The organism is Hallella bergensis DSM 17361, from assembly GCF_000160535.1.
Taxonomy (GTDB): Bacteria; Bacteroidota; Bacteroidia; order Bacteroidales; family Bacteroidaceae; genus Prevotella; species Prevotella bergensis.
Genome location: NZ_GG704781.1, coordinates 395,323 through 452,993, shown reverse-complemented (window position 1 = coordinate 452,993; position 57,671 = coordinate 395,323). Strand labels below are relative to the sequence as shown.

The following is a 57,671-nucleotide window of genomic DNA, read 5'->3' as shown; positions in this document are numbered from 1 at the left end:
GTAGACATCACCAATTATATTATGATGGCATACGGTCAGCCGATGCACTGTTTTGACGCAGATATGGTGACCGGTCATAAAATCATAGTTAGAACCCAACCGGAGGGGACTAAGTTTGTAACCCTGGATGGGGTAGAGCACGAACTTGGAGAGCATGATTTAAGCATTTGCAACGCTGAGGCACCCATGTGTATAGCTGGCATTTTCGGGGGACAGGGTTCCGGCACATACGAATCCACCAAAAACGTGGTTTTGGAAAGTGCTTATTTCCATCCAACGTGGATCCGAAAGAGTGCACGCCGCCACGGATTAAGTACAGATTCCAGTTTCAGATTTGAACGTGGAATAGATCCTAACGGACAAATATACGCCCTGAAACAGGCTGCTATTTTGTGTAAAAAGTTATCAGGAGGTCAGGTTTCCATGCAAATCAAGGATATTTATCCCGAACCTCTTGAAGATTTTAAAGTAAATCTTCAGTTCGAATATTGCGACAGGCTGATAGGCAAGCAAATAGGAAACGATACCATTAAGAATATTGTTCAGAGTTTGGGCATAAAAATTGAGCATGAAGACCATGACGGACTTCAACTGTTGGTACCGGCCTACCGTGTGGATGTCCAACGTCCATGCGATGTTGTGGAAGAAATCCTTCGTATCTACGGTTATAACAATATTGAAATTCCAACAATATTGAAGTCGTCATTGACAGTAGCCGGCGACCAGGATAAAGAACACCAACTCGAAAATATCGTCAGTGAACAATTGGTTGGGTGTGGCTTTAATGAAATTATTAACAATTCCCTGACCAAATCTTCATACTATAATAGCGACTCTGTTTCGTCCTATCCATGGGACAACACCGTCAAATTGATGAATCCTCTGAGTGCCGACTTGGGTGTTATGCGGCAGACTCTATTATATGGAGGTCTGGAATCCTTAGCACGTAACATAAACAGGAAACGTAATAATCTCAAATTCTTCGAGTTAGGCAACGTATATAAGTATAGCGCGGAAAAAGAAAACGACCAATCTCCTGTTAAAGCTTATTCTCAGGAACATCATCTTGGCATATGGATAACGGGAAAGAGAGTGGAAAATTCTTGGGTGCATGGAGACGAGGAGAGTTCTTTCTATGAGCTTAAGGCTTACGTAGAAAATGTTTTTATGCGCTTAGGCATTTCCAAATCAATGCTGGTTACTACAAAAACAAAGAACAATATTTTTGCCTACGGACTCACACAGAACAGCCGTAATGGTCAAGTTCTTGTAGAGTTTGGAAAACTAAGCAGGTGCGTTCTACACAAATTCGACATTGACAATGATGTATTCTATGCCGAGTTCAATTGGGCAGGATTAATGAAGGCGATTAAGAAAAACAAAGTTGAATTCACAGAGCTCAACAAGTATCCTTCTGTTAGTCGTGATCTCGCATTGTTGGTTGATGAAAATATAGAGTTTGCCCAAATTGAAGAAATTGCACATCAGACAGAGAAAAAACTACTCAAACAAGTTAAATTGTTCGATGTGTATCAAGGAAAGAATCTTCCTGAGGGCAAAAAGAGTTATGCAGTAAACTTTACTCTTGAAGATGACGCACAAACCTTGACTGACAATAAGATTGACTCAATCATGAAGAAGCTCATAAAGAACTTGACTTCTAAATTAGGTGCAGAACTTAGATAATAAACTAATAATATTACATTTAAAGAATAAACTCCAATGGGAAGAGCATTCGAATATCGCAAAGCTGCGAAATTGAAAAGATGGGGTCATATGGCTCGCACATTCACCAAATTAGGCAAACAGATTGCCATAGCAGTTAAAGCAGGTGGACCGGAACCGGAAAACAACCCTACGCTACGTGCTATAATTGCTACATGCAAGCGCGAGAACATGCCTAAAGACAATATCGAACGTGCCATTAAAAATGCTCAGGGCAAGGACAATAGCGAATATAAAGAAGTGCCCTACGAAGGTTATGGTCCTCATGGAATAGCCGTTTTTGTTGACACCCTGACCGACAATACCACGCGTACAGTTGGGGATGTGCGTTCGGTATTCAATAAATTCAGCGGTAACCTTGGAACGCAAGGTTCGTTGAGTTTCCTTTTCGACCATAAATGTGTATTTACATTTAAGCAAAAAGAGGACTTGGAAATGGACAGCCTTATTCTTGATCTCATAGACTACGAAGTTGACGATGAGTATGATATTGATGAAGAAGAAGGTGAAATCACTATATACGGAGCACCCACAAGCTTCGGCGACATACAGAAATACCTTGAAGACAATGGGTTTGAAATAACAAGTGCAGAGTTTACTCGCATTCCCAACGACTTGAAAGACGTTACACCGGAAGAACGTGAAACGATTGACAAAATGGTTGAAAAACTTGAAGAGTTTGATGATGTTCAGAATGTTTACACCAATATGAAACCTGAATAAATCACAAACCGCATCATAATGCCGCTCAACTTTGTTGAGTTGGAGGAAAAAGGCTTCCCATTAGAATTTATCTGTATGGGAAGCCTTTTTTATGTTTGGTAGGGATTTGATAGGGAGACGTATTATTCTTGCAGACGTTTACCTTCCATATTGATATAGAATTGCTCTTCCCCTTGTGTTACTTGAATCATAGAATTGCTGAGAGGTCCCATGTCATCATAGATAGGTTTAACCGCCTCCTTGCCATTCTTGTCAACAAGTCCCAACTTGTCGTTAAGGCGAACTTGACACATATCAGGATAATGCTCGCTGTAGTTGGATTCAATGGCATCATATTTTACGGGGCATATAATAGAACCCTTCACATCGACCACTCCATATTTCTTTCCATCGCTCACTATGGCATAGCCACCACGAAACTCCTGCACACTCTTGAAATTAGTGGTGCGACGTAGCTTGTCAGCCTGTCTTACATAGTCTATATTCCCATTTTTGTAATAGACCTCAGGCTCTTCGTTAGGTCGGAGTGCCAGATAGCCTCCAAAAACCATAACAAGGATAGCAGCTGCAATGATGAGATTGCGTATAAGACGACGACGAGATTGCTTGTCAGCTGCCTCATTGGCTGCTATCTCTTCTTCCATCTCTCTGCGGAGTTCTTCTTGATTCTTCTGTTCCATATTTTCAAATTAAAGTAAATAATATTAATTCAATTCCGACAATAGTGATACTCTTCCTGCCTATTTTGTTGTTAAGTTCAGCTTAGTGGTCTTGCCTTTGCCGTCAGTAACTTTCAGCATCACTTTCCCTGAAGTTTTGCCTGCACGCAATATCACCCACGCAGAGCCATTGTAAAGGCTTCGCTCACTGGCTACATGAAGTTCATCAGACAACATGTTGCCATTATCCACAGCTACAATGCGCGCATCACCCTCTACTTCGAAGCTAAGTTTACCTTGTTCTGAGGGCACTCGTCGCCCGTTGCGATCCACGGCTGTTATCCTGACATGTTGTAGATCCTGACCATCGGCATGCCATGTCCGAGCATCGGCTGTAAGCAACAATTTCCTTGTTGCACCGGTGGTTTCTATGCGGTGACTGGTCACACGCTTACCATTCTTATAAGCCATGGCTTCAATATATCCTGGCTGATATTCAATGTTGTTGAATCGGAGTTGATTTCTGCCCTTCGGATCCGTGGTATTGTTTTGCTCAGCCACTTTCTTTCCGTTAACCACAAGTTCTACTCTGTCAGCATTGGTGAACACTTTGAGTGACAGCTTTTGTCCCGGACGCCTATTCCAATGGTCACTCATGCCATCGTTTGAAAAGATGATACCATTCCACTCTGTGATGTCCGCTTTTGAGTCAATAATACCAATATGGCAAACCGGCTCATCAGGTTTGAACATAGAGCGCAACAAATAGGCCGTAGGTTTAGGTTGTAACGAAACATCAAAAACCCCATCTGTCCATCCCTTGCGCGGCCATCCCATGCTCTCGCCAAGATAATCAATCATACCCCAATAGGCCAGTCCAATGACCTTATCAAGATCCATACTGAAAAAGTTTGGACCCATCATCGAGAGATTGGCCTCGCTCTGGTAGAATGTCATCCAAGGAAACTTCTGCCGGTCTCCCGGAAAATACATATATCTGTAATTGTAAGCCTGCACATCTGTAATCATGGCGAGGTCGCACGGCAATGAATCAGTCTGGTGATTGCGACCACGGGGATGCATGGCTACTGTTATCTTGCGGGTGTCATCATATCGTTGCAATACGGTTTTCAGCATGCGATATGGTGTGGCTCCCCAGTCGTTAAAGGGTAGGTTAGCGTATGTTTGAAGTTCATTCCCAAGACTCCACATGGCAATACAGGCATGATTTCTGTCTCGTTTAACCCATTCGGGCAACTGGTATGGCCATTGCTGCATCCAAGGTGTGCGCCCACCTGTGTATTGCTGCAACCATTTGTCGTAGAGTTCATCCACAACAATAAAGCCAAGCGAGTCGCAAAGTTGAAGAAAGCTTTCAGAATAGGGATTGTGACTGCTACGAATATGGTTGAACCCAAATTCCTTAAGCAATTCCAGACGTTTTTCTATGGCACGTGGATAAGCCGCTGCACCCAGTGCACCCAATGTGTGGTGGTTAGCAATTCCCTTGAGCAACACCTTCTTGCCGTTGAGTTTGAGACCAAACTCCGGACCTATTTCGAATGTCCGCACACCGAATCGGGTGGAGGTGCGGTCGATAACTTTCTCATTATTGCTGTCGTATAGGGTAACACTTGCCGTATAGAGATGAGGATCTTCGACGCTCCACAGATGAGCATTGTCTATCCTGATGGTCTCCCATTTCAGTTCGTTGGTTCTAGAACGACGATTAAACGGGACAGCCTGCCTCTTGGAGTAAATTGTTGTTCCTTTGGCATCGCGAATGTCAAGTTGGAGATTTACCTCGTTGTTACGCGTATAATTAGCTACCTCTATTTGCACATTGACATCACGATTATCCTTGGTGGTAACAAACAGGGGGTGACGCGCGAAGTACATCTGTGGATGGGTAGTGATGAGGTGCACATCCCTGAACAAGCCTCCTCCCGTGTACCATCGCGAGTCTTTGGGATTACCAGTAGACGCTCTAACGGCTATCGTATTGGGCTGACCGTATTTAAGTTTTCCTGTAAGGTCTATCTCAAATCCAACATAGCCATAGTCGGTGCCGCCAACACGCACTCCATTGAGATAGACATCGCCGACATACATGATTCCTTCGAAATCAAGGATGGTCCGCTTGTTTTCAAGATTAGTGCCGGGAGTAAAGGTTTTGACATACCAGCCTTCGCCCATCTCTTTGAAAGCACGTGCAGAGAGGCGACTCTTGAAATTGGCTGCACCATCGCTGTTGCTGGCTTTCTCGTCGGCAGAGGGGGCTACCCAGGGTTGCTCTATCTGGAAGTCGTGAGGAACGTCAATGGTTCGCCAATTGCTTGTGTCAAGATTTTGGGGATCTGCTTTCCCCAAGTGAAATTTCCAGCCGTAGTTGAAGTCTTCCACAGTGCGCTGTGCAGAAACTTGAAACGGCATCAGAATAAGAAACAGGAATATATATAAATACTTCATAGTGGGTTTTAAATTTAGATGATGGATAAGATTATTTCACCTTATATAAGATAATGCGTGAGTTCAAACCCGAAGGTACGGGCTTCCAGTCAGCATAACTTTGTTTCTCATAGTGAATGTTAACTACGTTGATTTCCTCCATTTTACGCCATTTGTAACCCTCACGATCGAGCTGACTGATACGATTGGCCGGAAGATTGGTAACTTCGATGCGAATGGTATTAATGCCTGGCTTGAAAACATCAGAGAATTGCAACACGTAGGGCACTGCCCAAGCACAACCCACAAAGGTGTTGTTGATATACACACGCGCACTTTCGCGAACGTCGCCAAGATCGATAGCCCAGTCGTTGCATTGTTGCAACTCTTGTTTGGTCAATTTGATGTTACATTCGTAGACACCTGTTCCCATCAATGACTTGGTGGTTTCGTTCAGATTTTCCCACGTCTGTAACGTATCAAGGTGAAAACTTTGGTCGCAGGCAGGCGAAGTTTCGGTGAAACTAAGCTTCCAGTTTCCCTTCAGCAATCGAATCGATCCGTCGTATGGAGTGTTCTTGCGAAAGTCGAGTGTGTCGCTATGTTTGGTTGCATCAACGTTCTTATCAAACAGAGGTTCATCACTATTGGTAAATGTCTGGAGTATCATGCTTTCCCCCGAACGAAGTTCGATGCGCACTTTGCCATTAGCCGTCTGTGCACGGTAGCGACGTCCGTTCATGGGGTCAAACCACATAGCATCCTTGAAGGGCACCGCAAGTTTAACATCATCTGCTATATCTTTATCGGCGAGGTTAGCTATGAAGTAGTGAAATCCCTTGCCGTTGGATCGTCGAATCAGTTTCAACCCGAGGCGCGATTTCATTTCCTCGGCTTTGGCAGATTTTGACAAGTCTGCAGCTCGGGTTCCTATGATAACTTGTGCTCCATGCTGTTTCAGGTCTTCAATATGTTTCCGGACGGCTTCGGTAAGAATATTATTGTTGTTTGGAATGACAAGAGCCTTGTAGCGGGTACCGGCAGCTGTCTGCAACATGCCGTTGACCATATTCGTGGAAAGCAGGTATTTCTCGCTGATATAGTCGCAATCGTATCCGGCATGATCTATCTTGTCAATCGCATCAACAAATTCCGGAGCAAGGCGTCCCATGGTGTGAATGGCAAACTGCATGAGCCGTTTACCCTTCGACTGCTTGTGCCAGACATCCCGCACGGGGAGGAACACCAGAAAGTCGTTGTCTGGTTTGCCCCATTGCAAAAAGCTTTGGCAACGCGTGATATACTTCATCAGGAATGGGGCATCACGCCAAATTGAATTTGTGGGACTCATATCGACCGATGCATAGAATTTCCATCCCGGCCACACGTCGTCTTTGGGTGAATAGGACGTACCATGGAAGAACATGTGATTGACTCCTCCACAGAACATCAAGTCCATGTCCGGCTTCATTTGTGAAAGCGAAGTACGGAAATGTTCGGTGAGCCATGTAAATGTTTCACTCGAAGTATAGGGCTTGTTGTTGATGTGTGCAGCAGATGATGCCCATTTGTACATGGAAAAGTCAGAATCATTCTTCCGTGTCATTCCCACGTCCTGACGTAGTCCCTTGATTTTGAAATCGGTAAGTCCGAATCCTTCTATCTCTGGAATATCCACAGCAGAATAACAGTCGATGAGATTAGCCGGTGAGCCATGAGCTTGATTACGAGTAATGGCACCATGACTGTGTGCCCATGCTGTCCACGTTTGCGTAAAATTCTCCAAAAGCAGATCTCCCAGTGTTTCGCGGTAATCGGCAACCACCTTTTCATCCCCGTCTACCAACTTGTCAAAATTTTCTTCCAGAGAATAGCCGCGTCTCTTTTTGAACTCAGGAAACAGTTGTGGGGTATAGTCGGCATTACTAACTTCATAGCTGTCGTTGAAGAATGTGTGGGGGTAGGGAGTGTTGGTTCTCTCGAAAGCAGCCTCAATGTGTTTCAGATAGTTTGCTACCGCCGTTTTATTAAAATGATCGATCACCCATCCAGAACCACCAGGAGCAGCTCGTTTCACTTTCATGGCACCATAGCGTTGCCAAAGTGTGATGACACGCCAAGTTTTCTTATTTAAAGGGAAATAAAAGCGATTGACAAAGCATGTTTTATTATCTTTGTCCACACCCGGGGTTTTGAGTAATTTCCTGTATTCCTTCTTGGTTACAGTGTCATTCTCAATAACCATGAACGAGCAACTTTCTTTTAGTGGCACCCACGGTCCTCCAAAAGGCCAGCCCGTTCCTGTAGCCATTCCTACCTCCAAATTATTTAGTTTGGCTTCTGCCTGCACATAGCGCAGCATTTCCATCCATCGGTCTGAGAGATATTCAATATTATTTTTTTCGTTTCCTTGCACACCATAAATAGGAGTGATCTCGATTGCACCGGCTCCATGTTCAGCATATTGTTTAAGACTCCACTGCAAGTTTTGTTTATCTACTGCAGATCCAAGCCACCACCAGCGTAGTCCAGGTTTGGCTTCACGTCTTACGACAGGCCATTGTTGGGCATACAAAGTCTGGGAAGTTCCAGCTGTCAACAATGCCAATGTCAATAATAATTCTTTTCTCATGTTTACGTGTAGTTGGTTTTTGTTTTAGTTTGTTTTTTACTCATGGTGGTAGGGGTCACCTTTAATAATGGTGCAAGCTCTGTAGAACTGTTCGACAAAAATGAGTCTTACCATTTGGTGACTGAATGTCATGCGTGACAAAGATATTTTTTCGTCGGCTCTTCGGTACACATCCTTCGAAAAACCATAAGGGCCGCCAATGGATATGACCAGTTTGCGTGATGTGTTTTGACGGTTCTGAAGCCATGAAGCAAACTCCACACTTCGGAACTCGACTCCTTTCTCATCCAAAAGCACTAACGTGTCAGAGGGTTGGATAAGCTTGAGTAGAAGTTCGCCTTCCTTTTCTTTCTGAACATCTTCCGGTAGATTCTTGGTGTTTTTAAGCTCGGGAATAACCTTTATTTCGAAGGGTTGGTAATGTTTGATTCGTTTCACATAGTCATCTATGCCAGCAATGAAATGTTTATTTTGAGTTTTCCCGATCAATATGAGTACTGCTTTCATTGCAATATTTTGATTTATCGTTAGGGTTGGTAAGGGATTGATTATCTTGTTTAACAGTCGAATATTGATTCTTACGTTTGGGATTCATGGGGAACCATCCTTTTTCCACGCGCTTTTTCTGGGAGAAAATTTCACCAATAGACCATAAAAAACTTGCACCTACGACTCCGATGACAGACGACAAGATATGATCCTCTATAAGCAAAGAACAAATAATACAGATCATTCCTGCAATGAGAAATAACCACCATGGACGTGTGCCAAAGTAGTATTCCGTCTTGACAACCACCGGATGAAAGAGTCCAATAATCAAAAAAGTAGATACCGCAATAATTAGTCCAGTGAAATACATTTGTTTTTTTGTTTAAAATTAAAAATGCCGATAAAATATTGGCCATGACTTATCATGCAAATTTACTAAAAAACTACGTATTCTCGAGCTGTTTTCAGAAAATAGTTATTATCTTTGCTTTTAGAACATTATAAATTAATAATATACCAACTTATTATGGAAAATAATTCAGAACTTATTGCTCAATGTGAAGCAAAAGCAAAATTGTGGTTATCTCCTTCATTCGACGAAACGACACGCGCTCAGGTTCGTGCCATGATGGACAATGAAGACAAGACAGAACTTATCGAAAGTTTCTATCGAAACCTTGAGTTTGGTACAGGTGGTCTGCGAGGTATCATGGGAGCAGGAACCAACCGCATGAATATTTACGTAGTGGGAATGGCTACTCAAGGCTTTGCCAACTATTTGAAAAAGAATTTTAAGGACATGGAACAGATCTCTGCTGTTGTATGTCATGATTGCCGAAACAACAGCCGACTGTTTGCCGAGACCGTCGCTAATATTTTCTCAGCAAATGGCATCAAGGTGTATCTGTTTGATGAAATGCGCCCGACCCCGGAATGTTCGTATGCCATCCGTCACCTCAAAGCTCAGGCAGGTGTTAATATTACAGCCAGCCACAATCCCCGTGAATACAATGGATACAAGGCTTATTGGGAGGACGGAGCCCAGGTGCTTGCCCCTCACGACGAAGGCATTATCAATGAGGTGAACAAGGTAACTATTGACGATGTGAAGTTTGAGGCAAACAAGAAGCTGATTCAGATTATTGGTGAGGATATAGACGAACCCTATCTCCGCGACATTCGGTCAATCTCCATTGATCCGGAGGTGATCAAGCGTCAGCACGACCTTAAAATAGTCTATACTCCTCTGCACGGTGCCGGACGTGTGATGATTCCACGCTCGTTGGCATATTGGGGATTTGACAATGTGCATTGTGTGCCTGAGCAGATGATAAAGGACGGAAACTTCCCAACAGTGGACCGCCCGAATCCTGAATTTGCCGAGGCATTGACCTTGGGCTTGCGTGATGCAAAGGCTCTCGATGCTGACATATTGATGGCCAGTGACCCAGATGCCGACCGTGTGGGTATGGCATGTAAGAACGACAAGGGCGAATGGGTGCTGATCAACGGCAACCAGACATGCTTGCTGTTCTTGTGGTATATCATCACAAATCGAAAAGCCAAGGGCAAACTGAAGCCTACAGATTTTATCGTGAAAACCATAGTTACCACAGAGGTGATTCGAAAGATTGCCGACAAGCATGAGCTGGAGATGCGTGATTGCTTCACCGGTTTTAAATGGATAGCCAATGAAATCCGCAAATCTGAAGGGGAAAAGAAATATATAGGCGGTGGCGAAGAGAGCTATGGCTTCATGGCTCAGGATTTTGTACGCGATAAAGATGCAGTTTCCGCATGTTCCTTATTAGCAGAAATCTGTGCGTATGCCAAAGATAAAGGCAAGACACTTTATGATATCTTGATGGACATTTACATTGAATATGGTTTCTCAAAAGAATATACTGTCAATGTAGAGCGCCCGGGCAAGAGTGGGGCAGAGGAAATCCAACAGATGATGGTCAATTTCCGCAACAATCCTCCTCAGGAATTTGATGGTTCAAAAATTATTCTTTCGAAAGACTACAAAACACTTGTGGCCAAGGATGCTAACGGTAAGGAAACCAAACTTGAGATGCCGGCAACAAGCAATGTGCTCCAATGGTTCTGCGAAGACGGAACAAAGGTAAGTGTTCGCCCGTCGGGAACTGAACCCAAAATCAAGTTCTACATTGAGGTGAAGGCTCCGATGACAGATGCTTCTCAATATGAGAAACTTGAAGCCCAAGGCATGGAGCGTATTAAACGCATTACCAAGGATCTTGGTTTGTAAGACCAATTAACAAAAAGAGCACCATCTTTGTAACTGCTCAGCAATCGACCAAGGCCATGGGTACCTTACCATCATCATGGGAAGGTATCCATGGCTCGAGGTTGTGATGGTATGGACTTGACTATATTTCTCCTCTAAAACAGTAAAATATAATTACTGTTTTTCGATCATTGTTTTTTAGTCATTTAGAGAGAAAAGCGCCATCTTTTTTCGGCATAACCGAGCCGAGCATGACCAAAAAGCGTAAGGTTGCTGCGAAAGATGCCTTCTCACAGCACGGTTTAGCCTTAGTGGCTGCATGGAAGAGCCTCAACCGCACAGCGGTTGAGGTTTACACGTCATGCCATTCGATATTCAATCGCAGGTGGAAAAATAGAAGGGGAAGGGCCGTTTTTTAAAAACACTGACTATCAGGAGTTTACAAAACTCGGCATATTTTACGTATTTCGAGCGACAGCAAACTTATTTTCTAATAAGCGAAGATTAGAAGGCATTTTGTCAATATAATTAATCATATATGCGTTGTACATGCTTTCTGTTGTACTTCTCAAATATAGTCTAAAAAAGTAATATAAAACAAGGATTATAAAATTTCATCCATAGGGATGTCTGTTTCTTCAAAAGGCACATGATCGACTTTTTGGAAATCAAAGCACACACCTACTTTGTATATACGGGGTGAACGAGCAAAGAATTTGTCGTAGTAGCCCTTACCTCTTCCCAATCGATTTCCATCTTTATCAAAGCACATTCCCGGAACGAGTGCAAGATCTATGGCTTTGTAATTGTGGAACAGAGGACCTGACGGTTCCATGATATGAAAAGAGCCTTCATGCAAACTTTCTTTTCCCTGGTATATTCTGAGCTCCATTTCACCATTCTCTATTACTTTTGGCAAAAGAATTTGTTTTCCTTCCTTATAAAGATTGTCAATTAACGAGTGAGTATTCACTTCGTCTGGTAGAGAGTAATATAACAGGATGTTATGGGCTTCGAGCACTTTGGGATGGTGCATTAGCCGGCTGATAATTTCAAGCGACAACATTTCAAGTTCGTCGCTTGAATATTGTCGCTTGTAATTACGTATCATTTGTCTGAGTTCAGACTTGTTCATGGCGTTGGCTTTCTATTTTTTCTTCTTTGTGCTCATCGGCTTTTCAGGTGCTTTGGGAAAGGAAGCATTTCTTTTGAACACGTCCATGGCTGATGCAATGACGGGATCATCCTGGTTGAGATATTGGGTGAGAGCCTGCTCATCCAACATGTTATAAATAATGCGCGCATTGATATATTTATTGAGCAGTGCATAGCTTTTCCTTATCATTAAATTACGGCGTCTCAGGCCATTTTTATCGGCATAACTTGCAAACTGATCGACTAATCTTTGTTTCTTCAAGTATTTTTCCAATTGAAGGAGCTCTCGGAAGTCTTTCATTTTCTGCCGGTTATTGTCAGTATAGCTAAAGGCAAACTGTAGGATCAGTCCAGTCATGGCTGCCCGCTTGTAATATGAGGTTACGTTACTGGTATCTTCCGGAACAAATATATCAGGCGTTACACCACCACCACCATAAACCTCGCGACCATTTGCTGTATGATAGGCAGGGCCTGTGTGGGGAATGCTGTCCTGATAGAAAAACTCTCCATGTTGGTATCTGCTTAACAAGTCTGTTGCATAGCTTGCATCTTCCCCGTCGGTATAAGGTTTCTGAATGCATCGTCCAGAGGGAGTGTAATACCTTGCAACGGTAAGTCTGATCATGCTTCCGTCGGGGAAGGGTATCTGTTGTTGCACCAAGCCCTTGCCAAACGATCGCCGTCCAATAATGGTAGCGCGGTCATTGTCTTGCATGGCACCGGCAAATATCTCTGCAGCCGAAGCCGAACCTTCATTAATTAGCACCACAAGAGGCATCTTCTGATAGGCTCCATGGCCGTCAGAATGATAATCCTGACGAGGAGACTTACGTCCCTCTGTATAAACGACAAGTTTCTTGGCAGGCAGGAATTCGTAGGCCATCTGTACGGCACTTTGCAGATATCCACCTGTATTGTCGCGCAAGTCAATCACCAAATTACTAAATCCCTGCTGCTGCAAGTTGGCCAAGGCTATAAGGAGTTCTGGATATGTCTTCTCTCCGAAGCTCTTTACCTTAATATATCCCGTCTCGTCATCAAGCATATATGATGCTGTTACTGTCTTTGTCGGTATTTCACCACGGGTGATTTCAAAATTTACAGGGCTTGTTCGACCGTACCTTTTCACACCGATTTTAACTTTAGATCCCTTGGGGCCCTTTAACCGGCGCATGGCTTCTTCGTTGGTAACCTCCTTACCCACAAACTTCTTTCCGTCTACCGCAATGATTTTATCACCAGCTATAATCCCAGCTTTTTCGGCAGGACCATTCCTAATGACGTTTTGCACACGTATCGTATCTTCACGAATTGTAAATTCTATACCAACTCCCGAGAACGAACCTTTAAGATCGTCAGTTGCGGCTTGAACATCCTTGGCATTAATATAAACAGAATGCGGGTCAAGCTCTGCAAGAATCTCGGGTATGGCATTTTCTACCAATGAGTCCACGTTCACTTTATCAACATATTGATCATCAATGATACGGAGGAGATTGTTCAAACGATTGCTGCCATTGTTGATAATGGTTAGCCTATTACCGGAAAAGTGATTGGCATAAAAAGAGCCAATAATTACTCCTATGACTACACAGAGAGCCATGAGCAAAGGCATAAACCTATTCTTATTCTCGTTCTTCATCTATTTTGTTGTTTATACGGTCTGTGTCTAATAAAACCACCTCGATACCCGCACGACGGAGAAGGCAGATGCCATCATCAAGACGATACTTCTCACCATAAACCACGCGTTTAATTCCTGCCTGGATAATCAGCTTGGCACATTCTATGCAAGGGGAAGCCGTAACATAAAGCGTCGCCCCCTCACTGTTGTTATGAGAACGTGCTAACTTGGTAATGGCATTGGCTTCTGCATGCAATACGTATGGTTTGGTGAGATCGTTGTCATCCTCGCACACATTCTCAAAGCCGCTTGGCGTTCCGTTGTATCCATCGCTAATAATCATCTTGTTCTTAACAACCAATGCTCCTACCTGGCGCCGTTTACAATATGAGTTCTCTGCCCATATCCGAGCCATACGCAGATATCTGCCATCCAGTCGCAAAGCTTTCTCTTGTCTCATTTCTTTATCCATGATTATAGTCTCTGTCAACTCTTCTTGATCCCGTTGCGTATCAGTAGCGCATCAATTGATGGTTCTTGTCCTCGGAAACGTTTATACAGTACCATCGGATTTTCTGTTCCTCCCTTGGACAATACATTCTCCCTCAGTTTTGCTGCAGTTTCCTTATCGAATATTCCATTTTTCTTGAATAGGCTGAAAGCATCTGCATCGAGCACCTCTGCCCACTTATAACTATAATATCCGGCAGCATATCCTCCTGCCATGATATGCGAGAACTGTGCTGTCATACAAGTATCGGGCAGTTGGTCAATGATCATGGCCTCCTGCCAGGCCCGCTTTTCAAATGGAATAATATCCTCAGTAAATTCTTTTTTCTGAGTATAATAAGCCATGTCCAACAGTCCAAAACTAACCTGACGTAAACATGCATAGGCCACATTGAAGTTCCGGCTCTTCAATATTCTCTCAATAAGGTCGTCAGGAATAGGTTCACCGGTTTGGTAATGAAAGGCAAACGTACGCAGAAATTCTTTTTCTGTAGAATAGTTTTCCATGAACTGAGATGGCATCTCCACAAAGTCCCACCATACATTTGTTCCAGAAAGACTTTCGAAGCGCGTGTTTGCGAATATGCCATGAAGCGCATGTCCAAATTCATGCAGGAAGGTTTCTACCTCACCCAGGGTAAGCAGTGCAGGCTTCGATGCAGTAGGCTTTGTGAAATTCATTACCACACTTACGTGGGGGCGAATGTTTTCTCCTTTGCGATTAATATATTGTCCTTGAAATTCCGTCATCCATGCGCCACCCTGCTTACCATCTCGAGGATAGAAATCAGCATAGAACACCGCAAGATAGCTTCCATCTTCATCAAATACTTCGTATGCTTTCACATCGGGATGATATACCGGAATATCCTTATTCTCCTTGAACGTGATTCCATAGAGCTTATTGGCCAAGCCAAAAACCCCACCAATAACCTTGTCAAGCTGAAAGTATGGGCGTAGCATCTCAGCATCGAGATTATATTTTTCCATCTGAAGTTTGTGGGCATAAAAGGAGAAATCCCAGGGTTTAAGCTCAAAATCTTCTCCCTCCATCTGCTTGGCCTTTGCCTCAATAGCCTTCACCTCCCGTATTGCTGTTGGTTTGTAAGCATCTATCAAGTCATTCAATAGTTTGTAAACATGCTCTGCACTTCCTGCCATACGATGCTTCATCACATAGTCGGCGTATGTATCATAGCCTAACAATTGGGCAATTTCCCGGCGTAGGTTGACAAGGCGTTGGCATATCTTGAGGTTATTTTCATCGTTGTCGTGAGTACATTCGGTGTTTCGTGCCATGTACATTTGCTCACGCAGGTCACGCTGGGTCGAATACGACATAAATGGGGAATAGCTGGGGTAGTCGAGTGTAAACACCCACCCGGTTACGTTTCTCTCACTCGCAGCAAGTGCTGCGGCATCAATCGCAGTGTCAGGCAATCCTTCAAGCTTCGCCTTGTCTGTGATATGAAGCGTATAAGCCTTGTTCTCCTTCAATAAGTTCTGAGAAAATTGTAGGGTGAGCATGCTTGCTTCTTCGGTAAGTTTTCGCAGTTTTTCTTTTCCCTCATTGTCAAGTTCCGCACCGCTTCTTACAAAAGCATCATACTGCTTGTTGAGCAACATACTTTCTTCTGCCGTGAGCTCCCTATGGTTCTCATACACATGTTTGATGCGTTGGAAAAGTTTTTCATTGAAAATCACATCGTTTGCATGCTGTGTCAAAACAGGATTAAGCTTTTGTGCCAAAGCCTCCATCTTGTCATTGGTGTCAGCACTCATCATACATGAAAACACCGTGGACACCCTGTCGAGTAGGTCATAATAGTGTGGCCCGTGGCTCTGATCATCAACAACGATCGTGTTTTCAAAAGTAGGCTCGTCAGGATTATTTATAATTTTATCTATCTCCTCATTATCCCGACGGATTCCTTCCATGAAGGCCTCTTCATAGTCTTCAAATCTAATTTTTCCAAATGGGACAGTATTATGAAGCGTTGCATAAGGCTCCATAAAAGGATTTTTTCTTGTTTCAGAAATATTCATAACATGCTAAAATCTTCTCTATAAAGTATTGCAAAGATAATAAAAAGATTATAGACACATTATTAAAAAGTAATATTTAACTTATCAAGCTTCCAGCAGTTGTTCAACAGATGGTATTTCTATTTTGCCCCTACTAAGTATTACCAATCCATCGTCAGCCATGGCGTTCAACACCTGTGACACATGCAACCGACTGTCGTTTAGCTCACGTGCCAAACGTGCCATTTTTATCTTAAATACTTTTCTTCCTGCCGGATACGTGCAATGGGATATAAAAAACCTGACTATGCGCTGGTTTAAATTTTGAGGAAATCCCTTCCAGTCTTGCCGTAACCTCTTTTGTAGTGCGGTGGATATCGTATTGAGCAAGTTTAATCTGAAGATTAACGAGTCGCTGGTCAGTCTTAATATCTCGTTTTTGTTAATACAGACAAGACTGCAGGTGGTCAGAGCCTTGATCGTGCTGCTATAACGCTGTGTCAGGCCGAAAGTTCGCTCCGGTTGCAAAGTGTATGGAGCATTCAGGTATTCACATACCACATATCCGTTATCATGAGCATAGGTTTGTACTTCAACTTCACCATCTACCAGAAGCATCAACTGTCCGCTTTTTTCTCCTTCGGAAACAATGTTTTCCCCACTCATGACCTTTAGAAAATCAAACTTTATCCGTGCTATGATTCGCTCCAATTCATCTTTGCCCATTCCCACAAAGAGTGGGAGAGTAATGAGTTTTCTATAAAGCCCGAAATCCTCCATGTTATATCTCTATAAGCTCACTCCTCGATTTTATCTTTCATAGATGGGGAGTACCATATCTTGTTGTTACCCCGGCTATCAGCATATATAATATAAACCATTAGTTCAGGATGTTTTTTTAATATCTCCTTGGTTTTGTCGAGTCCCATAACCATGAACGAAGTTGCGTAAGCATCTGCTACTGCACACTGATCTGCGAGTACTGTTGCAGACAGAATGCCATGTTGTACCGGATAACCGGTTTTAGGATCTATAGTGTGGGCATACTTCTTACCATTTTTGTAATAGAAATTCCTATAGTTACCGCTTGTTGCCATGGCTTTATTGGTAACATTCAGTATGGTTTGCAACTCCTGATCTTGTCTGATAGAATCATCTACAGGTTTCGTTACTCCTATCTTCCATGGCAGTCTTTTTTCACTGATGCCACTTGAAACAACCTCTCCACCAATTTCGACAATAAAGTTTTCAATTCCTTCTTTCTTCAGGTAATTTGCCACAACATCTACACCGTAACCTTTAGCTATAGCCGAGCAGTCGAGCATAATACGTGAGTCTTGCTTGACGATACGGCCGGACTCGAGCCTTACTTTTTGGTAGCCCACCAGTGATTTGAGAGAGTCAACAACATGTTTGGTAGGAGGTGTACCTTTTTTAAATCCAAATCCCCATGCGTTGACCATGGGGGCAACAGTAATATCAAAAGCCCCATCGGTTTCCTTAGAAATCTGTTCAGCCATATTAAAGACATCTTTGAACATATCGTTCAACTCTACCGGCTCATTTTGATTGACATTCGACAGGATAGAGTTTTTGTTGAAAGTAGACAATGCGTCATCTACCTTCTTCATCTCAGCTTCAATGTTTTCTTGCAAGTCCTTGTTATGCTGGTAGGTCACATGATACACTGTCCCAAAAACAAAACCCTCGTTGTGTTGGTAGGGCAGGTTGCGCTGCTGTCTGATAATAAGTACCGTCCCGATAACAAGAAGGAGGAGGAAGGCTATCTGCCATATACGAATTGTTCTATTTTTTGCTCTCATGCTTTAAAATTCTAAGATAACATCAAAAGTCCCTGTCAGACGTGTATCACCCTGTTTACCAAATCCGGGAACATACCACACATTCCCCATTTCGCCACTGTCGTGTTTCAGGCGCCGTTTGTATCTGGCACTCCAACCTAAATGCAACGGGCCAAATATCTTGGCATCAATACTGGCCAGCAGCTCTGCCCAATGACAATTGGCCGTTATGCCATGGCCGGAGAAAGGAGAGGTTCCACCAAAAACCGGATCGGTTATATCCGGATGGTCTATGTCAACCTTGAATGAAGTATAGGCATAGCGAAAGCCTACATACACACGATAAATATCGTGCTTGTTTTTCATGATATTGAAGTCGGCTCCGATCTTGCCATAAGGGGCAGAGGTTTTGTATGAGATTTGGGTGATAAAATTATCGTGGTCGGCTTTGCCGAGTCCCAACTCCAACACGGGAAAGTATTTGTCCTTGAAGTTAATGCGCAATCCCGCCTCGTATTGTCCATAGTCTGACACCAGGCTTTGAACCAGTCCCACCATGTCTGCCTTGACTTGGAAGCCACGAAAGAAAGGAATGGAGTCGTCTATGTGTTTCAAGCGCAGTTTCTCTTGAAGTTCCTTATGAGATTTTTGGGCGGATGCATTGGGCAGTACGCCCAAAAACAACACGCTAAAGACGATACTCCTTAAAATAAATATGGAAATGCTTTTGCGAGATATCATAAGTTACTTCTTTATGGTTGATGACAATGGAGTCGATAGCATTGCGCGTGTATCGTATTCCCGTGATGGTGTGAAAATAATTAAGTCCACAGTCCACCGACTCAAAGTGTGGATGGTTTGTTTTCTCCACCCACACCGTGTCTGTAAGTGAGTTGGTTTGAAAATAAAGCACATCGACATCTTGCCCATAGCTTACTGGTAAGAAAAAACTATCCGTATTCACTTGTTTGTTAATCAAAATGGAATCAAATCCATTTTGTTTTGTAGTAGATATGGTAAGCGTGTCGGGTAGTGTTGTAACTTTACCCATCAGTTTATAATTGGTATATACAGTATTGTTGAGCGGACAGTCTACACTCGAACATGATACTATAATCGCTATCGTGAACAACATGCAGGCATGTAGCCAGCTGTAGTTGCATTTCCGTTTCATACTCAACCTATTGTCTTCTCTATCTGATAATCGTTTCGGTTGGGATTCTGACGACTCATGAGGTCGCCAATAAAACCAGCCAGGAAAAATTGGGAGCCTACAATCAATGCTGTCAGCGCGATGTAAAACGAGGCATGGTTGGCCAGCAAGTCGCCGTAGGTCCCGTGGCACAGGTCGATTAATTTGTCAACTCCCAGCCAGCAAAGTGCCACAAAGCCTATAAAGAAGATCAAGCTACCGATAAAGCCAAAAACATGCATGGGCTTTTTCCCAAAATTCGTGAGAAACCAAAGCGTGAGCAAATCGAGATAGCCATTGAAGAACCGATTGATTCCAAACTTGGTGCTCCCGTATTTCCGAGCTTGGTGTTTAACCACCTTTTCTCCAATTTTACTGAATCCTGCATTTTTGGCAAGATAGGGGATATACCGGTGCATCTCTCCATAGACCTCAATATTCTTGACCACAGCATTTTTGTATGCCTTCAGTCCACAATTGAAGTCATGCAGATTGTCAATGCCTGAAAACCTGCGGGCAGTGGCATTGAAAAGCTTGGTTGGGATTGTCTTCGTCAGTGGATCGTATCGTTTTTGCTTATACCCCGATACTAAATCATAGCCATCTTCCATCACCATGCGGTAAAGTTCAGGAATTTCATCTGGCGAATCCTGCAAATCAGCATCCATGGTGATGACAACATTGCCCTGAGCCTCCTTAAAACCACAATAGAGCGCAGGGCTTTTGCCATAGTTACGGCGGAATTTAATACCCTTCACATGCTCGTCCTTCCCGGAAAGTTCTTCAATAACACTCCATGAATGGTCGGTGGAGCCATCATTAATAAAAATGATTTCGTATGAGAAGCGGTTTTCTTGCATCACTCGCTTGATCCAAGCATGGAGTTCGGGCAAAGATTCAGCCTCATTGAAAAGAGGGATAACAACTGATATATCCATAGCATGAATGATATTTCTAATTTGATAATTGTTGCGTTTTTTTCTTGCAAAAAAATGCAATAGGCAAACTTAGAAGTGAACCGATAAATAAGTTTTGCATCATAAAGACAAAGACAATCTGTATAGGTGACATCATGCCTATCATCTCCATCCCGTCTTTCATATATTTCAATGCCTCCGTATCGTCTATTCCGCTGGTCTTGTAGGCCTGCTGTAGTGTTGTTACGTTGGTGCTAAGCATAGACAGCATGGCTCCATGATCAAAATACCGGAAGTAGATGAATTGGGCTACCGCAAAAATCAGGGATGCATAGAAAAAAGTGTAGCACGAAAAAGCCAAACCCCGCTTGAAAGAGATAGTGCCTTGAAGAGCATCGTTTCGAAAACTGGACAGGCGCCAGCCAACGAAAAAAGGTGTGGACAAAGCCATCAGACTACCCCAAGACGACATTGGCATATAGATCATTAGCAGAAAGCTAGCAATCCATAGCAGGGCAAGAAACAGCCCTTCCTGACGGGCAAAAGCCTTGACTTGTACAAGTGCAACTACATTTATCATAGTGTGTGCAAAGTTACGCATTTAAATTTTAATATGGCGGAGCATATCCTTCTACTTTTCAAAAAATATGTTAAAGAGCAGCAAGTTTCCCAGTTTACATTTCTATTTTCACTTATAAAGCATTACCTTTGCACCTGCAAAATCACCATGCCAAATGGTGTAAACATGGGCAAGTCTCTTACGGTCAGCTCCCTCGGAATCCCCCAGGATGGGAACATAGCAAGGGTACTTGGTTGTAGCGACGCGATAAGAATAGCTTGCCCACCTGCCTCTTTAGCTCAGTTGGCCAGAGCACGTGATTTGTAATCTCGGGGTCGTTGGTTCGAATCCGACAAGAGGCTCGAAAAAACTTCAATAGGTAAATTGATATACTAACAGACGCAAACCGTGAGGCAACCGTCTGTTTTTTTTATGGAAACTTCTCAAGCCGACATCTTAAACGAACCTTCACAACCTTCACCTCATGGAATCCACATGTAAAATAGAATTACTGTTTTTCGATGGTTGATTTTTTTATATCCAGCGAAAAATGCGCCATGTTTCCGGCTGTAATTTTCACTTCCCTGAACCTTGAAAGATTCGAAGTCATGCCATCACTATCTTCTGGCAGAATGTTTTGAGCCACATGACCACATCATCAAGCCGCGATCGCGCCGCGGTCAAAGCTTAATCGCACTGCCATTCAATATGAAAACGCAACCGACGAAACAGGAGCCGCAAGAAAGAAATCGGGAAGTGGCTGATTTTCAAAAAGCTATAAAATTCGTCTTATTTTTGCATATTTCCGGCCAATGGAGTTTTATTTTTGAATTTACCAAGTATGGAGAGGTGTTTGTAAAACAAAATACAAAGATTCTGCATGCCAAGACTTGTGTCCCAAGCATCCTTCGAGACACTGATGCACGACGTTGAACTTCTCATCTTAACAAAGGCAACAATGGTCCCGGAAAAATTTTAACCATCGCGATGCTTTCCCAAATCGATACTTTTTCTTATATTTGCCAATAGGTTTAACCTATAATGTTAGCAATTTGTGAAACAGCGCAGAACTTCGCTTAAGGATTTAGCCGCGGAACTTGGTGTGAGCATCGCTACCGTTTCGCGTGCTCTTCATGGTAGTCATGAGGTAAGTAAGCAAATGCAACAAAAGGTTAGAGTATTGGCTCAGAAACGAAACTACAGACCTAACCCCTTTGCACAGAGCCTGCGCAAGGAGGCGCCACATATCATAGGCGTCATTGTGCCCAACTTAGTGACTCACTACTTTGCATCGGTGCTCGACGGCATAGAGGATTGTGCCACGCGAAACGGCTATTCGGTGATTTCGGCGAACAGCCACGAAAGTCACAAATTGGAAGAAAAGGCTATCGACAACTTCTATTCGATGCATGTGGATGGCATTATCAGCTGCCTGGCACAAGACACCACTGACTATACGCATTATGAGCAAATGGCCAAATTGGATATGCCTTTGGTTTTCTTCGGGCGAACCTGCTTGCCCGATCTGTTTTCTCAGGTAGTGGCCAACGGGGACGAGGCTGCATACAATGCTACAAATCACATGTTGGAAATGGGGGCCAAGCGAGTGGCTTTTATTGGAGGTCCCAACCATTTGGATATGGTGAAGCGTCGCAAACATGGATATTTACAAGCCTTGCGCGATGCCCGCATAGTCATTGACCGAGATTTAGTGGTGTGTGGAAAAATTGACTTTGATGTTGCCCGCCAAGCAACCATAGCACTGCTGCAAACCCAAAAACGGCCTGATGCTATTTTGGCCTTCAACGACATTCTGACATATGCAGCTTTCGATGCCATCAAAAGTCAGAACCTGCGCATACCCGAAGATGTGGCCATTATAGGATTTACGGATGGAGATAACTCTGCGTTTGTAACTCCACGCCTCTCGGCCATCATGGATCAAGCCCATGAACAGGGATTCACCGCATGCGAACTCCTAATCAGACGGATAGAGGGCGACAGAAAGATTTACAAGAAGATTGTTCCCATGATTCTGAAGTTCCGGGAAAGTAGCGAGATTGTAAAGAACCAATGAGACTCAGAAGAAAGTAATTCCTATGGTTGATTCTGCTCCCCGAATCTAATTCTACTAAATTTAAAGCCCATAGACTGCAACAGGTTGCTAAACTGCGCTGACGCATTTTGCTCCGCACTGCGTATATTGGCTGGTGTCATGCATCGCGCTTTCATCACCCGGGCAGCTTTTGCAGTCAGTTTAGCCTTATCTGCCTCGCTCCATTTGCCTTCCTCAAAAAAAGCCTTGGTGCGGGCTTCGTCAATAAAATTATGATCTAACAACTTGACAGGGGGCAGCAGCACCGTTACGGTGTCCTGCTCCATTTTTATCCAACCTTCTTTGGTTTCGCCCAGGTCGATGCCAAGACGGAGCGTACCGTAGTATATTCGCGCCAGTTCATCATCACCAAAAAAACCATGCCGTATGGTGTCTATGAGTTCCTCGTCGCTGATTGCAAGAAACTCCCATTGACCTATATTTTTTATCTTGGTTATCTGAACAGGCGTGATGCCTATCTTGCCACTCTTTTCTGTCTTGACTCCACAGCCTTTGATGACCCATATCGCGAAAGCCAGGACTCCTGCAATGAGCGCAGCGATGATCAAGAGTTTCAGAACAAGTGCTTTGACAGACTGCCCCAAAATGGAATGATTAAATTTATTCTGTTTCCCCATAAAGCCTATTCTGTTTTCTTGATAAGTGATGGAAAGTCATTCCATGTAAACTTTTTACGGAAGGTAATTGTCACATCGTCTGACGAATATCCCATTTGTTCTATTATCGGAAAGATTTGCCGAGCTGCATTTTGCCGGGCATTTTCCATAATACCCAACTTGGGCAGTGATTTGATCATATCATTACGCCCCTGTTGTTGCAATCGCGTTATCTCCTCATCCGAAAAGTTTTTCCGTAAGACCGATACCTTTTTCTTTATACCCGCATGATTCACTTGTGTGCTGGTCATGATAAACTCCGGGTCGGGTAGTATGATTTCAATTTTGCCATCGTGCTTCTTAATGTTTTTCTCTGAGAAATTGGAAAAATCAATATAGGCCTTCACATTGGCAGTCATGGGTATGGCCACCTTGCGTCTTCCCATGGGCAAATCTATCTTGAAATCTTGGTGTAGGAAAGATCCGTTGATGGATACGGAGTCTCCATAGGTTACAATCTTGCGGAGTTGGTATTCTGTGGTGTATAGACGGGAGCACTTTTGAATCTGCATCACCATCATTGGAATAGTGTCTACAGTCGGCTTCTCAACATCCTTGGTTTGATGTCCACAACCTGTTATTAGGAAGAGAAGCATCCAAAAGCACAGCATGAAGCGATTGATTTGCATCTGTATTTACTGTTGGTATTATTGCAAAGTTAATTACAAAAAAACAGAAAACTCGAAATTTAAGTTTTTTTTATGCATCTTCTGTTAAACTTTTTATCCTTACTGTCGTCATAGCATCAGTCGGTTTCCGTAACAAAATGTCAAGGCCAATGATGAACATACCAAACATTCTGAATTAAAATTCCGTTAACCGGCGAAAAGAGTGACGAACACATTTCATAAACTAAACTTTTATTATATCGTGTGAAACTCAATAGGTTAGTAAAGATTTCAAAGTATTTAGGAACGGGCATTCTCTATGTGAATAGGGAATGCCCTTTGTTTTTTCAACCTTTTTGCTTAATTTTGCACATATAACCAACATTGAAATGATGAAAAGATTATTAGATATATGTGTTATGGCAGTGGCTGTCTTGGCACTATCCGCGTGTTCTGAAAAGAAATCGAACACCATTATTATTACCAAGAAGCGTCCGGAAATTGCAAAAACATCTGTAACCCGCAAAATGGGAGACTATTCGCAAGAAAGAAAAACAGAATGGTTGGGGAAACAATATACAATCGAAACTAAGTTGTGGGCAGACGAGTCGTTGCCCCTTGCATCGGACGGATTTTCCAAATATTACGACAACCGTATCATGTTGCGAGTGGTTCGTGCAGATGGTACAGAGTTTCTGAAGAAGGAGTTTACCAAAAGTTTTTTTAGAGAGTATATCAACGATACTTACTATAAAGACGGCGCTTTGCTCGGTATTGTATTTGTTCAAGCAGAAGGCAGATATTTGCTTTTCGCGGCAAGCGTGGGCAATCCGGATAAATCGAGCGATGAGTATGTACCCTTGGTTCTGAAAATCGACAATTTTGGCAATGTGTCTATATCCAAGGATACCCAATTGGATACAGATTCTCAGATGGTTGATGAGGAAGAGGATGGGGTGTAGAACATAGGAAAATGAGGACACAGCCTGTGGAATGAACAATCAGCATGTCATCCTGGGCGGATGGGCATGCCTGAGTGTACATTTCATGGCCGATACCACGTCTCTAACATGAAAGTTGGAAAGAGACGGCCACCATGTGGTGAATCTTTATCTGTCGGGCCTTGTCAGTTCCGCAAAAGCACTGTCGAACTCGCGCGGATGTTTGGCGATTAGACAGACATTGACTAAAGCATTGGCAACCATTTCTTCATCAGACAAATCGACGCCTTTTTCCCTGGAAAGATTTTTACCAAGACACACGGCCCAGTTGGTGTCGAAGTCGCGATCCTCTGCACCTACATAATGTTCATTCCCGTTGGGAGAGGACAAAATCTTATACTTGATCTCCTTCTTTGAAGGTACAGGGGTCATATCCGTCAGAATGGTATAAGCTAGCTTTAATGGCTCTTGAAATTTTCCGGTACCGGGAAACATTTCGGCAATAACAGGCATTAGCTCATCAAAGTCGTATGCCTGAAGGTATTCGTACAGTCTCATAGTTTACAGTATTTTAATTTGGATTTATGATATCATCATCGTTTCAAAACAACAGTTGCACCCGCTCCTGCATTGGCAAATACCGTTGTGAACACTCAAAGTTACATTTTTTTGCCTAAACAAACAAGTGAGAATGACTTTTTCTATGGATGGCAGATTCAATCTCATAGAAAATGTGTATGTTTGCATGGTAAAATCAGAGATTATTGGAATTGATATGAACATAATAGTATCAAGCGAAATAGAGCAGATGTGTCCGGGGTTTGTTGGAGCTTGTGTAGATGCAAGGGTCAAAAACAGCAAATATTGTCAGTCGTTGTGGGACGAAATCAACGCATTGGGCGAAGAATACCGCGCGAAACTGACTACCGAAACACTGAAAAACATTTCGGGTATTGCTGCCACGAGGAAAATGTATCGTGCTTGTGGCAAAGATCCTTCGCGCTACCGGCCGGCAGCGGAAGCTTTGATTCGCCGTCAGCTGAAGGGTAGAAGTCTCTACCAGATAGACACATTGGTAGACCTTGTCAACTTAGCGAGTATACGATACGGGTACAGCATCGGAGGTTTCGATGCCGACAAGTTCGAAGGTGACACGCTGACATTGGGCATTGGGAAGAAAGATGAGCCCTACGAAGGCATAGGAAGAGGATTGATGAATATAGAAAGACTGCCCGTTTACCGCGATGCAAAGGGTGGGGTAGGAACGCCAACATCTGACCACGAACGTACAAAAATAAGCATCAACACCACCCATCTTGTGGTCTTGATCAATGGTTATGATGGCGACGAGGACTGTGTCAGAGCTAATGCGGAATATATTCAGGAACTCCTGCGCAAATACTGTGAAAGCGACGGCGGGACGTATACGATCTATGGGTTTGCTGCTCAATAAAAGATGCGCCGAAAATAGTTTGCCTCTACGGAGTAACTGTGATGGAGTCTTGCAGAATCCGTGCTACTATCTTTTTATCGGCATCAGTCCACTTCAACGAGTTTAGCTCGTCTGCGGCAAGCCATTTGGCATCAAGGTGCTCCAACATAGTAAACTCCTCATCACCGCCTTTACACCAATAGGCCGTTAGTTCTATGGTTAAGTCAGAGTAACTGTGTGTGATGGTTGCGATCTTGCGCCCAACATAAATATTCCAATCCAATTCTTCTTTGATTTCACGGATCAGAGCCTGGTGATCGCTCTCATCTTTCTCCACTTTTCCTCCAGGAAACTCCCAACGTTCGGAATTATACGATTCGCGTGAACGGCAACGCTGCATGCACAGATATTTCCCATCTCTGGTAACTACTGCCGCTACTACTTTAATAGTCTTCATAGTTTAAAGTTTGGTTTTATGATCAGGAATGAATGGCTATGAACATTCCTGTCTTCATCTCATATCATTTGCGAATTTACGAATTAATTATCATAAATATTGACCAAGTCATTCTTTTTTTAGTATTTTTGCAAAAGAATCCAGTTCTTTTTATAACTCATTATTCATCATTCAATATATGGTAATTGGAATAGACGTAGGTATCAGCACAACAAAGATTGTAGGTATCAACGGGCAGGGCGATGTAGTGTCACCCATTCGAATCAAGGCCACAGACCCCATAACATCACTATATGGTGCGTTTGGCAAGTATCTTTATGACAATCATATAAAGCTCAGCGACATCGAACAGGTGATGATCACCGGCGTAGGCTCAGCCTATATCAACACACCCATTTATGGGCTGCCTACAAAGAAGGCCGAGGAATTTGTTGCAGATGGTCTCGGAGCACGTTATGAAACCGACCTCGACCGCATGCTTGTTGTGTCGATGGGGACGGGAACGAGTATCGTGCAATGCGACGGTGATGATATCCGACATATTGGAGGCATCGGGCTGGGTGGTGGTACGCTTATGGGGTTGAGCCGCGTCATGCTTAAAACCGATGATGTGAAACAGGTTGTGGCCTTAGCCTTGAATGGAGACATACAAAACATAGATGTACTCATAGGCGACATCAGCCCCAATCCGCTGCCCGGACTCCCCAAGACTGCAACTGCAGCTCTCTTTGGCAACGCGCGGAGCAATGCCACACGCGAGGACATTGCACTGGGAATCATCACCTCAGTTCTCCAGACCATTGGCTCAAGTTGTATCTTGGCATCACTCAATACCGGAATCAAAGAGTACGTACTGATTGGCAACCTGACACTCCTGCCACAATGCAAGGACGTTTTTCCTGCTATGGAGAAGCTTTATAAGGTGCATTTCATCATCCCCAAGTATTCTGAGTTTTGCACGGCCATTGGTGCCGCTCTGTGTCATCATCGTTCTTAATAAAAGAGATTGAAATCATGAAAAACATCCGTCTTAAAAGTCTCTGCATGGTTCTGCTGACTTCTGCCACGGCCTATGCCCAGGGAACATTGGCTGACTACCAACGTGCATATGGCTTACGCGATCAATTCCAACAGAAAATGGTGGAGCATTGGGCACATGATATTACATGGGATGATTCCACATCTCTACATTATTATATAGATACTTCCTCGGGCCGTCAATATATATCCTATCATGTAAAAGACGACCAAACACAAGTGTTTGGCTCTGAAGATGAGATGAATAAAGCCTTGAACATTAAAGATCGGCATCACTCGCGTGGAGGAAAAAATCGCAAGGACAGTCCGTTTCGTCATCGAGAGCGTCACTGGATGGAAACAGACGACGAACAAGCACAGCGTGTTGTGAAGTCGCCCAACGGCAAAATGGATGCTTGGATCGAAGGTTTCAACGTCATGGTACACGAGGTAGGCAAACCCTATACGGAGAAACGTGCACTGACTCAGGACGGAACCATCGGTCGATACTACAGCAGCAACATCCTCTGGAGTCCTGATTCCAAGAAGATTATGGTATGTAAGCGTAACAAAGTAGAGAAACGTTATGCCTACTACGTAGAGTCAACGCCCAAGGATCAGCTTCAGCCCATCCTGCACAAGCAGGAGTATGCCAAACCCGGCGACGAATTGCCTCAACGATGGCCAATCATTATTGACGTGGCAAGCGGCAGCAGAGTCGAGGTCGATGCTTCTGCAATAGTCAACCAGTATTCGCTGGGATGGTTCCAATGGCTGCCCGACTCCAAGGAAGTTACAATGGAATACAACAAGCGTGGACATCAACTTTACCAAATGTTGGCTATGGATGCTGAAACAGGAAAACTTCGCACGGTGGCAGAGGAGAAGTCGAACACGTTTGTAAATTATTCCCGTATATGGCGTAAGACAATCAACAAAGGAAAGCAACTACTATGGACCTCAGAGCGTGATGGTTGGAACCATATATACCTTTACGACTTAACCCCTGTAATCAAGAAGGGAAAGCTTGATGTAAACATGCGTCAAATCACCAAAGGCGACTGGTTTGTGAGAGCTGTTCAGCATGTGGACGAGAAACAAGGAGTGATCTATTTCTCAGCCTCGGGAGTGAACAAGAAGGAAGATCCCTATTTGGTACATTTTTACAGAATAGACTTAGACGGAAAGAACATGGTGTGCCTGACCCCTGATGAAGGCAACCACACTGTGACTTATTCGCCTGATTATCGTTATTTGGTTGATACTTACAGCAAGGTTGATCAGGCTCCGGTTACCCAGTTACGCAGTGCCGTGGACGGCAGATTGCTGAAAACTCTTGAAACAGCCGATATATCAAAGCTTAAAAGCAACGGCTGGGTGACTCCGGAAGTGTTCGTAGCCAAAGGCCGCGACGGCAAAACCAATATATGGGGCGTCATTCAGCGTCCTACCAATTTTGACACAACGAAAAAATACCCGGTCATAGAATATATCTATGCAGGCCCCGGCGATGCCTACACGCCTAAGAGTTTTTCCGCCTATAACTGGAACATGACGGGCTTGGCCGAACTTGGGTTCATCGTTGTTCAGCTCGACGGCATGGGCACCAGTTACCGAGGCAAGAAGTTTGAGGAGGTTTGTTACAAGAACATTCAAGATGCAGGCTTCCCCGACCGCATGGCATGGATCAAGGCAGCAGCCCGGAAATATCCATATATGGATGCTGAAAATGTAGGCATCTTTGGTGCTTCGGCTGGCGGACAGGAGTCTACTACAGCCGTATTGTTGCACGGGGATTTCTACAAAGCAGCCTATAGTTCGTGTGGATGTCATGACAACCGTATGGACAAAATTTGGTGGAACGAGCAGTGGATGGGCTGGCCAGTTGATTCCAGTTATGTGCGTGCAAGCAACGTTTACAATGCTCACAAACTGAAACGCCCACTCATGCTTGTCGTGGGAGAACTGGACGATAATGTTGATCCGGCCAGCACCATGCAGGTGGCAGATGCACTGATTAAGGCCAACAAGGACTTCGAGCTGGTAGTCTTACCCGGTGTTCACCACACGATGGGTGAAAGTTATGGTGAGCATAAACGTTACGACTTCTTCGTAAAGCACCTTTTGAAAGTCCTTCCACCATCTTGGGGAGAGCTGGTGAAAAACGATTAGAGAATCTTTTCGGTGCTGTTATTCCAGTACGATGGTCGATTCAGGGATATCTGCTATGGTGTTATATTCGTGTGGTTTATTTTCAACTTGTAGCCAAATTTTGAAATTAATCGAAGATTAGAGACACTTTCATAAATAAAACATCTATCTTTGCAAACGCAATAGGTTCTCCACTAAGGAGATTAAAATGGGAACCGGGTGCAAATCCCGGACAGTCCCGCTGCTGTAATCGGCGTTATTAGACATGATCAAAGTCACTGAGCGTTATCGGGAAGACACATGTTCGTAGGCCGTAAGTCAGAAGACCTGCCATTGCAGAAACTCATTTCCAGTTCTCGAGGAAGAAATGCGAAAGAAAACTCTATTCATCTTTGGGGTGATCTTATGGCCATTCGTGGCTATGGCTCAACAGGATTCCGTCTCACTGTCTACAGTCGAGGTGGTTGCACCCACACCTGCTCGTCATGTGGGGGCAACCAGTGAGGTGCAGACTTTGGACAAAGACGACTTGAAACAATTAGGAATCGACAATGTGGCCGATGCCGTGAAGCGTTTTGCTGGTGTCTGTGTGAAAGACTATGGAGGCATTGGTGGCATGAAAACCGTGTCTATACATAATCTCGGCGCTCACCATACGGCTTTAGTCTATGACGGTTTGGCGGTGAGCAATACGCAGGCTGGGCAAGTGGATGTGGGTCGATACGATACCGGAAATCTTGAAAGTTTGTCGCTCAGCATAGGCGATGAGGACAATCTGATGCTTTCGGCCAGACAGTATGCGGCGGCCGGAACATTGAGTCTTGTTACCGAACGCCCCAGTTTTAAAGGCTCTCGCAACTGGTCGATGCGAACCAACATCAACGGCGGAATGTTCGGGCTGGTATCGCCCTCCATGATGTATGCGCAGAAGTTGGGACTTCGCACGGTTGCCTCTGTATATGGCAAGTTCACCCATGCGGACGGAAAATATCCGTTCACGCTGCACAACGGTAAACTGCGCACGCGGGAACACCGATACAATTCCGATATCAACGCATGGAGAGCTGAGGCAAATGTGTATCATACTTTTGTGGATTCCAGTCGGTTAGAGGCCAAAGTCAATTACTACTATTCGCAGCGCGGACTGCCTGGAACGGTGATACTCTATGCCAATCCGTCTGATGAGCGATTGTGGGACGAAGAGTTTTTTGCGCAGGCGAGTTATCACCGCCGACTGTCGGAGGTGTGGCAACTGGTCGCCCGATTCAAATACACTCATTCGTGGAATCGGTATCGGGATTGGGGGTCGCAATATGCCCATGGTGTTCGCACCGACGTGAATCGTCAGGACGAATATTATGGCTCGGCCACATTGGGCTGGAACATTGTACGAGGACTCGACTTCGCATTGGCGGAAGACTTGAGCCACAATGTGTTGAAAAATAATGTGTATGTTAATATCAGTTACGACGTGCCTCGTCCGACCCGCTGGACATCCATCACGGCGATGGCAGCGAAATGGCGATACGGCAGGTTGAAGCTCAATGGAAATCTTGCCTACACTTTCGTTAAAGAGCATGTGGAGGTGGGCGATGCACCCGACGACAAGAAACGATTTACGCCTTCCATTTCCTTAAACATCAGACCGTTCCGCTATCAGCAGTTTTATGTGCGGGCGATGTGGAAAAACACATTCCGCGTCCCTACCTTCAATGATTTGTATTATCGTCGGTTAGGAAACATCAATCTGCGTCCGGAGTTGGCACGGGAATACAGTTTGGGACTGACATGGAACACGCATTACAAGGCGATGAGATATCTGACGGTGACGGTGGACGGATATTATAACGACGTGAAGGATAAAATCGTGGCTTTTCCCAGTATGTATGTGTGGCGCATGGCCAACTACGGGAAGGCTGAAATCATGGGAATTGACCTGACGCTTGGTAGTCAGGTGGATTTGGCGGAGCGGTGGAACATGAAAGGAAGTGCCTCAGCCACATGGCAGAGAGCGGTGGACAAAACCAAGAAAACATCGCGCACCTATAACAATATGTTGCCCTATACACCCCGATGGAGCGGTAGCGGGTCACTCGTTTTGACCACACCGTATCTGAATATCGCATATTCCGTTGCGATGCAGGGAAGCCGTTACAGCATGGGACAAAATCTTCCGGAATATCGGATGCCTGCATTTTGGGAACACAGTATAACCATTGGCCGCGACTTTAAATTGAATAGATGTGTGGTTCACACGCAGATAAAATTGGAGAATCTGACCAACGAACAATACGACATCATAAAATATTATCCTATGCCGGGTCGCCAATTCATGGCAACGGTAGGAGTAGAGCTTTAGAGCGAACAGAATAAACATACTAACAATATAATAAATTAAGAAAAATGAAAAAAGGAAAAATTTGGTTATTGAGTGCAGTGGCTTTGTTGGCCGGCTTTACATCGTGTAGCGATGATGACGAATGGAACACACTGGGAGGTGGAAAGATCGAAATGAAAAGCAGCGCCCGCGCGTTCATTTTGAATGAGGGTAATATGGGAAAAAATAATTCTAAACTCTTTTATTTCGATTGGAGTGCTCCGACGGAGATCGTTCAGGACCTTTTTAATACCCAAAATGGAAAAGGTTTGGGTGATACCGGTAATGACATTGAGGTTGTAGACAACAACAGGATTGTAGTTGCGGTGAATGTGAGCAACTATGTTTGTCTGCTCGACGGCTACGGCATCGAGAAAGACCGCATTAGTTTTGAAGACTACAAAAATCTCGGTCAGGTAAGAAGTGTTGAAGAAGAAGATGGCATTATCTATGCTGTTTCCTACGGTGGTTACGTGAGTCGAATCAAGATCAACGGCTATAAACTTCAGTATATGGACTCGCTGAAGGTTGGCGACCGCCCGGAGGACATTGCCGAGGAGGATGGAAAACTCTACATCACTTTGCAGGGCACGGATTTTAAGGATAATCGTCTGGCTATCGTGAACAGCGACTTCAAGACTGTAAGCTATGCTACGATTATGCAAAATCCTGCTAAAATATATGAGGAAGACGGCAAGATGTTCATTCGGGGCTTTGGTGCCAGCTATAATTATCCATGGGGCATCTACGATTCAAAGACCGGCAAGTATAGCGAGATGGGGACAGCCTCTTGTATGGGAACGGGTGACGACATGGTTTATCTTGCCAACAGCCAAACTAATTGGAAAACACACAAGACGATAACAACGCTTTCAGCATACAACACAGAGACAGGTAAAGTGGATAATGCCTTTTTCAAGAAGTTCCCTGAGACCCTTTCTACCTCACCGGTTTACAGTATCTCTTCAAACCCATACAACGGAAATGTATATGTAGCAACAACGGATTTTAAAACAGAAAGCGTGTTCTATGTATTTGACAAGCACGGCAATTTCTTGCGTCAGTTCTCCTATGCAAGTCCGCAGCCTAACAAAGTTGTTTTCTTGAAATAAGATGAGAAAACTCTTTGGCATATTATTCGCGACAGCGTTGCTCTGTGCCTGCACCGGAAAGAAATCTTCCGATGCAGGGCAGGGCGATACTCTTGCGTTGCGGTATGCCCAGCTGTTGCAGATCAGCGAGCAGAATGGACGGATGGAAGCAACCGTTTCAGACCCTTGGAAACAGGGAAAGACATTGCAAAGCGTGCGTGTGGACCACAAGAAAGCAGAAGGGACAATACAGCCGCTGCAACGGGTCGTGGTCTTCACTACTTCGCATTGCCAACTCCTGAAATATTTGGGGCTTGCCGATTGTATAGTTGGTGTTTGTGATTTACAATACATGCTGATTCCCGACATTCAACAACGAGTGAAGGAGGGAAAGATTGCGGATTGCGGAGATGCCATGAGTCCCGACATCGAAAGGATTATAGACCTGCATCCCGATGCCATTTTCGTGAGTCCGTTTGAGGGTAGCGGTGGTTTTGGTAAGCTGGAGAAGTTGGGTATTCCCATTATTCAGACGGCTGATTATATGGAGACTTCAGCCTTGGGTCGAGCTGAATGGATGCGCTATTACGGTCGGTTGTTCGGAGAAGGGTGCCGTGCCGACTCGCTCTTTCACGTCGTAGACTCCACCTATCAGAGCTTAAAACAATATGCTGCTACACTTCCTGAAGGACGGAGCATACTCACGGAGCGCAAGACCGGTGCCACATGGTACACACCCGGCGGGGCAAGCAGCATGGGCACCATCATCAGGGATGCCAACGGACGCTATGCTTTTTCGGAAGACAAGCATGGAGGAAGTCTTGCGCTCTCGTTCGAACAGATTATCGACAAGGCCGGCGACAGCGACATATGGGCCTTTAAATACAATGGATCGAAGATGATGTCGCACGAAGATTTGCTCCGTGAGTTTCATGGTTATGAAGCCCTCAAGGCTTTCCGAACGGGCGAAATCTATGAGTGCAACACTTCTGTGTCGCCTTATTTTGAGGAAACTCCTTTCCGCCCCGATTATCTTTTAAGAGAGATGATCATATTGTTGCATCCTCATACCAATATTGGGGACTTGAGATATTATAAGCATTTGTAAATACGAAAGGGATAGAAACACATGGCAATAGTTTTCCTCCCCTTGCGTTATGATAATGATGAAAACAAGACTACTTTATTTCGTGCTGTCTCTTGCCATAGTATTTTTGTGCGGCGTGGGACTTGTGCATGGGAGTGTGGATATTCCCCTGCACGAGATTTGGAACGTCATTTTCGGCAACGATGTGCAAAAAGAGAGTTGGAGGTTTATCATCATCGAAAACCGTTTGCCGCAGGTTATCACCGCATTGCTGGCCGGAGGCGCCTTGACCGTGAGTGGACTGTTGCTGCAAACAGCTTTTCGTAATCCTTTGGCGGCACCCGATATTTTTGGAGTAACGAGTGGAGCAGCCCTCGCAGTGGCGCTGCTCACGTTGGCTCCGGCAGTCTCCGCGTCTTATATGGTGAGTGGTTTGTCATCTGTGACGGCAGCATTCATTGGTGCTGTTGCAGTCACGACCTTGATATGGACTGTAGGGAAGATGGTGCATAACCATGTGATGCTGATCATTATAGGTATCATGATAGGATATTTGGCCTCGAGCGCCATTACACTACTCAATTTTTTCGCCACCAAGGAGGGGGTGAAGAGTTTTGCCGTGTGGGGTATGGGGAATTTTGGAAATGTATCGATGAACCAAATGCCCTTCTTTGCTACGGTTACACTCTTGGCAACAAGTGCTACACTGTTACTGATAAAACCACTCAATGCCCTGCTGATGGGAGAGAACTATGCTGAAAACTTAGGCATCAATGTGCATCGTGTCCGTAACATTCTGTTGGTTGTTACTGGATTACTTACTGCCATAGTCACAGCTTTTTGCGGGCCTATCGCCTTCATAGCATTGGCTGTCCCCCATATAGCCCGGCTGCTGCTGCAAACGTCAGACCATCGGCATTTGCTGCCAGTTACCATTCTAACGGGTTGCGTTGTTGCCCTTCTGTGTAACGTCCTGACAACTCTGCCAGGCGAGTCCGGCATCTTGCCACTCAATGCGGTGACGCCCATCATTGGCGCACCGATCATTATTTATGTCATTATTAAAGAATAGGGAAATGATTACAACCAAGAAAGGAGACGGAGGTGAAACCTCGCTGTATGACGGTAAACGTGTGAGCAAGGACGACGCACGGATAGAACTCAATGGAGAACTCGACGAACTGAATGCGTGGCTCGGACTTTGCAAGGCCACAGCACAGCAGACAGAACCCTATGAAAAGATACAACGAGAACTGATGATCCTGATGGGCATCGTGGCGAATGGCTATCCGTCTAACGGTGCCAAAGATGGCCTGCCGGAAGTACTCAACATACTTCACGAGGCTACAAACAGCATGGAGGCTCATATTAAGCGCATGACACAAGGCAAGAAATTTCATTTTGTTTTCCCGGGTAAGGATATGACAGATGCCGTACTGCATTTGACACGTACCCAAGTACGGACATGCGAACGAAGGCTGGTAACGCTTTCTAATTTGGGAAAAACAGATGCACAGAGCGAGAAATGGCGCATCTTGATGCAATACATCAACAGACTCTCCGACTATTTATATTGTTTGTCTAATCCGTAGGCTTACCGTATACCAGGTAAGACAATGGAAAAGCATTTACGGTGTTTTCCCAATGTTGTGAGCCGGAAGTCAATTGTGACATGTCAAACAATAGTGGCACATTCCTGACGACATGCCGGTATGTCGAATAAGGGTTGTTTCCATTGTATCACGTCCGATATACGCGCGTGCTTCGGCCGTGATACATTTGTCTGTCGAATGCAACGCACGCGTACTGCGGCCGTGATACGCTGAAAAAAAAGTAAAGAAAGTGAGTCAAAAAAAGCAGAAGCGCCAATGACACTCCTGCTTTTTAAGACAAAATATTTTTAATTAATATGCACTTTTGAATTCTTCGAGGAAACGAATGTCATTTTCGGAGAATAGTCGCAAATCGTTTACGCGATATTTCAGGTTGGTAATGCGCTCCACACCCATGCCAAATGCATAGCCAGTGTAGACGCTGGAGTCGATACCGCAAGCCTCGAGGTCGTGTGGGTCGACCATTCCGCAACCCAAAATTTCTACCCATCCGGTGTTTTTACAGAATCCACAGCCTTTACCTCCGCAGATGTTGCATGAAATGTCCATCTCGGCACTGGGTTCGGTGAATGGGAAATAGGAGGGGCGCAAACGAATCTTGGTATCCGGTCCAAACATTTCTCGCGCAAAGGTCAGAAGCACTTGCTTGAGGTCTGAGAAACTAACTCCCTTGTCTACATACAATCCCTCAACCTGATGGAAAAAGCAGTGGGCACGCGCAGAGATGGCCTCATTGCGGTAAACGCGTCCCGGACAGAGCATGCGAATTGGCGGTTTGTGGGTTTCCATATAGTGGGCTTCATCACCAGAAGTGTGTGAACGGAGGATAACGTTCTTGGTAACATCGTTTGCATCTTGAGAAATAAAGAACGTATCCTGCATATCGCGTGCTGGGTGATCGGCAGCAAAGTTAAGCATGGTGAACACATGCTTGTCGTCGTCAATCTCCGGACCTTGGTACAAGACGAACCCCATGCGTTGGAATATATCTATAATTTGATTCTTAACGAGGGTCAGAGGATGGCGTGTGCCGAGCGGAATAGGGTAGGGCGTGCGTGTGAGGTCGATATTCTCAGTATCTGAATCTGCAGTGGCTACCTGCTCACGTAATTCGCTGAGTTTGTTGAGTGCAGCCTGCTTGAGTTCGTTTATCTTGATACCAACGGTTTTCTTCTGGTCTGCAGCTATATTGCGGAAATCAGCCATGACGGCATTAATTTCCCCTTTCTTGCTCAAGTATTTTAGCCTGAGCTGTTCAATCTCTTCTGAGTTTTTTGCCGACATTTCGGCCACTTCCTGAAGGAGTTTGTCTATTTTGTCTAATATCATAATTTAAACATCCTGTTCTATGAATGCAAAGTTACTAAGTTTTATTGGAAAAAGTAAACTAATATGAAAAATAATGTGTAATTTTGCGTAGCCTTATGAATAATTTGATATGAGAAAAGAGTTTGCTTTTGTTGTTTTATCCATGCTGTTTTTGGCAATGGTCATTCCATACGGGTGTACCAATAAGAAGCCAGAGCCTACAGATACTTTGCAAGTGGATTCTATCCAAGAGGATACAACCATGTTGGATTCGTCAGAAAGTATAATAGCAGAGACTCCGATGCCCAAGGCAGCCGATGAACTTTTTGACGATTTCTTCTTTAATTTCGCTGCCAGTCGTAAACTCCAACAAAAGCGCACTACCTTTCCACTGCCTATATATCGTGATGGCAAGTTGGAGAGCCAAGTAGACAGAAAACAATGGAAGACGGAGCGTTTCTTCATGCGTCAGGAATACTACACGCTAATCATCGACAGTCCTAAATATAGAGAGTTGGGTAAAGACACGTCTGTGAATCATGTGGTTATAGAAAAAATTCAATTTGACATCAAAACAGTTCAGGAATATTTCTTTGATAAATTGAATGGTGAGTGGATGCTTACTTCTGTTCACTATCAGCCCCTTTATAAGAACAGAAATGCAAGTTTCTTGAAATTCTATGATAAATTTTCCACTGATTCAGCATTTCAGGTGAGAAGTATGGCTGAGGAGGTGAATTTCACCGCTCCCGATCCAGAAGACGATTTCTCTACTATTTCAGGCGTTATAATGCCCCAGCAATGGCCTGATTTCAAGCCAGCTATCATACCAAGTGGAGTTATCTATAACATTCTTTACGGAGAACGAAAACATAGTTCGAATCGAAAGATATTTTTAATCAGGGGAATATCCAACGGTCTTGAAATGGAAATGGACTTCAAAATGATCGATGGAAAATGGAAACTTACTAAATTTAACACTTAAGGCTTGGTGCAAAGTTTTTGCGCGAATGCTATTTCTTGATTATGATACGATTAGCAAACTATTCTCTGCTACATAACAATACGTTTGGAATCGACCAAAAATGTGATGAATTTATTACTTTTGAGTCGATCGATGATGCTGTAGAACTTGCTCACGAGTTGAAAGAAAACGATGGATCCACGCGGTCATTTTTGATTCTTGGCGGTGGAAGCAATCTTCTGTTGACTAAAGATTTTCATGGAAAAGTGCTGACGGCTGATAAACGGTTCGACGTGGAAGTCATCACCGGAGACCAACCTTCTGAATCCGTATTGCTCAGATGCTGGGCCGGTACTACGTTTGACGAGGTGGTGGAATATGCTGTTGAGCAAGGCTATTACGGCATGGAAAACCTCAGCCTGATTCCGGGAGAGTGTGGTGCTTCGGCTGTTCAGAATATTGGAGCTTACGGTGTAGAGGCCAAGGATTTGATAACAAAAATTGAGGCCGTGGAGCTGTCCTCGGACAAAGTGGTTACCATCGGAGCAGACGAGTGTGGCTATGGATACCGTCAGAGTCGTTTTAAACAGGATTGGAGAGATAAGTTTCTCATTACACATGTGACCTATAGGCTCTCCCGTAGATTTCATCCCCATCTCGAATATGGAAACATCCGCGAGATGCTGACTGCCTGGGAAATAGAAGAGGGGGATCTGACGGCTCAGATGCTGCGTTGCATTATCATTGATATTCGTCGCGCTAAATTGCCAGACCCTTCTGAATTAGGCAATGCGGGGAGTTTCTTTATGAACCCAATTGTTGACAAAGAAGTTTTGGACGAGCTGAAAGAAAGATTTCCGGATGTCAGGTTTTTCGAAGTTGACTCTTCGATATCTAACGACACTGGAAGCCAAACCGGAAACTTTTACCATCAAAAACGATATAAAATTCCAGCTGGCTGGATGATTGACCGTTGTGGATGGAAAGGACGCAGGGTAGGCAAGGTTGGAGTTTATGAGAAGCAAGCACTCGTATTAGTAAACTATGGTGGAGCAACAGGAAGCGATGTTGTCGGATTGATGCATGCCATTCAAGATGACGTTTTCACAAAGTTTGGAATACATATATATCCTGAGGTAAATATAAGATAAGGCTTTGAAATTTCGATTTTTAGGCACCGGAACATCTAACGGTGTGCCAGTGATTGGTTGTGATTGTGCGGTTTGCAAAAGTAATAACCGGCGAGATAAACGTAGTCGGACTGCAGCAATGCTGGAAACGGAAACGACACGTGTGCTGATAGATTGTGGACCAGATATCCGCATGCAGCTCATGCCGCTCGAATTTCGCAAGATCGATGCGGTGTTGCTTACACATGAACATTATGACCACGCGGGCGGTATTGACGATTTGAGACCGTGTTGTTACTTTGGAAATATAGATATCTATGGCAATGACATGACGGTGAAGGCTGTCAAGCATAATTTCCCCTATTGTTTTACTGAACATTTATATCCCGGAGTACCCAAGTTGACGCTTCACGCTATCCGCAAACATGAACCGATGAGGGTGGGGGATATCAATATATTGCCAATAGAGGTGATGCATGGAAAGCTACCGATATTGGGATATAGGTTTGGATCCATGGCTTACATTACAGATATGAAAGCTATATCCCCTGATGAATGTGTTTATCTTCAAGGTGTGGAGACTTTGGTTCTTAATGCCTTAAGATGGGCAAAGCCGCATCACAGTCATTTAATTATTCCAGAAGCCATAGATTTTTCTCGTAGGATTGGAGCCAGCCGCACGTTCCTCACTCATCTGACGCATAAAATCGGTTTGCATGAAGTTGCTAACGATAGACTGCCCGAAGGGTTCCAGTTTGCATACGATGGCTTGGAAATAGACGTGTAAGCTTGCTGTTCAAAAAAGTATTTTTGTAAGCTAATAACAAAAAAAATGGAGCGCCGCTGCACTCCAACCTTGTTAACCTTAAATCTAATACTATGAAAAACACGTTACAAATATAGCGTGTTTATTTATAAACAAGAGATTTTTAGGGCAAAAACAAGTTGATTTATAACTTTTGTTTGCACGAAAATGCTTGAGTTTCGATTTGTTAACATGTCACACCCGCTATTCAGATTCTATCTTCTGAACTTTCTATAAAGCTTCCATCCTAATATAACGGTATCAAAAAATCCAGCACCTGTACTCATTAAGCTGTTGATACGCCTGGATGGTGACGTGTTCTTTTTAAAGGCTTCGGGCTTTCTGAACAAAGTAACCCATATATTTTGTATCCTGTTATCTTCCTTTTGGATGTCTCTCAGGAGCATTGCCTTTCGAAGTTTTATTTCCTCAAGTGATTTGTATGTGTCAGAGGGGGAAGTGTTGTTGTCCATAATTTATTTACTTAATAACAATGAAGCAAGTAATCTTACCAATGGTTTCTCTATCCATTGTTTTCTGAAAATAAGGAAAAGGATGAGTAAAACAAGATATACGCCAGCAATAATGGCAAAAGCTCCTGGGTTGCCAACATAGGGGGCGAGAGCGTATGCGGCGGCGAAACTGAGATAAATGAGCATCAGGACAAGAAACATGCAGAGTATGGCAGTAATACCGATAACTGTAAGAATCTTAACGGTTTTCTCAACAATGCTCAACTTTACATACTCTGCTTGCAGACCTGTGTAGTGCTTTAAGGTTTCGACAAGCTTGCCGATAGTTTCAATGTTATTGTCATTTGAAAACATATATCTCCTGTGTATAGTGATTAAAGAAATAGGGTTGTGAGTTGTTCACAACCCTATTCTTAATTAAAATGACGGATTAGTCTCCAACGCCTACGGCTTCTTTAATATCATCAATAAGGTCGTCGGTATCCTTACGATTGAGTTTGATGTCATGCTTCTTGCAGAAATCGTCAATAGCATCTGTAATCTTATTGCGTGTTTTTTCACCTTTTTCCGGAGCCATAAGCATTCCTAATGCTGCTCCTGTGATAGCGCCACTTAAGAAAGCGCCAATGTAGCCTAATGTTTTCATCATATTTGCTTTTAGTTAAAAATATCTTGTCATTTGCAAATATATATATTTCCATGATAAAATGCAAGGGAAAGGTAGAAAAGTTTATGTTAAAAACTCCTATTTTATTGATTTAACAAACTTTATGCGCACACTTTTTTTGTTTTTGTGATAATTTTCGTAATTTCGCACATCATAGGATTAGATTCCTTTATTACGAATAACATTAACATCATAAATATTCAAAAGGTATGAAAAAATCATTGGTATTGGGTGCTTCTATGTGTATTGCCTTGGCTTTTACAAGTTGCAAATCACAAGAAAGTGCTTATAAGAAAGCCTACGAGAAGGCTAAGGCTCAGGAAGAGCAAAATATGGCACAGCAGCCTACCCAAGAAGAAGCTCCTGTGGTGACGCCTCTTACACAACAGCCTGTCACACAGACTACGGTGTCGAATGTTGAAAATGCAACGGTACGCACGGAGGATGTGACCATTGTTAGCGGTGTAGGACTGCAAGCATACAGTGTGGTTGTGGGCTCTTTTGGTTTGAAAGCAAATGCAGAGGGGTTACAGACTACTTTGAAGCAGGGTGGATATGATGCACAGATAGCATATAACTCTACTTTGAATATGTATCGTGTTATTGCTACCACGTCTGCCGATAAGGCTCAGGCTGTGCAGAGTCGCGATGCTCTTCGCGGTAGCCAGTATAACCCCAAGAGTGACGCTTGGTTGTTGTATAAGAAATAATTTTTGGCAAGAATACTATCAATAGACTATGGTAAAAAACGCACGGGATTGGCAGTTACAGATCCCATGCAGTTTATTGCCAATGGTCTCACTACAGTAGAGACAAAAGATTTGTTCGACTTTCTCAGTTCTTATGTGAAACAAGAGGAGGTCGAACGTATTGTTATAGGTAAGCCTATGCAGCTCGACGGGAATCCATCGGAGAATTTTGCAAGGGTGGAGAATTTTGTGGGTCGATGGCGAAAATCGCATCCTGCAATACCTATAGTATATTATGATGAGCGATTTACTTCTGTGTTAGCTCATCGAGCAATCCTCGAGAGTGGTGTGAAAAAAAAGACCAGGAGGGAGAACAAGGGATTAGCAGATGAGATTAGTGCTACCATTATCCTTCAGGACTATATGAATTCAAAGAAATGATATTACCAATTTATACATACGGGCATCCGGTGTTGAGAAAAGTTGCCCAGGACATTCCAACGGATTATCCCGGATTGAGTCAATTGATTGATGATATGTTTGAGACCATGGACGCCTCTTCCGGAGTAGGGTTGGCTGCTCCCCAAATAGGGAAGTCAGTACGTGTTGTGGTTATCAATCTTGATGTTCTGAAAGAGGACTATCCTGAATATGCAGACTTTCGTCATGCTTATATCAACCCACATATTATCGAAGTTGACAAAAAATCAGAAAAGGTAAGCATGGAGGAGGGTTGCCTATCGGTTCCCGGCCTGAGTGAAAAGGTCGTAAGATATTCCCGTATACGTGTGCAATATCTTGATGAGGAGCTCCAGCCGCATGATGAATGGGTAGAAGGATATTTGGCTCGTGTAATGCAACATGAGTTTGACCATTTGGAGGGAGTGATGTATGTGGATCGTATTACTCCCTTGCGCAAGCAACTCATCCGTAATAAGTTGAAGGGAATCATGCAGGGTAAATATACTTGTTCTTACAGGACAAAGCCTGCCCGAAAATAATAAAGCGATGAAGAGCAAAATAATCGTCTTGCTCGTAACCTTGTTGTCTGTGGGCAAGATGAATGCTCAATACAACATAGACCGCTTGATAACCAGCGGCGAGGTTGCATTGCATTACGAAGACTACGTGCTCTCTATCCAATATTTCAATAAGGTGTTGTCTTTGAAGCCATATTTATGGCTCCCTTGGTACAACAGGGCAGTGGCAAAGTTCTATCTTGATGATTTTGTCGGGGCTGAACAGGATGCCTCAGAGGCCATTGGGTTAAACCCTTATATAGAACAGATTTTTGATTTACGTGCCATTTCACGTATCCGTCAGGAAAAGTTCGGCGAGGCCATAGACGATTATACGAAGGCTATCCGGCTGAACCCCTCTGTCTCCAGCTTTTGGTTGAATCGTGCTATTTGCCGACTGAAAACCAAAGACTATGACCAGGCTTTACTCGATGCGGATACCATAATAAAAAAATGGTCGGATGTTTCATCCGCTTATTCATTGAAAGCCGAAATCTGTCTCAACAAGAAAGATACGGTTGAAGCAGACACATGGCTTGCAAAAAGCTTACAAATCGATCCTTACAATGTGGACGCATGGACCACACGATCGTATATAGCATTGAACAGACAGCAATGGAAAACTGCCGACAGTTGCTTAAGCAGAGTTGTACATCTCAATCCAAAATCTGTCAACAGTTATGTGAACCGTGCCTTGGCAAGACTCAATTATAATAATTTGCGTGGAGCCATGGAAGATTATGACTTGGCCATAGACCTTGATCCCAATAACTTTCTTGCTCATTTTAACCGTGGTCTGCTCCGCGTACAGCTTGGCGATGATAACAGGGCTATTGAGGATTTCGACTTTGTAATCAAGATGGAGCCACAAAACTTTATGGCGATTTACAATCGTGCTCTTTTGCATGACAAGACTGGGAACCTTCGTGCGGCTATTGCTGACTATAGTCAAGTCATTAATCAGTTCCCCAACTTTTGGGCTGGACTGAGTAATCGTGCTCGTTGTTATCGAAGGTTGGGTATGACAGCCAAGGCCGAACTTGATGAATTCCGCATTTTCAAGGCACAGATGGACAAACGCATTGGTGGTCAACGGCGTTGGAGTAAAGAGAAACTCAAGGAAATGCGTAGGAGATCGGAGATCAATATAGACAAATATAACAATATTGTTGTAGAAGACAAGTCGGAAGTGGAGCATGAGTACAAGAGCCAATATCGTGGAACAATACAAAACCGTGATGTGGAGTTTTCACTGCTTCCGATGTATCAACTGTCCTATTTCTCATATTCCAATGGAATACAGGGGTACCAGGCCTACGATCCTTCTGTGGACAGGTTTAATAGCAAGCACGATCCTATTCGTAAGCTGACATTGGCATGCAAACATCAACATAGTAAACTCAGTGATGTTCAATCAAGGCAGATTTTCCAAATCATAGATGTTTTATCTGCAGGAATAGGCGAGGAGAGCAATCCGAAGGTACGAGCAGATTTATTGTTGCAGCGTGCCATTGCTTTCGCCGATGCGCAGAACTATTCGGATGCCATCTCTGACCTTGACGATTATCTCTCTCTTGATAAAACGTCGGTTATTGGTTGGTGGACTCGCGCAACATGTCAGACCCTACTCAACAATTACGATTCTTCGAGGGGGCAGAATGTCAGCATGAAGGCAGCACAGGCTGAAGGGGATTTTGCAGAAGCAATTAAGTTGGCACCTAAAAATGCGTACCTCTACTTCAATCGAGCAAACATGTTTGCAGACCAGAAAAACTTTGACCGTGCGGTGTCCGACTATACTTATACAATACAATTGGATCCACGCTTGGCAGAAGCGTATTATAACAGAGGAATTGTATTTTATCGTATGGGTAAATATGACGCCGCACAGCAGGATTTGAGCAAAGCCGGGGAACTTGGACTTTATGATGCTTACGCCTTGAGCAAAAAGATAAAGGAAAAGAAGGATTGACACGCAAGCAAATCGTTTCATCAAGCCGTCTTGCATGGTCACCAAATGGTGATAGTTAATACACGATTCTCCGGTCAAAAATGACAACAATTGCAGCTTGTCGCTTTAATGACATTTCATTCCTATGATATTTTAAGTTCATCCTACATTTCGAGTGATACGACAGTCATGTAGTGCATATTCTTCCCCCCTTCATTCCTCACTCTTCATTCTTCACTCTTCATTCTTCATTCTTCACTTTATAAAATATTATTACCGTTTCCGGCCATTTCCTTTCGTCTCATCTGGACAGAAAGGCGCCATGTTTTTGCGGATAATTCCAATCGCGAAGAGTATCAAGAACACAAGACCGATGTGGTTACAACCTTGTGGCACCGCGATTTGAGCTTATCGATTGCGCGACCGAGCCTTTGTCGCATCGCGATTAGAGTTTAACCGCAGCGGCGTTTGATATCTAATCGTAGACGACAAAAATCGTATGGTAAAATCATATTTATTAAAACTCTGATTGTCAACGCTCTACAAATTATCTCAAATTTCTCGAATTTCAAACCAATAGATTCTTATTTTTAAATTCGCGAAATACAGAGAGATGTTTGTCAGAAAAATTATCACCATCTGTTGTCTCAGGATTCATCCTGGATGTCGGATGAACCATATTTTATACCCACTTATGTAAAAAATACAAATGAATTGTTGTCAATCTCAAAAAAAAGATTTAAGTTTGTACCGTAAACTTAAAACTTATGAATTTTAAGAATAGCGGCTTATATCGATTTGCCTACAATGTCTATCATCTTTACGTTGACGGATTCAGAAATATGACCTTGGGCAAGACGCTGTGGACAGTGATCCTGATCAAACTGTTCATTATTTTTGCCATTCTCAAATTATTCTTCTTTCCCAATTTCATACACGAAAACGCCAAAAAGGGTCAGGAGTCTGAATTTGTATCCAAACAAATACTTAAACACACAGATTAAGTTATTTAAATCTAACCAATATGTTAAATCTTTTATTAGACATTACAAATGCAACAGTCGACTGGTCTAGAGCCCAGTTTGCACTGACCGCAATTTACCACTGGCTGTTTGTTCCACTCACTTTGGGATTGGCAGTTATCATGGGAATTGCCGAAACTTGTTATTATCGTACTCATGATGTTTTCTGGAAAGACGTGGCCCGTTTCTGGCAGAAACTCTTTGGAATAAACTTTGCCATGGGTATTGCAACGGGAATCATTCTTGAGTTCGAGTTTGGTACCAACTGGAGCAACTACTCGTGGATGGTGGGCGACATATTCGGCGCACCACTTGCCATTGAGGGTATTGTGGCTTTCTTCATGGAAGCAACGTTTGTGGCCGTGATGTTCTTTGGCTGGGACAAGGTATCACGAGGATTTCACTTGGCAGCCACTTGGCTCACCGGATTAGGTGCCACGATTTCTGCGTGGTGGATACTTGTAGCCAACTCATGGATGCAATACCCAGTGGGTCAAGAGTTTAATCCTTCCACGATGCGATTTGAGATGACTTCTTTTTCAGATGTTGCGTTCTCACCGTTTGCCGTAGATAAATTTTGCCATACTGTTACATCAGCCTGGATTGTAGGGGCAGTATTTGCAGCAGGTGTGTGCTGTTGGTACTTGTTGAAAAACCGCGAGCACAAATTAGCTATCGAAAGCATCAAGATAGCTGGTGTTGTCGGCCTGGTGGCTTCTTTGCTTGCCGTATTGACAGGGGATAATTCCGGCTACATGGTTGCTAAGGTGCAACCCATGAAGTTAGCAGCTATGGAAGCTCTTTATAATGGAGGTGAGAGCCAGAGTCTGACCCTTATCTCAGGCGTACACCCGTTCAAGCAACCCGATTATGTCAACGAGAAGGAGCCGCCCTATCGTTTGGCTATCCCTAACGGCTTGTCCTTATTGGCTACACGGTCTATGAATGGTTATGTGCCCGGCATCAACGATTTGATTAATGGCTACACCAAACCAGACGGAACCAAGGAGACTTCGTACCAGGAGAAAATTGAAAGCGGTAAAAAAGCTATTGTGGCATTGCAAGGTTATCGCAAGGCTACGGCAGGAATGAAAGACGGTGACCCGCTGAATGAAGAAGCAAAATCACATCTTGCCATTTTGAAAGACAACATTCATAACTTCGGTTATGGATATATCAAAGATGTTCACGACTTAGTTCCATCCATTCCATTGACATTCTATGCATTCCGCATCATGGTTGGATTAGGTATGATTTTCATCCTGTTCTTCGCCGTTTTACTATTCCTTGTTCACAAGCGCGATATTAAAAAGTTCCGTTGGATACATTGGACAGGATTGATACTCATTCCCTTGGCATACATTGCGAGTGAGTCTGGATGGATTGTGGCCGAAATGGGACGCCAGCCTTGGACCATTCAAGACATGCTCCCTGTGGGAGTAGCCGTATCCAACATTCCTTCCACGAGTGTTGCCATAACTTTCTTCATCTTCTTGATCTTATTCACAACGATGCTCATTGTTGAAATTTGCATTCTTTGCAAGCAAATCAAGAAGGGGCCTGAATACAGCGAAGTTGCATATAAAAACTAATTAGCCATGTCATACGAATTCTTACAATCATATTGGTGGTTTGTCGTCTCACTGATGGCCGCCTTCTTAGTATTCTTCCTTTTTGTACAGGGAGCTAACTCCATGATATTTGAATTGGGAAAGAACCCAATTGAACGTCGCATGGTCATTAACTCCACCGGACGCAAATGGGAGTTCACGTTCACCACGTTGGTAACGTTCGGAGCATCTTTCTTTGCCTCGTTCCCACTCTTTTACAGCACGAGTTTTGGCGGAGCCTACTGGGTGTGGATGCTCATTTTATTCTCTTTTGTGCTACAAGCTGTGAGCTATGAGTTCCAAAATAAATTGGGCAACTTCCTTGGTCCTAAGACATTTCAAATTTGTCTTATCATCAATGGTATTGTTGGCCCACTGCTTATTGGCGGAGCTGTAGCTACATTCTTCAATGGGAGCAATTTTGTCGTAGAGAAATCAAACATGTTTTCATCCGTACAGCCGGTCATCAGCCATTGGGCTAATGCCAGTGGCGGACTTGATGTGCTACTCGATCTCTGGGCTGTGCTGTTTGGTGTGGCAGTATTCTTCCTTGCCCGTATACTTGGTATTCTCTATATTAATAACAATGTCAACGACACTGCCATTCGTAATCGCATTCCACGCGTGCTGTTATACAATACCGTTGCATTCCTTGTGACATTCCTGACATTCTTCATTCGCACCCTGCTCAAAGACGGGTATGCTGTTGATCCAGCCACAGGCACAATCTTCATGGAGCCTTACAAATATTTCAACAACCTCATTCAGATGTGGCCGTTAGCCATTATTCTCCTTGTGGGTGTGGTACTGTTGTTGTTTGGAATTGGCAAGACTATCTTTGTCAAGAACTACACCAAGGGCATATGGCCGGCCGGCATCGGTGTGATGCTGGTTGTCCTCGTGCTGTTCCTTATTGTAGGTTGGAATGACACAGCGTTCTATCCGTCAAATGTTGATCTCCAGTATTCGCTGACCATTCGTAACAGTAGCAGCAGTGAAACCACGCTGAGAGCCATGGCATACGTGTCATTGCTTATACCAGTGATCGTGGCTTACGGTTCGTACGCATGGTGGTCTATAGATAAGAAGAAAATAGACCGCGACGAGATCAAGAAGTCTGAGGCTTATTGATGTATAGCGTTAGCCAAAATAGCTAATCGTTATCGGTAGCTTAGCATGTAAAAAATCGGGTTCCATGGAACCCGATTTTTATTTTTACCTGGCTACACCACCTTCGACGGGGAAGTACCAATGTATATCCATTTGATAAAGTGCTTGCAGAATAACTTTACTTCACAAACTTCTTGCCGCCGCGTATGTAAATGCCATGAGGGAGGGTATCAACGGTAGTGCCGACAAAGCGACCGTCAAGACTATAGATTCTTTCCGAAGAAAGTGGAGTAGGTGTCACAAGTGTGTGATCAATACCCGTATCGGCTACAGGCCTAAGGAAGTCAAAGTAAGTGGCACCGTTCATATAATTGATATTATATATCGGTGTAGCTTCAGTAGTTGTCCACCACGCGGCATTGGGTAGGCCGCCGGTCTGTTCGAACATAGACGTGGTACTGACTGATTCTGCACGGAAAATATCACCATGAAGTTCTTGAGCATATTCATAAGGGGTAATGTCTTTTATTCTGTAGCTTGACACCAACTTCCCATCAGCAGGTATCACGGTCATTCTCGGATGCGACTGATCGTTGTTCACCGAGTTCCGCCAAAGTCCGAAAGCATCTTTCTGATAATCGACATGATATATCAGTAATCCTTTGGTTTCAGGGTTGTAGTTAATGTGTTTTGCGGAGTTTTTATATTTTGCGATACGCTGGTTCCATATTGTATCTTCAAAATGCTGCAACACAAAATAGTCGTTCTTGTTGTTCGGATTTTCAATTTTTACAGCATTTGATCCATTGGAAAGTTTTCCATCCAACTTGTATTGTCTGGCTTTGGTAATGGCCGGTATACTGTCCCAGCCCATTGCTTCGCGCTCCCAGGCCGTGTATGCAACAGGACAAAAACCGAAGTCTACATATTCTCCATTATCCATTAGGCTCCAGTCCTCCATTCCCAAGTTGTCTTCTACTATATTGTTGGTGGGATAGAAGTCCGGAAGCCCCAAGCAGTGTGAGAATTCATGGCAGAATAGCCCGATACCATTGATGTTTTTGTCGGACGGATTGTTCTCTCTTCCAAACAGTTCATTGCTGATTCCACCTTGATTCACACCCTTGCCGTCGAACTTTGGAATTGAAAAACCTCCGAATCGCTTGGGCCACATGGTTTCGTTCGCAGCACCATTGCTCTGTCCATATCCAGCATAGATAACATAGACCAGGTCAATATTCCCATCGCCGTCTTGGTCGTATTGGCTAAAATCCAACGAGTCGTCCATGGCTGTGCAGGCATCTTGAAGCAATTCTATGAATTTCTCGTCATGACCATTTTCGTCAGTCCCTCCATAATATGCCATCTTCTGCGGCAGAGTCACAGGGCCATAGACGTCGAATTGTGGGCTGAATTTGCCGTCGCTCTGATACATGAAATATTGCTTGACACTACCGTAGTTTCTATTTTCGTTGTTACCCAAGTTTTGCGGATGTCCGTCTGTAGCATTCAGATACTGATCGAAAGAGGCCCTTGGATTCTTGACAGAAAAGGCCAAGTCTTGATATTGTGCCAAAATCACTACGGCTTTGGGCGACCCCATGTGTGGAAACAAGCTGGAAGATTTGACAATAGGCTCCCGGCGTATACCTTTGGCGTTGAGCGTTTGTTGTGCTTGGGCAAAGAAAGTTTCCTTGTCTATCGCAATCTTTGTAAAGTCGTTTCCATGACGTTCGAGAATGTTCCCTTCCATATCCGTGTACCAATGGAAGTAATCGTCGCCATTCAGACGCACGGTGATGGTGTCTCCGTTACTTTGGACAAAAGTCATGGGGTAGGGCCATGCTCTGTGGGCATGCGTGGAGACAGCTGACAACATGGCGATGCTAAGCGAGAGTAGTATTTTTTTCATGTTTGATTTTAATACGTGCTTTTATTTCAGCAACTCTTTGTTTGATTTGTGTCGATGATGATTATAGAAATATTGTCCCTTATTTTTGGTTTGATTGCCAAACTCTATTGCGTGATGTGGGCAATGGTGATAGCAGGCAAAGCAGGTGAGACAAGTATCGTTGTACTTCCATTTGGGCTCGAATCCCAGTCCACCCTCAATGTCTTTTACCGGGCAAACTTCCGCACAGATTCCACATTTCACGCATTTCGTACTGTCTACGTGAAAATGTTTGTCCGTAATGAGGTACTTCACAAATACGTCTCCGATAAGCCTTGAATTGATTCGTGGCCACTTGCCAAGGTGTGGCAAGATCCTATAATGTTCTTTGTTGAGAATAATCGATGTATATTTTTCAAGCTCCGTAGCAGCATTCGAAATCTTTTTTTGCTCTTTCTCCGGACCATCCACGTCCATAAATGGCAATCCGACATACGATTCTGGCATGAGCAAAGAGAAAGCGGCATCAAGCCTGATGCCTTTGTTATGGAGATCGCGCTCGAAGATATCCATGGTTTCACCAATGGTGTCCCCCGCTGTGCACAGAGCATAAACATAATGTCCTTCAGTTCTCAGCCTGAGGTTTTCAATGAATTTGCGCACGATGAGGGGTGGGCGCCAACCATGTACAGGAAAACAAAAACCTATACGCTCGCCGCTCTGAGGCTGGGCGAGAGGTTTGTCAGCGTTGAATTCAGAAATATTTATCAGCTGTTCTCCTGTTGCATCAGACAGTTGCTGAGCTGCCCACCGTGTGTTTCCAGTTGCAGAGAAATAGAATATCATGCTGCAAAGTTATTAAAAATAAAGCAATTATACCATTTAATTAACATAAAAAGGTGAGTCTACTCCTTCTCTTCCTGTCTTATTCTTGCACAGCAGCCATTGATCATGTTTCTGATTTGTGCCACTCGGGCTTTTTCCTTAGGTTGGTATTGCCTGTAGTATACAAGAGCACTCTGCAAATTGTCTAAGGCATCGAGCCAGTCCTGATTATATACGTGTATGAATCCTATGCGATAGAAGGCGTCCGCTTTCTCATTGTCGTGACAAACTTCGAGCATTTGCTGATACATTGAGAGCGCCTTTTCATATTGTTTGAGATTAAAATGGCTTTCGGCATTGGCGTAAAAATAAAAAGACCGCTCCTGGGGAGAGAATGCCGTCAATTTGGGAATAACCGAGTCGAGATAGGTTGTTGCCATTTTATAATCCCATTCATAATAAAAACACACACCGATATAAGCCCTGATTCTCGGATTCAGGCGATATTGCCTGTCGAGCTTTTGCAAGATCAACAGCGCCTCGTGGTATTTGCCACTTCGAAAATATTCGAGGCCCATCCCAAGTCGCTCACGATCCGTTGCTTGGGCAGCAGCTTGGAGTCCCACCATAAGCAACAGCAAAATCACTGTGACAACCTGACGTGCCCATTGTGATACCTTCATGCAACCTATACTTGCGGACTATTTCACGTAGAACTCAATCAGTTCCTGAGTAGCCTTCCGGCATGCCGGACAAAATTCAGGAATCTCATTGGTGCGCATTCTGCAGTCTCTGTAACCGCGAAAAACGCCTTTCAGCTTGTAGCCAGCACCCTCGTATAGTCCCGCCTTTTTATCTCTACCGATAAGATTCTCCCACTTTCCATGGAAATCTACTTTGGTGGTGATGTTCTTTTCCCATGGTTCCACATCGAGTGGATACATGTTCACCTCATCTCCCTCGTAGGCATACTCGTCAGCCAGGCCAGCGAAACTATGGCCAAACTCATGCACCACGACAGGCTTTGACCATTGGTTGTGCATCGTTGAGAGAATATAGGAGTTAAGAATCCCACCGCCGCCATACCGATCAGAGTTGACCAGTACGAGGATATGCTCGTAGGGTGTGCCGGCCAGTAGGTCGTGCATGTCCTTGAGATGGCTTGTGGTGAGGTATCGCTCGCTGTAGTTGGTGTCCCAGTGGGAGCGTAGGGCTGTGTTTTTCCAGACGCCCTTGCCCGGCTCACTGGCTCCGCTTTCCATCGATGGAGACTTCACGGCCACAATGTTAAACCATTGGCGCATGCTCTTGTAGGGCTCATGGGCAAAGAGAGCTTCCATAGCTGTGCGAGCATCGGCTATGAACATATTCATCTCCTCGGGTCGGTAGCCCTCGGCAAGATAGGCCAGGTGGATGCAATTAGTGGTGTCGCTGGCCTGTTGCAACACCTCAAAGGGTGTGACGTGGCGACAACCGATGGGTCGGATGAGAATGTCCGTAGGCACCACCCGGTGGGTGAGAGAGGTTGAGATACGACGACGGTTGTCGCGCAATTCGATGGTAATGTCGGCCGTATCTATGGGCATGGGCACAAGAAACACATTCTCGAAAGCCTTCTCCGTATACAGCGCTTCGGGTTCTTGTTGCCACTCCTGGAAGAGGGTGGAGAACGAATTGCGATAGATCACCTCTTGTGTCTTGTGATCACGCACAGTGATCTGTCCGTTGCCTTCCACCGGAATTTCGGCCAGTCGTTTCCGCTTGCCATACCACCGAGGTTCCACCAACAACTCGTCTACAGCAATGTGCTGCGTGTTATGGGTACCCGAGAACATATAGTCTATCCTCAGGGTTTTGTCTTGAAAAAACCGGTTAAAATCCTGTGCGACAACCCTGCTACCTGCCAGCAGGAGAATAGTGGCAACAAGTAAGAGCTTTCTCATTATACGATGTCTTTTTTGTTAGAATAGGGTTCTTTTAGTCAGAGCCAAAGGGGCTTGCGCGCTATCAATACACTCTTAGCCGTTCGCCCACTCTTATCTGATGGTCTGGCGAAAGGTTGTTTTTCTTGTAGAGATACTTCAGCCTGATGCCATAACGCTGTGAGATGTCATACATACTTTCGCCGGGTTGCACCACGTGAGGCTTGTTCTTGTAAATTTTAGAAGCGCGTTTTCTTTTTTTCTTCAGATAGACTATCTCTCCGGCGTGGAGCACGTCGTGATAGTTACGCTCGTTGTATTTGGCTATCTTTCGTCCGGATATCTCAATTTCCTTCCCGATGGATTTAAAAGTGTCTCCCTCACGAGCCATCAGGTAATAGTTCTTGTTGAATATCTTGATGGGGTGGAGTGGCACGCCCTGTTGTATCGGATGAGCCGCTCCCGACCGCTTGGCCATGAAATGGTCATAGGTTGTTGCCCGGTCGTAGACATAGAGTTTGTAGCGCTCTATAATTTCTATGAGTTTATAAGCATAGCGAGGGTTGGTGGCATATCCGCATGCCTTGAGACCATGTGCCCACCCTCGGTAGTCAGTGATGTCCAGCGAGAACAATCGAGCATATCGTCGGCTTTGCGTTAGAAATTTGCTGTGATCCTCGAAGCTTTCCCTGGGATTATCGTATGCACGAAAGCATTCGCCTATGTCATCGTCATCGTGCGTCATGCTCCGTCCCGTCCATCCATGGCACTTGATACCAAAGTGATTGTTGCCGCGGGTGGCTAAGATGCTGCGCCCAGCCGCACTCTCGAACACTCCTTGTGCGAGGGTGATGCTGGCAGGAATGCGATGGCTCAGCATTTGTTCTATGGCCATATCCTTGTATTGGTCGAAATAGATTTGATATTGTCGGTTCCACTGCATTTGTGCCTTGGCCGAGAGGCTGACACCAACGAAGTACAGGCAACATAAAAAGTATTTCAATTTATACATGGAGTGTGGTTTTGATAAATGATTTCAGATTGAAGGCCAACCCGCTGCCAGAGAAAGTATTTCTCCGGCAGTGGCGAGCCCATGTCTATCCGTTCATCGAGAGCAGAAACTCTGCGTTGTCGTGGGTTTGCTGCATGCGTCCATGAATGGTGTTCATGGCCTCGATAGGATTCATGTCGGAGATGTATTTGCGCAATATCCACATGCGGTCGAGCGTCGTCTTGTCCTGAAGCAAGTCGTCGCGTCGTGTGCTTGATGCAATGAGATTGACAGATGGGAAGATGCGCTTATTGCTCAGCGAACGGTCAAGCTGCAGTTCCATGTTGCCCGTACCCTTGAACTCCTCGAAGATCACCTCGTCCATCTTGCTGCCCGTGTCAATGAGGGCAGTGGCAATGATGGTGAGCGATCCACCTTTTTCTATATTACGTGCCGCACCAAAGAAGCGCTTGGGTTTCTGCAGGGCGTTGGCATCCACACCACCGGTCAATACTTTACCACTGGCAGGAGATACCGTGTTATAGGCGCGAGCCAGTCGTGTGATGGAGTCGAGGAATATCACAACATCGTGTCCACATTCCACCATGCGCTTTGCCTTTTCAAGCACAATGCCTGCTATTTTAACATGGCGCTCAGCCGGTTCATCAAAGGTGGAGGCAATCACCTCCGCATCAACGGTGCGTGCCATGTCGGTAACCTCCTCGGGTCGCTCGTCAATAAGCAACATCATGAGATAAGCCTCAGGATGGTTGGCGGCGATGGCATTGGCTATGTTCTTCATCAGAATGGTCTTACCCGTCTTGGGCTGTGCCACGATGAGTGCACGCTGTCCTTTGCCAATGGGCGAGAAGAGATCAACAATGCGTGTAGACATGTTGGTGGTTTTCGAATCCCCGCAGAGCGTGAACTTCTCTTCGGGGAATAGGGGAGTGAGATGTTCAAACGGAATACGGTCGCGAACTTCAGCCGGCGTTCTGCCGTTAATCATGTCGATGCTCGTCAGGGGGAAGTATTTTTCTCCTTCGCGTGGAGGTCTCACATGGCACATCACCACGTCGCCCGTCTTCAGGTTGTAATGCTTGATTTGCTGTCCCGCCACGTATATGTCATCGGGCGATGATAGGTAGTTGTAGTCGCTTGACCGCAGAAATCCGTAGCCATCAGGCATGATTTCCAACACTCCGTTTGCCTCGATAATATCGTTGAAGTCGTAAGATGCCTGAGGATTAGAAGGTTGGGGTGTAGGCTGCTGATATCCAGTTGCATTCGATTGTGCAAAGGGAGTAATAGGATTGTCAAACATGTCATAGTTGGGCACGATGCCATGGTCTTCGATAGGCAAATCTACCATAACCATAAAGTCAGTTCCGTCGCCCGGGTCACCGTCCCACACACCGTTGGCAGCTGTCGGATCAGAATCCTCATTCGTGTTTTCGTTGTGGGCATTAATCTTGGCCTGCAACTTGGCAATGAGCGCTTCACTTTTCTTTTCTGTGTTGCTCTCGCTTTCCGTGGTATAATTGGCTTCCGGTATGTCGGACGTCTCTTGATTCTGTGCCATCACCTCTTCGCCTTTATTCTCGTCCTCTTCTTGCTGTGCTTGATTCGTCGGCTTTTCTTCCCGCAACTGATTGCCTATATTTTTATTGAGTGTTTCTATCTCTTTCATGAGTTGTTTTTCTTGTTTTGTTTTCGGGCCTCGATGCTTGGGCAGTGCTTCAAGTTCAGCTTCAAGCTCCTTGATCTTCTTCTGAGGATCAGTCTCTGCGGCTGCTTCGGCTTTCATTTCAGCTCTTGTTTTAAAGAGTTGTGGCTGTGGGTTTGTGTTTTTAACATTCTTGGTATCAAAATTCTCACCTTCTTTACCGTTCACCGAGTACACACGGTCAGTATCGTTTCGGGTGATGCGAGTACGCTTGTGTCTCGGCGAAGAGGACGCTTTGCTTTCGTTCTCTGCTTGCTTGTCAAGAATTTCATATATAAGTTGTTCGGGGGTGTTGTAATCTTGTGGGGTGATGCCAAGGTCGTTTGCAATATCTCCCAATGAAGAGATACTCTTGGATAATAATTCCTCTTTGCTATACATTGTGTACGGTAAAATTTATTAAAATGGGGAGTGTGCTTCAAAACAGAAGCATGTTTTAAAATAATATGGTGCAAAGGTAACAAAATATGTTGGATTGCAAAATATAACGCTCGCTAAATCTTTTTCATTAACAAATATTAAACAGGGGAGATAGGCAGTGATTCGCAGTGTCGTTCGGCCAATCCCGGTGTACTTGCGTGAGGTGATATACGTCATCTCTATATTTTATTTATCATAACACACATTATATTTTATTCATTATTTATACTTACTCACATGGAAAAAACAAAAGATTTATCTAAAGCGGAAATGTTGATGAAGTCACCTCGTGAGAATCCGTTTCAGCCTCGCGCCTGCCGTAAACGCTTGATTTGTGGTCAGTTTGACAAAGTCGAACTACACATCGAGATTTATCGCGCCCCCAAACCTAATGTACTTGTTTTCCTTGATGACCTCGGTCGCTGGTTGAACTTCGCCTCTCTTGAAGATTTATTCGTTTTTCTTGCAAATAATTATACGACTAATATTTAAGTTTTATGCAGGTATTTTCTCACTGTCTTAACCCGAAACGTATATTTAACCGCTACACTAAACGGTTTGAGTATGTTGCCTGTAATGAATGTTATGCCTGTCGAAACATTCGTACTTCCTCTATGTGTCATCGGGTTGAACAGGAGATTAAATCACATCGTTATTCTTTATTTTTCACTTTAACTTACAATAATGATTCGCTCCCTCGTTTCGAAGTTTTTGAGGATAAAAAAGGTTGTCAGCAGATCCGTCCATGTGGCCGCCTTGCTTCTAATTATGACCGTTGTCCTCTTGTTCATTCTCACCGTACTGAAGATCCTAAATTGTTGATTGATTCAGATGTTTATGCTCCTTACATTCAAAATGACGACTGTCTCAATGAGTTTGGAGTTGTTA

The 57,671-nt window shown here is 44.2% G+C and carries 54 protein-coding genes, 1 tRNA gene, 2 pseudogenes and 1 riboswitch (1 of these 58 running past the window's edge); of the genes and pseudogenes, 27 read left to right on the top strand and 30 right to left on the bottom strand.

Annotated elements, in window-relative coordinates; genetic code table 11:
- Positions 1-1,686 carry the 3' portion of a phenylalanine--tRNA ligase subunit beta gene (gene pheT, locus HMPREF0645_RS05860; protein ID WP_007173995.1) on the top strand. 783 nt of this gene lie to the left of the window's left edge, so 1,686 of the gene's 2,469 nt are visible here — the last part of the coding sequence; the start codon falls outside the window, past its left edge; its stop codon occupies positions 1,684-1,686.
- A 36-nt stretch (positions 1,687-1,722) separates the two neighbouring features.
- Positions 1,723-2,448 (top strand): YebC/PmpR family DNA-binding transcriptional regulator, encoded by a 726-nt coding sequence (locus HMPREF0645_RS05855; protein WP_007173994.1) that lies wholly within the window; start codon positions 1,723-1,725, stop codon positions 2,446-2,448.
- 122 nt (positions 2,449-2,570) lie between these two features.
- On the opposite strand, the gene HMPREF0645_RS05850 is transcribed toward HMPREF0645_RS05855, so the two are convergent.
- The 5 genes from HMPREF0645_RS05850 to HMPREF0645_RS05830 are packed head-to-tail and all read right to left on the bottom strand — an operon-like array spanning position 2,571 to position 9,046.
- Positions 2,571-3,128, bottom strand: a complete 558-nt coding sequence (locus HMPREF0645_RS05850) for a WG repeat-containing protein (protein WP_007173993.1) — start codon at positions 3,126-3,128, stop codon at positions 2,571-2,573.
- Positions 3,129-3,188: 60 nt separating this feature from the next.
- Positions 3,189-5,576 carry a glycoside hydrolase family 2 TIM barrel-domain containing protein gene (locus tag HMPREF0645_RS05845; protein ID WP_007173992.1) on the bottom strand — a complete coding sequence of 796 codons (2,388 nt, stop codon included), beginning with the start codon at positions 5,574-5,576 and terminating at the stop codon, positions 3,189-3,191.
- A gap of 31 nt (positions 5,577-5,607) precedes the next feature.
- On the bottom strand, positions 5,608-8,187 hold the full coding sequence (locus tag HMPREF0645_RS05840) for a glycosyl hydrolase (protein ID WP_007173991.1): 2,580 nt from the start codon (positions 8,185-8,187) through the stop codon (positions 5,608-5,610).
- 36 nt (positions 8,188-8,223) lie between these two features.
- The gene (gene rlmH, locus HMPREF0645_RS05835) at positions 8,224-8,694 is read right to left on the bottom strand and encodes a 23S rRNA (pseudouridine(1915)-N(3))-methyltransferase RlmH (RefSeq protein ID WP_007173990.1); all 471 of its coding nucleotides are present in this window, start codon (positions 8,692-8,694) and stop codon (positions 8,224-8,226) included.
- Positions 8,654-9,046 carry a DUF4491 family protein gene (locus HMPREF0645_RS05830; protein ID WP_044123333.1) on the bottom strand — a complete coding sequence of 131 codons (393 nt, stop codon included), beginning with the start codon at positions 9,044-9,046 and terminating at the stop codon, positions 8,654-8,656. The genes rlmH and HMPREF0645_RS05830 overlap by 41 nt, the downstream gene beginning before the upstream one ends.
- Before the next feature lie 156 nt (positions 9,047-9,202).
- On the opposite strand from HMPREF0645_RS05830, the gene HMPREF0645_RS05825 reads away from it, so the two are divergent.
- Complete coding sequence (locus HMPREF0645_RS05825; RefSeq protein WP_007173988.1) at positions 9,203-10,948, top strand: phospho-sugar mutase; 1,746 nt, start codon at positions 9,203-9,205, stop codon at positions 10,946-10,948.
- Between the two features lie 583 nt (positions 10,949-11,531).
- Here HMPREF0645_RS05825 and HMPREF0645_RS05820 read toward each other — a convergent pair.
- The 10 genes from HMPREF0645_RS05820 to HMPREF0645_RS05775 all read right to left on the bottom strand — a co-directional run bounded on the left by HMPREF0645_RS05820 (position 11,532) and on the right by HMPREF0645_RS05775 (position 20,756).
- Complete coding sequence (locus HMPREF0645_RS05820; RefSeq protein WP_007173987.1) at positions 11,532-12,062, bottom strand: 5-formyltetrahydrofolate cyclo-ligase; 531 nt, start codon at positions 12,060-12,062, stop codon at positions 11,532-11,534.
- Between the two features lie 12 nt (positions 12,063-12,074).
- Positions 12,075-13,727, bottom strand: coding sequence for a S41 family peptidase (locus HMPREF0645_RS05815; protein ID WP_007173986.1), 1,653 nt, complete (start codon positions 13,725-13,727; stop codon positions 12,075-12,077).
- Entirely contained in the window at positions 13,711-14,181 is a 471-nt protein-coding gene (locus HMPREF0645_RS05810) for a dCMP deaminase family protein (protein WP_007173985.1), read from the bottom strand. The genes HMPREF0645_RS05815 and HMPREF0645_RS05810 overlap by 17 nt, the downstream gene beginning before the upstream one ends.
- Positions 14,182-14,195: 14 nt before the next feature.
- Positions 14,196-16,265 carry a M3 family metallopeptidase gene (locus HMPREF0645_RS05805; RefSeq protein ID WP_007173984.1) on the bottom strand — a complete coding sequence of 690 codons (2,070 nt, stop codon included), beginning with the start codon at positions 16,263-16,265 and terminating at the stop codon, positions 14,196-14,198.
- Positions 16,266-16,349: 84 nt separating this feature from the next.
- Complete coding sequence (locus tag HMPREF0645_RS05800; RefSeq protein WP_245544006.1) at positions 16,350-16,970, bottom strand: Crp/Fnr family transcriptional regulator; 621 nt, start codon at positions 16,968-16,970, stop codon at positions 16,350-16,352.
- 71 nt (positions 16,971-17,041) lie between these two features.
- Positions 17,042-18,067, bottom strand: coding sequence for an FAD:protein FMN transferase (locus tag HMPREF0645_RS05795; RefSeq protein ID WP_007173982.1), 1,026 nt, complete (start codon positions 18,065-18,067; stop codon positions 17,042-17,044).
- 3 nt (positions 18,068-18,070) lie between these two features.
- Positions 18,071-18,787 carry a DUF6048 family protein gene (locus HMPREF0645_RS05790; protein ID WP_044123332.1) on the bottom strand — a complete coding sequence of 239 codons (717 nt, stop codon included), beginning with the start codon at positions 18,785-18,787 and terminating at the stop codon, positions 18,071-18,073.
- Positions 18,735-19,220 (bottom strand): DUF6452 family protein, encoded by a 486-nt coding sequence (locus HMPREF0645_RS05785; RefSeq protein WP_044123331.1) that lies wholly within the window; start codon positions 19,218-19,220, stop codon positions 18,735-18,737. Before HMPREF0645_RS05785 ends, HMPREF0645_RS05790 begins: the two co-directional genes overlap by 53 nt.
- Positions 19,221-19,222: 2 nt before the next feature.
- The gene (locus HMPREF0645_RS05780; RefSeq protein ID WP_007173979.1) at positions 19,223-20,176 is read right to left on the bottom strand and encodes a glycosyltransferase family 2 protein; all 954 of its coding nucleotides are present in this window, start codon (positions 20,174-20,176) and stop codon (positions 19,223-19,225) included.
- 16 nt (positions 20,177-20,192) lie between these two features.
- On the bottom strand, positions 20,193-20,756 hold the full coding sequence (locus HMPREF0645_RS05775) for a DUF4199 domain-containing protein (protein ID WP_007173978.1): 564 nt from the start codon (positions 20,754-20,756) through the stop codon (positions 20,193-20,195).
- A 246-nt stretch (positions 20,757-21,002) separates the two neighbouring features.
- Here HMPREF0645_RS05775 and HMPREF0645_RS05770 point away from each other — a divergent pair.
- From HMPREF0645_RS05770 to HMPREF0645_RS05760, 3 genes are all read left to right on the top strand, one after another.
- Positions 21,003-21,076: transfer RNA gene (locus tag HMPREF0645_RS05770), tRNA-Thr, on the top strand.
- A 229-nt stretch (positions 21,077-21,305) separates the two neighbouring features.
- Positions 21,306-21,647: a hypothetical protein gene (locus HMPREF0645_RS05765; protein ID WP_044123329.1), complete on the top strand. Its 342-nt coding sequence runs from the start codon at positions 21,306-21,308 to the stop codon at positions 21,645-21,647.
- A 121-nt stretch (positions 21,648-21,768) separates the two neighbouring features.
- Positions 21,769-22,791, top strand: a complete 1,023-nt coding sequence (locus tag HMPREF0645_RS05760) for a LacI family DNA-binding transcriptional regulator (RefSeq protein ID WP_007173976.1) — start codon at positions 21,769-21,771, stop codon at positions 22,789-22,791.
- 20 nt (positions 22,792-22,811) lie between these two features.
- Here HMPREF0645_RS05760 and HMPREF0645_RS05755 read toward each other — a convergent pair whose 3' ends face one another.
- The gene (locus HMPREF0645_RS05755) at positions 22,812-23,447 is read right to left on the bottom strand and encodes a DUF4230 domain-containing protein (RefSeq protein WP_007173975.1); all 636 of its coding nucleotides are present in this window, start codon (positions 23,445-23,447) and stop codon (positions 22,812-22,814) included.
- A 5-nt stretch (positions 23,448-23,452) separates the two neighbouring features.
- A complete protein-coding gene (locus HMPREF0645_RS05750) occupies positions 23,453-24,115 on the bottom strand; it encodes a DUF4230 domain-containing protein (RefSeq protein ID WP_007173974.1) in 663 nt (220 codons plus the stop codon).
- Positions 24,116-24,486: 371 nt separating this feature from the next.
- Here HMPREF0645_RS05750 and HMPREF0645_RS05745 point away from each other — a divergent pair, with 371 nt between their 5' ends.
- On the top strand, positions 24,487-25,056 hold the full coding sequence (locus tag HMPREF0645_RS05745; protein WP_044123429.1) for a DUF4738 domain-containing protein: 570 nt from the start codon (positions 24,487-24,489) through the stop codon (positions 25,054-25,056).
- Between the two features lie 147 nt (positions 25,057-25,203).
- On the opposite strand, the gene HMPREF0645_RS05740 is transcribed toward HMPREF0645_RS05745, so the two are convergent.
- A complete protein-coding gene (locus HMPREF0645_RS05740) occupies positions 25,204-25,593 on the bottom strand; it encodes a hypothetical protein (RefSeq protein ID WP_007173972.1) in 390 nt (129 codons plus the stop codon).
- Between the two features lie 217 nt (positions 25,594-25,810).
- Between HMPREF0645_RS05740 and HMPREF0645_RS05735 the strand changes: the two genes are divergently transcribed.
- Positions 25,811-26,488, top strand: coding sequence for a B3/B4 domain-containing protein (locus tag HMPREF0645_RS05735; protein ID WP_044123428.1), 678 nt, complete (start codon positions 25,811-25,813; stop codon positions 26,486-26,488).
- Between the two features lie 25 nt (positions 26,489-26,513).
- Here HMPREF0645_RS05735 and HMPREF0645_RS05730 read toward each other — a convergent pair whose 3' ends face one another.
- Positions 26,514-26,924, bottom strand: a complete 411-nt coding sequence (locus HMPREF0645_RS05730) for a (deoxy)nucleoside triphosphate pyrophosphohydrolase (RefSeq protein ID WP_007173970.1) — start codon at positions 26,922-26,924, stop codon at positions 26,514-26,516.
- A 178-nt stretch (positions 26,925-27,102) separates the two neighbouring features.
- Here HMPREF0645_RS05730 and coaW point away from each other — a divergent pair, with 178 nt between their 5' ends.
- The 7 genes from coaW (at position 27,103) to HMPREF0645_RS05695 (ending at position 36,239) form a co-directional block, all read left to right on the top strand.
- The gene (gene coaW, locus HMPREF0645_RS05725) at positions 27,103-27,921 is read left to right on the top strand and encodes a type II pantothenate kinase (protein ID WP_007173968.1); all 819 of its coding nucleotides are present in this window, start codon (positions 27,103-27,105) and stop codon (positions 27,919-27,921) included.
- A 17-nt stretch (positions 27,922-27,938) separates the two neighbouring features.
- On the top strand, positions 27,939-30,113 hold the full coding sequence (locus HMPREF0645_RS05720; RefSeq protein ID WP_007173967.1) for a S9 family peptidase: 2,175 nt from the start codon (positions 27,939-27,941) through the stop codon (positions 30,111-30,113).
- Positions 30,114-30,258: 145 nt separating this feature from the next.
- A riboswitch (cobalamin riboswitch) is annotated at positions 30,259-30,441 on the top strand.
- Positions 30,442-30,459: 18 nt separating this feature from the next.
- A complete protein-coding gene (locus HMPREF0645_RS05715; RefSeq protein ID WP_007173966.1) occupies positions 30,460-32,451 on the top strand; it encodes a TonB-dependent receptor plug domain-containing protein in 1,992 nt (663 codons plus the stop codon).
- Positions 32,452-32,495: 44 nt separating this feature from the next.
- Positions 32,496-33,581, top strand: a complete 1,086-nt coding sequence (locus HMPREF0645_RS05710; protein WP_007173965.1) for a ligand-binding sensor domain-containing protein — start codon at positions 32,496-32,498, stop codon at positions 33,579-33,581.
- 1 nt (position 33,582) lies between these two features.
- Positions 33,583-34,668 carry an ABC transporter substrate-binding protein gene (locus HMPREF0645_RS05705; RefSeq protein ID WP_007173964.1) on the top strand — a complete coding sequence of 362 codons (1,086 nt, stop codon included), beginning with the start codon at positions 33,583-33,585 and terminating at the stop codon, positions 34,666-34,668.
- A 55-nt stretch (positions 34,669-34,723) separates the two neighbouring features.
- The gene (locus HMPREF0645_RS05700) at positions 34,724-35,719 is read left to right on the top strand and encodes an iron chelate uptake ABC transporter family permease subunit (RefSeq protein ID WP_044123328.1); all 996 of its coding nucleotides are present in this window, start codon (positions 34,724-34,726) and stop codon (positions 35,717-35,719) included.
- Positions 35,720-35,723: 4 nt separating this feature from the next.
- A complete protein-coding gene (locus tag HMPREF0645_RS05695) occupies positions 35,724-36,239 on the top strand; it encodes an ATP:cob(I)alamin adenosyltransferase (RefSeq protein ID WP_044123327.1) in 516 nt (171 codons plus the stop codon).
- Positions 36,240-36,551: 312 nt separating this feature from the next.
- On the opposite strand, the gene pheS is transcribed toward HMPREF0645_RS05695, so the two are convergent.
- Positions 36,552-37,589: a phenylalanine--tRNA ligase subunit alpha gene (pheS, locus tag HMPREF0645_RS05690; protein ID WP_007173961.1), complete on the bottom strand. Its 1,038-nt coding sequence runs from the start codon at positions 37,587-37,589 to the stop codon at positions 36,552-36,554.
- Positions 37,590-37,698: 109 nt separating this feature from the next.
- Between pheS and HMPREF0645_RS05685 the strand changes: the two genes are divergently transcribed.
- Genes HMPREF0645_RS05685 through HMPREF0645_RS05675 form a run of 3 tightly spaced genes read left to right on the top strand, consistent with a single transcriptional unit; the run spans position 37,699 to position 40,449 of the window.
- A complete protein-coding gene (locus HMPREF0645_RS05685) occupies positions 37,699-38,553 on the top strand; it encodes a DUF4348 domain-containing protein (protein ID WP_007173960.1) in 855 nt (284 codons plus the stop codon).
- 41 nt (positions 38,554-38,594) lie between these two features.
- Positions 38,595-39,683 carry a UDP-N-acetylmuramate dehydrogenase gene (gene murB / locus HMPREF0645_RS05680; RefSeq protein WP_007173959.1) on the top strand — a complete coding sequence of 363 codons (1,089 nt, stop codon included), beginning with the start codon at positions 38,595-38,597 and terminating at the stop codon, positions 39,681-39,683.
- Positions 39,684-39,687: 4 nt separating this feature from the next.
- Positions 39,688-40,449 carry an MBL fold metallo-hydrolase gene (locus HMPREF0645_RS05675; protein ID WP_044123326.1) on the top strand — a complete coding sequence of 254 codons (762 nt, stop codon included), beginning with the start codon at positions 39,688-39,690 and terminating at the stop codon, positions 40,447-40,449.
- 233 nt (positions 40,450-40,682) lie between these two features.
- Here HMPREF0645_RS05675 and HMPREF0645_RS05670 read toward each other — a convergent pair whose 3' ends face one another.
- The 3 genes from HMPREF0645_RS05670 to HMPREF0645_RS05660 form a co-directional block, all read right to left on the bottom strand.
- The gene (locus tag HMPREF0645_RS05670) at positions 40,683-40,940 is read right to left on the bottom strand and encodes a hypothetical protein (RefSeq protein ID WP_007173957.1); all 258 of its coding nucleotides are present in this window, start codon (positions 40,938-40,940) and stop codon (positions 40,683-40,685) included.
- 3 nt (positions 40,941-40,943) lie between these two features.
- Positions 40,944-41,294 (bottom strand): phage holin family protein, encoded by a 351-nt coding sequence (locus HMPREF0645_RS05665; protein WP_007173956.1) that lies wholly within the window; start codon positions 41,292-41,294, stop codon positions 40,944-40,946.
- 76 nt (positions 41,295-41,370) lie between these two features.
- Positions 41,371-41,586, bottom strand: coding sequence for a YtxH domain-containing protein (locus HMPREF0645_RS05660; RefSeq protein WP_044123427.1), 216 nt, complete (start codon positions 41,584-41,586; stop codon positions 41,371-41,373).
- A 230-nt stretch (positions 41,587-41,816) separates the two neighbouring features.
- Between HMPREF0645_RS05660 and HMPREF0645_RS05655 the strand changes: the two genes are divergently transcribed.
- The 4 genes from HMPREF0645_RS05655 to HMPREF0645_RS05640 are packed head-to-tail and all read left to right on the top strand — an operon-like array spanning position 41,817 to position 45,287.
- Positions 41,817-42,317, top strand: a complete 501-nt coding sequence (locus HMPREF0645_RS05655; protein WP_007173954.1) for an SPOR domain-containing protein — start codon at positions 41,817-41,819, stop codon at positions 42,315-42,317.
- Between the two features lie 3 nt (positions 42,318-42,320).
- On the top strand, positions 42,321-42,737 hold the full coding sequence (gene ruvX, locus HMPREF0645_RS05650) for a Holliday junction resolvase RuvX (protein WP_044123325.1): 417 nt from the start codon (positions 42,321-42,323) through the stop codon (positions 42,735-42,737).
- Complete coding sequence (def, locus tag HMPREF0645_RS05645) at positions 42,734-43,297, top strand: peptide deformylase (RefSeq protein WP_007173952.1); 564 nt, start codon at positions 42,734-42,736, stop codon at positions 43,295-43,297. Before ruvX ends, def begins: the two co-directional genes overlap by 4 nt.
- A 7-nt stretch (positions 43,298-43,304) precedes the next feature.
- Positions 43,305-45,287: a tetratricopeptide repeat protein gene (locus tag HMPREF0645_RS05640; protein ID WP_007173951.1), complete on the top strand. Its 1,983-nt coding sequence runs from the start codon at positions 43,305-43,307 to the stop codon at positions 45,285-45,287.
- 547 nt (positions 45,288-45,834) lie between these two features.
- Here HMPREF0645_RS05640 and HMPREF0645_RS14200 read toward each other — a convergent pair.
- A pseudogene (locus HMPREF0645_RS14200) lies at positions 45,835-45,927 on the bottom strand (lactate dehydrogenase); the annotation flags it as partial.
- Between the two features lie 106 nt (positions 45,928-46,033).
- Between HMPREF0645_RS14200 and HMPREF0645_RS05635 the strand changes: the two are divergent.
- The 3 genes from HMPREF0645_RS05635 to HMPREF0645_RS05625 are packed head-to-tail and all read left to right on the top strand — an operon-like array spanning position 46,034 to position 49,029.
- Positions 46,034-46,270: a DUF4492 domain-containing protein gene (locus tag HMPREF0645_RS05635; protein ID WP_007173950.1), complete on the top strand. Its 237-nt coding sequence runs from the start codon at positions 46,034-46,036 to the stop codon at positions 46,268-46,270.
- Positions 46,271-46,290: 20 nt separating this feature from the next.
- Complete coding sequence (locus HMPREF0645_RS05630; protein ID WP_007173949.1) at positions 46,291-47,880, top strand: cytochrome ubiquinol oxidase subunit I; 1,590 nt, start codon at positions 46,291-46,293, stop codon at positions 47,878-47,880.
- Between the two features lie 6 nt (positions 47,881-47,886).
- On the top strand, positions 47,887-49,029 hold the full coding sequence (locus HMPREF0645_RS05625) for a cytochrome d ubiquinol oxidase subunit II (RefSeq protein ID WP_044123324.1): 1,143 nt from the start codon (positions 47,887-47,889) through the stop codon (positions 49,027-49,029).
- Positions 49,030-49,186: 157 nt separating this feature from the next.
- On the opposite strand, the gene HMPREF0645_RS05620 is transcribed toward HMPREF0645_RS05625, so the two are convergent.
- The 6 genes from HMPREF0645_RS05620 to rho all read right to left on the bottom strand — a co-directional run bounded on the left by HMPREF0645_RS05620 (position 49,187) and on the right by rho (position 56,744).
- Positions 49,187-50,920, bottom strand: a complete 1,734-nt coding sequence (locus HMPREF0645_RS05620; RefSeq protein ID WP_007173947.1) for a M6 family metalloprotease domain-containing protein — start codon at positions 50,918-50,920, stop codon at positions 49,187-49,189.
- A gap of 21 nt (positions 50,921-50,941) precedes the next feature.
- Entirely contained in the window at positions 50,942-51,745 is an 804-nt protein-coding gene (locus HMPREF0645_RS05615; RefSeq protein WP_007173946.1) for an EFR1 family ferrodoxin, read from the bottom strand.
- Between the two features lie 59 nt (positions 51,746-51,804).
- Entirely contained in the window at positions 51,805-52,407 is a 603-nt protein-coding gene (locus HMPREF0645_RS05610) for a tetratricopeptide repeat protein (RefSeq protein ID WP_007173945.1), read from the bottom strand.
- 18 nt (positions 52,408-52,425) lie between these two features.
- Entirely contained in the window at positions 52,426-53,667 is a 1,242-nt protein-coding gene (locus HMPREF0645_RS05605) for a M64 family metallopeptidase (RefSeq protein ID WP_007173944.1), read from the bottom strand.
- A 64-nt stretch (positions 53,668-53,731) separates the two neighbouring features.
- A complete protein-coding gene (locus tag HMPREF0645_RS05600; RefSeq protein ID WP_007173943.1) occupies positions 53,732-54,658 on the bottom strand; it encodes a glucosaminidase domain-containing protein in 927 nt (308 codons plus the stop codon).
- An 85-nt stretch (positions 54,659-54,743) separates the two neighbouring features.
- Positions 54,744-56,744 (bottom strand): transcription termination factor Rho, encoded by a 2,001-nt coding sequence (rho, locus tag HMPREF0645_RS05595; protein WP_007173942.1) that lies wholly within the window; start codon positions 56,742-56,744, stop codon positions 54,744-54,746.
- A 276-nt stretch (positions 56,745-57,020) separates the two neighbouring features.
- On the opposite strand from rho, the gene HMPREF0645_RS05590 reads away from it, so the two are divergent.
- Together HMPREF0645_RS05590 and HMPREF0645_RS13960 are read left to right on the top strand one after the other, a co-directional pair.
- Positions 57,021-57,275, top strand: a complete 255-nt coding sequence (locus HMPREF0645_RS05590) for a hypothetical protein (protein ID WP_007173941.1) — start codon at positions 57,021-57,023, stop codon at positions 57,273-57,275.
- 5 nt (positions 57,276-57,280) lie between these two features.
- Positions 57,281-57,671, top strand: a pseudogene (locus tag HMPREF0645_RS13960) (hypothetical protein); the annotation flags it as partial.

Coding starts and splice junctions, on each gene's coding strand:
- HMPREF0645_RS05635 (WP_007173950.1), top strand. CDS start 46,034: ATGAATTTTAAGAATAGCGGCTTATATCGATTTGCCTACAATGTCTAT.
- HMPREF0645_RS05695 (WP_044123327.1), top strand. CDS start 35,724: ATGATTACAACCAAGAAAGGAGACGGAGGTGAAACCTCGCTGTATGAC.
- HMPREF0645_RS05685 (WP_007173960.1), top strand. CDS start 37,699: ATGAGAAAAGAGTTTGCTTTTGTTGTTTTATCCATGCTGTTTTTGGCA.
- HMPREF0645_RS05805 (WP_007173984.1), bottom strand. CDS start 16,265: ATGAATATTTCTGAAACAAGAAAAAATCCTTTTATGGAGCCTTATGCA.
- HMPREF0645_RS05750 (WP_007173974.1), bottom strand. CDS start 24,115: ATGCAAATCAATCGCTTCATGCTGTGCTTTTGGATGCTTCTCTTCCTA.
- HMPREF0645_RS05830 (WP_044123333.1), bottom strand. CDS start 9,046: ATGTATTTCACTGGACTAATTATTGCGGTATCTACTTTTTTGATTATT.
- HMPREF0645_RS05800 (WP_245544006.1), bottom strand. CDS start 16,970: ATGGGCAAAGATGAATTGGAGCGAATCATAGCACGGATAAAGTTTGAT.
- HMPREF0645_RS05715 (WP_007173966.1), top strand. CDS start 30,460: ATGCGAAAGAAAACTCTATTCATCTTTGGGGTGATCTTATGGCCATTC.
- HMPREF0645_RS05630 (WP_007173949.1), top strand. CDS start 46,291: ATGTTAAATCTTTTATTAGACATTACAAATGCAACAGTCGACTGGTCT.
- HMPREF0645_RS05755 (WP_007173975.1), bottom strand. CDS start 23,447: ATGGGGAAACAGAATAAATTTAATCATTCCATTTTGGGGCAGTCTGTC.
- HMPREF0645_RS05825 (WP_007173988.1), top strand. CDS start 9,203: ATGGAAAATAATTCAGAACTTATTGCTCAATGTGAAGCAAAAGCAAAA.
- HMPREF0645_RS05740 (WP_007173972.1), bottom strand. CDS start 25,593: ATGAGACTGTACGAATACCTTCAGGCATACGACTTTGATGAGCTAATG.
- HMPREF0645_RS05605 (WP_007173944.1), bottom strand. CDS start 53,667: ATGAGAAAGCTCTTACTTGTTGCCACTATTCTCCTGCTGGCAGGTAGC.
- rlmH (WP_007173990.1), bottom strand. CDS start 8,694: ATGAAAGCAGTACTCATATTGATCGGGAAAACTCAAAATAAACATTTC.
- HMPREF0645_RS05590 (WP_007173941.1), top strand. CDS start 57,021: ATGGAAAAAACAAAAGATTTATCTAAAGCGGAAATGTTGATGAAGTCA.
- HMPREF0645_RS05845 (WP_007173992.1), bottom strand. CDS start 5,576: ATGAAGTATTTATATATATTCCTGTTTCTTATTCTGATGCCGTTTCAA.
- HMPREF0645_RS05815 (WP_007173986.1), bottom strand. CDS start 13,727: ATGAAGAACGAGAATAAGAATAGGTTTATGCCTTTGCTCATGGCTCTC.
- HMPREF0645_RS05625 (WP_044123324.1), top strand. CDS start 47,887: ATGTCATACGAATTCTTACAATCATATTGGTGGTTTGTCGTCTCACTG.
- murB (WP_007173959.1), top strand. CDS start 38,595: ATGATACGATTAGCAAACTATTCTCTGCTACATAACAATACGTTTGGA.
- HMPREF0645_RS05735 (WP_044123428.1), top strand. CDS start 25,811: ATGAACATAATAGTATCAAGCGAAATAGAGCAGATGTGTCCGGGGTTT.
- HMPREF0645_RS05620 (WP_007173947.1), bottom strand. CDS start 50,920: ATGAAAAAAATACTACTCTCGCTTAGCATCGCCATGTTGTCAGCTGTC.
- HMPREF0645_RS05655 (WP_007173954.1), top strand. CDS start 41,817: ATGAAAAAATCATTGGTATTGGGTGCTTCTATGTGTATTGCCTTGGCT.
- HMPREF0645_RS05780 (WP_007173979.1), bottom strand. CDS start 20,176: ATGGATATATCAGTTGTTATCCCTCTTTTCAATGAGGCTGAATCTTTG.
- HMPREF0645_RS05775 (WP_007173978.1), bottom strand. CDS start 20,756: ATGCGTAACTTTGCACACACTATGATAAATGTAGTTGCACTTGTACAA.
- HMPREF0645_RS05640 (WP_007173951.1), top strand. CDS start 43,305: ATGAAGAGCAAAATAATCGTCTTGCTCGTAACCTTGTTGTCTGTGGGC.
- HMPREF0645_RS05810 (WP_007173985.1), bottom strand. CDS start 14,181: ATGGATAAAGAAATGAGACAAGAGAAAGCTTTGCGACTGGATGGCAGA.
- HMPREF0645_RS05850 (WP_007173993.1), bottom strand. CDS start 3,128: ATGGAACAGAAGAATCAAGAAGAACTCCGCAGAGAGATGGAAGAAGAG.
- HMPREF0645_RS05610 (WP_007173945.1), bottom strand. CDS start 52,407: ATGAAGGTATCACAATGGGCACGTCAGGTTGTCACAGTGATTTTGCTG.
- HMPREF0645_RS05730 (WP_007173970.1), bottom strand. CDS start 26,924: ATGAAGACTATTAAAGTAGTAGCGGCAGTAGTTACCAGAGATGGGAAA.
- HMPREF0645_RS05615 (WP_007173946.1), bottom strand. CDS start 51,745: ATGATATTCTATTTCTCTGCAACTGGAAACACACGGTGGGCAGCTCAG.
- HMPREF0645_RS05660 (WP_044123427.1), bottom strand. CDS start 41,586: ATGAAAACATTAGGCTACATTGGCGCTTTCTTAAGTGGCGCTATCACA.
- HMPREF0645_RS05670 (WP_007173957.1), bottom strand. CDS start 40,940: ATGGACAACAACACTTCCCCCTCTGACACATACAAATCACTTGAGGAA.
- pheS (WP_007173961.1), bottom strand. CDS start 37,589: ATGATATTAGACAAAATAGACAAACTCCTTCAGGAAGTGGCCGAAATG.
- HMPREF0645_RS05820 (WP_007173987.1), bottom strand. CDS start 12,062: ATGAACAAGTCTGAACTCAGACAAATGATACGTAATTACAAGCGACAA.
- def (WP_007173952.1), top strand. CDS start 42,734: ATGATATTACCAATTTATACATACGGGCATCCGGTGTTGAGAAAAGTT.
- HMPREF0645_RS05785 (WP_044123331.1), bottom strand. CDS start 19,220: ATGAAACGGAAATGCAACTACAGCTGGCTACATGCCTGCATGTTGTTC.
- rho (WP_007173942.1), bottom strand. CDS start 56,744: ATGTATAGCAAAGAGGAATTATTATCCAAGAGTATCTCTTCATTGGGA.
- HMPREF0645_RS05710 (WP_007173965.1), top strand. CDS start 32,496: ATGAAAAAAGGAAAAATTTGGTTATTGAGTGCAGTGGCTTTGTTGGCC.
- HMPREF0645_RS05665 (WP_007173956.1), bottom strand. CDS start 41,294: ATGTTTTCAAATGACAATAACATTGAAACTATCGGCAAGCTTGTCGAA.
- HMPREF0645_RS05700 (WP_044123328.1), top strand. CDS start 34,724: ATGATGAAAACAAGACTACTTTATTTCGTGCTGTCTCTTGCCATAGTA.
- HMPREF0645_RS05795 (WP_007173982.1), bottom strand. CDS start 18,067: ATGAGAGCAAAAAATAGAACAATTCGTATATGGCAGATAGCCTTCCTC.
- HMPREF0645_RS05790 (WP_044123332.1), bottom strand. CDS start 18,787: ATGATATCTCGCAAAAGCATTTCCATATTTATTTTAAGGAGTATCGTC.
- HMPREF0645_RS05600 (WP_007173943.1), bottom strand. CDS start 54,658: ATGTATAAATTGAAATACTTTTTATGTTGCCTGTACTTCGTTGGTGTC.
- HMPREF0645_RS05720 (WP_007173967.1), top strand. CDS start 27,939: ATGAAAAACATCCGTCTTAAAAGTCTCTGCATGGTTCTGCTGACTTCT.
- HMPREF0645_RS05840 (WP_007173991.1), bottom strand. CDS start 8,187: ATGAGAAAAGAATTATTATTGACATTGGCATTGTTGACAGCTGGAACT.
- HMPREF0645_RS05855 (WP_007173994.1), top strand. CDS start 1,723: ATGGGAAGAGCATTCGAATATCGCAAAGCTGCGAAATTGAAAAGATGG.
- HMPREF0645_RS05705 (WP_007173964.1), top strand. CDS start 33,583: ATGAGAAAACTCTTTGGCATATTATTCGCGACAGCGTTGCTCTGTGCC.
- HMPREF0645_RS05745 (WP_044123429.1), top strand. CDS start 24,487: ATGAAAAGATTATTAGATATATGTGTTATGGCAGTGGCTGTCTTGGCA.
- coaW (WP_007173968.1), top strand. CDS start 27,103: ATGGTAATTGGAATAGACGTAGGTATCAGCACAACAAAGATTGTAGGT.